The 57,221-nt window shown below is 55.2% G+C and carries 52 protein-coding genes (2 of these 52 cut by a window edge); 28 read left to right on the forward strand and 24 right to left on the reverse strand.

Features of this window, described 5'->3' with window-relative positions; all coding sequences use genetic code 11:
* Both mrcB and hrpB read right to left on the reverse strand, forming a co-directional pair.
* Positions 1–1,426: the 5' portion of a bifunctional glycosyl transferase/transpeptidase gene (gene mrcB / locus KVT28_RS14625; RefSeq protein ID WP_217549063.1), read on the reverse strand. 1,115 nt of this gene lie to the left of the window's left edge; only the first 1,426 of its 2,541 coding nucleotides appear in the window; the start codon lies at positions 1,424–1,426; the stop codon falls past the left edge of the window.
* 98 nt (positions 1,427–1,524) lie between these two features.
* Positions 1,525–3,999: an ATP-dependent helicase HrpB gene (hrpB, locus tag KVT28_RS14630; protein WP_217549065.1), complete on the reverse strand. Its 2,475-nt coding sequence runs from the start codon at positions 3,997–3,999 to the stop codon at positions 1,525–1,527.
* A gap of 36 nt (positions 4,000–4,035) precedes the next feature.
* On the opposite strand from hrpB, the gene thpR reads away from it, so the two are divergent.
* The 9 genes from thpR to panD all read left to right on the forward strand — a co-directional run bounded on the left by thpR (position 4,036) and on the right by panD (position 11,045).
* A complete protein-coding gene (gene thpR, locus KVT28_RS14635) occupies positions 4,036–4,575 on the forward strand; it encodes an RNA 2',3'-cyclic phosphodiesterase (RefSeq protein WP_217549335.1) in 540 nt (179 codons plus the stop codon).
* The gene (gene sfsA, locus KVT28_RS14640) at positions 4,576–5,280 is read left to right on the forward strand and encodes a DNA/RNA nuclease SfsA (RefSeq protein WP_192412363.1); all 705 of its coding nucleotides are present in this window, start codon (positions 4,576–4,578) and stop codon (positions 5,278–5,280) included.
* Positions 5,281–5,527: 247 nt separating this feature from the next.
* Positions 5,528–5,983: an RNA polymerase-binding protein DksA gene (gene dksA / locus KVT28_RS14645; RefSeq protein WP_007888770.1), complete on the forward strand. Its 456-nt coding sequence runs from the start codon at positions 5,528–5,530 to the stop codon at positions 5,981–5,983.
* Positions 5,984–6,053: 70 nt separating this feature from the next.
* Positions 6,054–6,983, forward strand: coding sequence for a tRNA glutamyl-Q(34) synthetase GluQRS (gluQRS, locus tag KVT28_RS14650; protein ID WP_101762066.1), 930 nt, complete (start codon positions 6,054–6,056; stop codon positions 6,981–6,983).
* Positions 6,984–7,021: 38 nt separating this feature from the next.
* Entirely contained in the window at positions 7,022–8,434 is a 1,413-nt protein-coding gene (gene pcnB, locus KVT28_RS14655; protein ID WP_206098210.1) for a polynucleotide adenylyltransferase PcnB, read from the forward strand.
* On the forward strand, positions 8,431–8,916 hold the full coding sequence (gene folK / locus KVT28_RS14660) for a 2-amino-4-hydroxy-6-hydroxymethyldihydropteridine diphosphokinase (RefSeq protein ID WP_217549067.1): 486 nt from the start codon (positions 8,431–8,433) through the stop codon (positions 8,914–8,916). The genes pcnB and folK overlap by 4 nt, the downstream gene beginning before the upstream one ends.
* 42 nt (positions 8,917–8,958) lie before the next feature.
* Complete coding sequence (panB, locus tag KVT28_RS14665; protein ID WP_217549069.1) at positions 8,959–9,753, forward strand: 3-methyl-2-oxobutanoate hydroxymethyltransferase; 795 nt, start codon at positions 8,959–8,961, stop codon at positions 9,751–9,753.
* 15 nt (positions 9,754–9,768) lie between these two features.
* Positions 9,769–10,623, forward strand: a complete 855-nt coding sequence (gene panC / locus KVT28_RS14670; protein ID WP_101762070.1) for a pantoate--beta-alanine ligase — start codon at positions 9,769–9,771, stop codon at positions 10,621–10,623.
* A 41-nt stretch (positions 10,624–10,664) separates the two neighbouring features.
* Positions 10,665–11,045, forward strand: a complete 381-nt coding sequence (gene panD / locus KVT28_RS14675; RefSeq protein ID WP_007888760.1) for an aspartate 1-decarboxylase — start codon at positions 10,665–10,667, stop codon at positions 11,043–11,045.
* Positions 11,046–11,099: 54 nt separating this feature from the next.
* On the opposite strand, the gene KVT28_RS14680 is transcribed toward panD, so the two are convergent.
* The 7 genes from KVT28_RS14680 to hpt all read right to left on the reverse strand — a co-directional run bounded on the left by KVT28_RS14680 (position 11,100) and on the right by hpt (position 18,986).
* Positions 11,100–12,185, reverse strand: a complete 1,086-nt coding sequence (locus KVT28_RS14680) for a CfaE/CblD family pilus tip adhesin (protein WP_217549071.1) — start codon at positions 12,183–12,185, stop codon at positions 11,100–11,102.
* Between the two features lie 88 nt (positions 12,186–12,273).
* Positions 12,274–14,901: a TcfC E-set like domain-containing protein gene (locus KVT28_RS14685; protein ID WP_217549073.1), complete on the reverse strand. Its 2,628-nt coding sequence runs from the start codon at positions 14,899–14,901 to the stop codon at positions 12,274–12,276.
* A gap of 44 nt (positions 14,902–14,945) precedes the next feature.
* Positions 14,946–15,437, reverse strand: a complete 492-nt coding sequence (locus KVT28_RS14690) for a CS1 type fimbrial major subunit (protein ID WP_101762074.1) — start codon at positions 15,435–15,437, stop codon at positions 14,946–14,948.
* A 59-nt stretch (positions 15,438–15,496) separates the two neighbouring features.
* Positions 15,497–16,216 carry a fimbrial protein TcfA gene (locus tag KVT28_RS14695; RefSeq protein ID WP_101762075.1) on the reverse strand — a complete coding sequence of 240 codons (720 nt, stop codon included), beginning with the start codon at positions 16,214–16,216 and terminating at the stop codon, positions 15,497–15,499.
* A gap of 347 nt (positions 16,217–16,563) precedes the next feature.
* Positions 16,564–17,334, reverse strand: coding sequence for an ABC transporter permease (locus KVT28_RS14700; protein WP_101762076.1), 771 nt, complete (start codon positions 17,332–17,334; stop codon positions 16,564–16,566).
* On the reverse strand, positions 17,331–18,257 hold the full coding sequence (locus KVT28_RS14705) for an ABC transporter ATP-binding protein (protein WP_101762077.1): 927 nt from the start codon (positions 18,255–18,257) through the stop codon (positions 17,331–17,333). Before KVT28_RS14705 ends, KVT28_RS14700 begins: the two co-directional genes overlap by 4 nt.
* A 192-nt stretch (positions 18,258–18,449) precedes the next feature.
* Positions 18,450–18,986, reverse strand: a complete 537-nt coding sequence (gene hpt, locus KVT28_RS14710; RefSeq protein ID WP_192235688.1) for a hypoxanthine phosphoribosyltransferase — start codon at positions 18,984–18,986, stop codon at positions 18,450–18,452.
* A gap of 165 nt (positions 18,987–19,151) precedes the next feature.
* Here hpt and KVT28_RS14715 point away from each other — a divergent pair, with 165 nt between their 5' ends.
* Entirely contained in the window at positions 19,152–20,441 is a 1,290-nt protein-coding gene (locus tag KVT28_RS14715) for a cystathionine gamma-synthase family protein (protein WP_217549076.1), read from the forward strand.
* Here the strand turns inward: KVT28_RS14715 and cueO are convergent.
* Complete coding sequence (cueO, locus tag KVT28_RS14720; protein WP_217549077.1) at positions 20,434–22,023, reverse strand: multicopper oxidase CueO; 1,590 nt, start codon at positions 22,021–22,023, stop codon at positions 20,434–20,436. The genes KVT28_RS14715 and cueO overlap by 8 nt on opposite strands.
* Positions 22,024–22,200: 177 nt before the next feature.
* Between cueO and KVT28_RS14725 the strand changes: the two genes are divergently transcribed.
* Positions 22,201–22,548, forward strand: coding sequence for a YacC family pilotin-like protein (locus tag KVT28_RS14725; protein ID WP_007888732.1), 348 nt, complete (start codon positions 22,201–22,203; stop codon positions 22,546–22,548).
* Positions 22,549–22,745: 197 nt separating this feature from the next.
* On the opposite strand, the gene KVT28_RS14730 is transcribed toward KVT28_RS14725, so the two are convergent.
* The 3 genes from KVT28_RS14730 to KVT28_RS14740 are packed head-to-tail and all read right to left on the reverse strand — an operon-like array spanning position 22,746 to position 25,758.
* Positions 22,746–23,507 carry a DeoR/GlpR family DNA-binding transcription regulator gene (locus KVT28_RS14730; protein WP_101762081.1) on the reverse strand — a complete coding sequence of 254 codons (762 nt, stop codon included), beginning with the start codon at positions 23,505–23,507 and terminating at the stop codon, positions 22,746–22,748.
* Positions 23,508–23,513: 6 nt separating this feature from the next.
* Positions 23,514–24,494: a D-threonate 4-phosphate dehydrogenase gene (locus KVT28_RS14735; RefSeq protein WP_217549079.1), complete on the reverse strand. Its 981-nt coding sequence runs from the start codon at positions 24,492–24,494 to the stop codon at positions 23,514–23,516.
* Positions 24,487–25,758, reverse strand: coding sequence for a four-carbon acid sugar kinase family protein (locus KVT28_RS14740; RefSeq protein WP_217549081.1), 1,272 nt, complete (start codon positions 25,756–25,758; stop codon positions 24,487–24,489). Before KVT28_RS14740 ends, KVT28_RS14735 begins: the two co-directional genes overlap by 8 nt.
* 182 nt (positions 25,759–25,940) lie before the next feature.
* On the opposite strand from KVT28_RS14740, the gene KVT28_RS14745 reads away from it, so the two are divergent.
* From KVT28_RS14745 to KVT28_RS14760, 4 genes are all read left to right on the forward strand, one after another.
* Entirely contained in the window at positions 25,941–27,089 is a 1,149-nt protein-coding gene (locus tag KVT28_RS14745) for an iron-containing alcohol dehydrogenase (RefSeq protein WP_217549083.1), read from the forward strand.
* Positions 27,090–27,106: 17 nt separating this feature from the next.
* The gene (locus KVT28_RS14750) at positions 27,107–27,991 is read left to right on the forward strand and encodes a dihydrodipicolinate synthase family protein (protein ID WP_217549085.1); all 885 of its coding nucleotides are present in this window, start codon (positions 27,107–27,109) and stop codon (positions 27,989–27,991) included.
* Positions 27,992–28,077: 86 nt separating this feature from the next.
* On the forward strand, positions 28,078–29,031 hold the full coding sequence (locus tag KVT28_RS14755) for a phosphoglycerate dehydrogenase (protein ID WP_217549087.1): 954 nt from the start codon (positions 28,078–28,080) through the stop codon (positions 29,029–29,031).
* Between the two features lie 43 nt (positions 29,032–29,074).
* Entirely contained in the window at positions 29,075–30,400 is a 1,326-nt protein-coding gene (locus KVT28_RS14760) for an MFS transporter (RefSeq protein ID WP_217549089.1), read from the forward strand.
* A gap of 38 nt (positions 30,401–30,438) precedes the next feature.
* Here KVT28_RS14760 and yacL read toward each other — a convergent pair whose 3' ends face one another.
* From yacL to KVT28_RS14775, 3 genes are all read right to left on the reverse strand, one after another.
* Positions 30,439–30,801, reverse strand: coding sequence for a protein YacL (gene yacL / locus KVT28_RS14765; RefSeq protein ID WP_101762088.1), 363 nt, complete (start codon positions 30,799–30,801; stop codon positions 30,439–30,441).
* A gap of 170 nt (positions 30,802–30,971) precedes the next feature.
* The gene (acnB, locus tag KVT28_RS14770; protein WP_101762089.1) at positions 30,972–33,569 is read right to left on the reverse strand and encodes a bifunctional aconitate hydratase 2/2-methylisocitrate dehydratase; all 2,598 of its coding nucleotides are present in this window, start codon (positions 33,567–33,569) and stop codon (positions 30,972–30,974) included.
* 238 nt (positions 33,570–33,807) lie between these two features.
* On the reverse strand, positions 33,808–34,803 hold the full coding sequence (locus KVT28_RS14775; RefSeq protein ID WP_217549091.1) for an aldo/keto reductase: 996 nt from the start codon (positions 34,801–34,803) through the stop codon (positions 33,808–33,810).
* Positions 34,804–34,901: 98 nt separating this feature from the next.
* On the opposite strand from KVT28_RS14775, the gene KVT28_RS14780 reads away from it, so the two are divergent.
* Together KVT28_RS14780 and KVT28_RS28205 are read left to right on the forward strand one after the other, a co-directional pair.
* The gene (locus KVT28_RS14780; protein ID WP_110867541.1) at positions 34,902–35,801 is read left to right on the forward strand and encodes a LysR family transcriptional regulator; all 900 of its coding nucleotides are present in this window, start codon (positions 34,902–34,904) and stop codon (positions 35,799–35,801) included.
* 283 nt (positions 35,802–36,084) lie between these two features.
* A complete protein-coding gene (locus KVT28_RS28205) occupies positions 36,085–36,231 on the forward strand; it encodes a Hok/Gef family protein (protein WP_137385164.1) in 147 nt (48 codons plus the stop codon).
* Between the two features lie 144 nt (positions 36,232–36,375).
* Here KVT28_RS28205 and lpdA read toward each other — a convergent pair whose 3' ends face one another.
* From lpdA to pdhR, 4 genes are all read right to left on the reverse strand, one after another.
* On the reverse strand, positions 36,376–37,800 hold the full coding sequence (gene lpdA, locus KVT28_RS14790) for a dihydrolipoyl dehydrogenase (RefSeq protein ID WP_008108560.1): 1,425 nt from the start codon (positions 37,798–37,800) through the stop codon (positions 36,376–36,378).
* 173 nt (positions 37,801–37,973) lie between these two features.
* Entirely contained in the window at positions 37,974–39,869 is a 1,896-nt protein-coding gene (aceF, locus tag KVT28_RS14795; protein ID WP_217549093.1) for a pyruvate dehydrogenase complex dihydrolipoyllysine-residue acetyltransferase, read from the reverse strand.
* 14 nt (positions 39,870–39,883) lie between these two features.
* Positions 39,884–42,550, reverse strand: coding sequence for a pyruvate dehydrogenase (acetyl-transferring), homodimeric type (aceE, locus tag KVT28_RS14800; RefSeq protein WP_217549095.1), 2,667 nt, complete (start codon positions 42,548–42,550; stop codon positions 39,884–39,886).
* 127 nt (positions 42,551–42,677) lie between these two features.
* Complete coding sequence (pdhR, locus tag KVT28_RS14805) at positions 42,678–43,442, reverse strand: pyruvate dehydrogenase complex transcriptional repressor PdhR (RefSeq protein WP_008108566.1); 765 nt, start codon at positions 43,440–43,442, stop codon at positions 42,678–42,680.
* 513 nt (positions 43,443–43,955) lie between these two features.
* Between pdhR and aroP the strand changes: the two genes are divergently transcribed.
* The 3 genes from aroP to KVT28_RS14820 all read left to right on the forward strand — a co-directional run bounded on the left by aroP (position 43,956) and on the right by KVT28_RS14820 (position 47,829).
* Complete coding sequence (gene aroP, locus KVT28_RS14810) at positions 43,956–45,311, forward strand: aromatic amino acid transporter AroP (RefSeq protein ID WP_110867537.1); 1,356 nt, start codon at positions 43,956–43,958, stop codon at positions 45,309–45,311.
* A gap of 161 nt (positions 45,312–45,472) precedes the next feature.
* On the forward strand, positions 45,473–46,879 hold the full coding sequence (locus KVT28_RS14815; protein WP_217549097.1) for a glycoside-pentoside-hexuronide (GPH):cation symporter: 1,407 nt from the start codon (positions 45,473–45,475) through the stop codon (positions 46,877–46,879).
* A complete protein-coding gene (locus tag KVT28_RS14820) occupies positions 46,876–47,829 on the forward strand; it encodes a family 43 glycosylhydrolase (RefSeq protein ID WP_101762097.1) in 954 nt (317 codons plus the stop codon). The genes KVT28_RS14815 and KVT28_RS14820 overlap by 4 nt, the downstream gene beginning before the upstream one ends.
* Here KVT28_RS14820 and ampE read toward each other — a convergent pair.
* Together ampE and ampD are read right to left on the reverse strand one after the other, a co-directional pair.
* Positions 47,811–48,665: a beta-lactamase regulator AmpE gene (gene ampE / locus KVT28_RS14825; protein ID WP_110867534.1), complete on the reverse strand. Its 855-nt coding sequence runs from the start codon at positions 48,663–48,665 to the stop codon at positions 47,811–47,813. The genes KVT28_RS14820 and ampE overlap by 19 nt on opposite strands.
* Positions 48,666–48,681: 16 nt before the next feature.
* Positions 48,682–49,233, reverse strand: a complete 552-nt coding sequence (ampD, locus tag KVT28_RS14830) for a 1,6-anhydro-N-acetylmuramyl-L-alanine amidase AmpD (RefSeq protein WP_217549099.1) — start codon at positions 49,231–49,233, stop codon at positions 48,682–48,684.
* Between the two features lie 182 nt (positions 49,234–49,415).
* Between ampD and nadC the strand changes: the two genes are divergently transcribed.
* The 4 genes from nadC to hofC all read left to right on the forward strand — a co-directional run bounded on the left by nadC (position 49,416) and on the right by hofC (position 53,513).
* On the forward strand, positions 49,416–50,312 hold the full coding sequence (gene nadC / locus KVT28_RS14835) for a carboxylating nicotinate-nucleotide diphosphorylase (protein WP_217549101.1): 897 nt from the start codon (positions 49,416–49,418) through the stop codon (positions 50,310–50,312).
* Between the two features lie 177 nt (positions 50,313–50,489).
* Positions 50,490–50,933: a prepilin peptidase-dependent pilin gene (gene ppdD / locus KVT28_RS14840; RefSeq protein WP_101762101.1), complete on the forward strand. Its 444-nt coding sequence runs from the start codon at positions 50,490–50,492 to the stop codon at positions 50,931–50,933.
* A complete protein-coding gene (gene gspE / locus KVT28_RS14845; protein ID WP_217549103.1) occupies positions 50,933–52,321 on the forward strand; it encodes a type II secretion system protein GspE in 1,389 nt (462 codons plus the stop codon). The genes ppdD and gspE overlap by 1 nt, the downstream gene beginning before the upstream one ends.
* Entirely contained in the window at positions 52,314–53,513 is a 1,200-nt protein-coding gene (gene hofC, locus KVT28_RS14850) for a protein transport protein HofC (RefSeq protein WP_217549105.1), read from the forward strand. Before gspE ends, hofC begins: the two co-directional genes overlap by 8 nt.
* Positions 53,514–53,546: 33 nt before the next feature.
* Here hofC and KVT28_RS14855 read toward each other — a convergent pair whose 3' ends face one another.
* On the reverse strand, positions 53,547–54,587 hold the full coding sequence (locus tag KVT28_RS14855; protein ID WP_110867529.1) for a GMP reductase: 1,041 nt from the start codon (positions 54,585–54,587) through the stop codon (positions 53,547–53,549).
* A gap of 218 nt (positions 54,588–54,805) precedes the next feature.
* Between KVT28_RS14855 and coaE the strand changes: the two genes are divergently transcribed.
* Genes coaE through yacG form a run of 3 tightly spaced genes read left to right on the forward strand, consistent with a single transcriptional unit; the run spans position 54,806 to position 56,368 of the window.
* The gene (coaE, locus tag KVT28_RS14860; protein WP_101762105.1) at positions 54,806–55,414 is read left to right on the forward strand and encodes a dephospho-CoA kinase; all 609 of its coding nucleotides are present in this window, start codon (positions 54,806–54,808) and stop codon (positions 55,412–55,414) included.
* A gap of 4 nt (positions 55,415–55,418) precedes the next feature.
* A complete protein-coding gene (gene zapD, locus KVT28_RS14865; RefSeq protein ID WP_101762106.1) occupies positions 55,419–56,162 on the forward strand; it encodes a cell division protein ZapD in 744 nt (247 codons plus the stop codon).
* Positions 56,163–56,170: 8 nt separating this feature from the next.
* On the forward strand, positions 56,171–56,368 hold the full coding sequence (yacG, locus tag KVT28_RS14870; protein WP_061718119.1) for a DNA gyrase inhibitor YacG: 198 nt from the start codon (positions 56,171–56,173) through the stop codon (positions 56,366–56,368).
* A gap of 27 nt (positions 56,369–56,395) precedes the next feature.
* Here yacG and mutT read toward each other — a convergent pair whose 3' ends face one another.
* Positions 56,396–56,791 carry an 8-oxo-dGTP diphosphatase MutT gene (mutT, locus tag KVT28_RS14875; protein ID WP_101762107.1) on the reverse strand — a complete coding sequence of 132 codons (396 nt, stop codon included), beginning with the start codon at positions 56,789–56,791 and terminating at the stop codon, positions 56,396–56,398.
* A 188-nt stretch (positions 56,792–56,979) separates the two neighbouring features.
* On the opposite strand from mutT, the gene KVT28_RS14880 reads away from it, so the two are divergent.
* Positions 56,980–57,221, forward strand: the 5' portion of a protein-coding gene (locus KVT28_RS14880; protein ID WP_101762108.1) for a response regulator. Its footprint extends 145 nt past the window's final position; the window shows 242 of its 387 coding nt (coding positions 1–242); the start codon lies at positions 56,980–56,982; the stop codon falls past the right edge of the window.

The raw sequence follows: 57,221 nt of genomic DNA on the forward strand, positions 1-57,221 counted from the left end.
CCACCATCGCGGTTTCCAGATCTTTCAGGCCACGCTGTTTTTTTAGCGTTGGAATACCTTCAATCACCGCTTTCTCTGCGGCATCCTGCGAAATCGCATCCAGCGTGGTGAAAATCTTCACGCCGGAGAGATCTTTCATTTTGTCGCCGAGCTTAGCCTGCAGCTCGTTACGCACCATCTGCATAAACGCCGGCTGAGGCGTGATCACGCCGCCTTTTGGCTGCACGCCAAGCGGACGCGCCGACAGCATGTCATACAGTTCCTGATCGATGACGTTCTGCTGCTGCAACAAACGCAGCACCAGATTACGTCGCTCCAGCGCCAGTTTCGGGTTACGCCATGGATTGTACAGCGATGCGCCTTTCACCATGCCGACCAACATCGCCTGCTGATCGAGGCTCAGCTCATCCACCGGACGACCGAAGTAGTAAAGGCTCGCCAGCGGGAAACCGCGGATCTGGTCATTACCGGTCTGGCCGAGATACACCTCGTTGAGATACAGCTCGAGGATGCGATCTTTGCTGTAGCGCGCATCCATGATCACCGCCATATAGGCTTCACGCGCTTTACGCCACAGCGAACGCTCGTTGGTGAGGAACAGGTTTTTCACCAGCTGCTGCGTCAGCGTACTACCGCCCTGCACCGCTTTACCGGCGGTGATGTTGGCGAGGAACGCACGACCAATCGAATACGGGCTAATGCCGTCGTGCTCGTAGAAGTGGCGATCTTCAGTGGCGATCAAGGTGCTCACCAGCAGATCCGGGAAACCGGCGCGCGGCACGAACAGACGCTGTTCACCGTTCGGCGACTGCAACATGGTGATCAGGCGCGGATCGAGGCGGAAGAAGCCAAAATCGCGGCCGGTATCGAGATTTTTAATCTCGCTCAGCTCATTGTTGCTAAAGGTCAGGCGCGCGTTGATCTGCCCCTCTTTGCTGTCCGGGAAATCAAACGGACGGCGCAGCAGATCAATGGTGTTGCCTTTGACGCTAAACTCGCCCGGACGGGTAATGCGTGACACTTCGCGATACTGCGTGCCTTCCAGCAGCGCAATCATCTCTTTTTTGTCGTACGACATGCCCGGTTCAAGGCTGACCATGCGGCCATAAACGGCGGCCGGCAGTTGCCACACTTTACCGTCGATGCGGCTGCGGATTTCCGAGTCGAGATAGACGCCCCAGGCGGCCATCACCACCACAAAGACCAGGAAGAGTTTAATCAACCAGCCTAACCAGCGACGTTTACCGCGTGGCGGACGTTTTTTACTTTTTGGTGGCACCGGTCCACTCTCCTCATCTTCTTCGTCAAAATCGTCCTGATCGATATCATCATCAAGTTCCCTGCGGCGACCCCGCCGCGCACTGCTGCGCGGCGGCTTTGGCGCTTTTCCTTTGCGCCCGATAGGTTCACGATCGTTCCCAGACATGCTTTTATTCTCCAGGTATTGCTACGGCGGCGGCCGTTACTCTAACTGCTTTCTCATGCGACGCATGGCAGAACCCTCTGAATTCGATCCACAGCGTTTCACGATGAAAATTTCTTGGTCCGCCTTGTGGGTAAGGCGTTGGCCGGATCGTCCGGCCACGGATGCTTTGGATAGCGCCCTTTCATCTCTTTCTGCACTTCGGGATACGCACCACGCCAGAACGCCGCGAGGTCACGGGTGATCTGCAGCGGACGATGCGCGGGCGAGAGCAGCTCTAACACCAGCGGTACGCGGCCATCGGCCACCGCCGGATTCTGTGCTTCGCCAAACATCTCCTGAATCCGCACCGCCAGCGCGGGTGGCTTCTCTGCATCGTAGCGGATCGGCAGGCGGCTTCCGGTCGGCACAGTGTAATGAGTTGGCAGCACAGTATCCAGCCGCTGACGTTGTGACCATGTCAGCAAATGTAATAATGCGCTGACAAGGTTGATGCTCTGCAATCCTTTCAGATCGCGTACCGCGCTCATCTCCGGCAGCAGCCAGCTTTCAAGCGTATCGAGCAGGCTTTCATCGTCCAGCGCCGGCCACGCCTCTTCCGGCAGCCACTGCGCGGCACAGTGCACCCGCAAGCGTAGCTGTTCGGCGTCTTCTTTCCAGCCCAGCACCGACAATCCTTTTTCGCGGATCCAGCGCAGCATCGCCGGATGCAATATTTCCGCCTCCGGGCGTGCCTGCGGCTGCGCTTTTAGGACCAGCGCGCCGATCAGTTCGCGTTTCCACGCGCGCAAAGTGCCTTTCTCTTCGTCCCACTCCACGTCGGTACGCTGCTCAATTAAGGTGGGGCATTCGCGGCGCAGCGCGTCGATATCCACCGGCAGCGCCAGTAACATGCGCGCATCGGCGGCGCTGGCGCCCTGCAGCAGTGCCGGTGCAATTAGCCACTCATAGCGGCGCAAACCATCCTGCTCGTTAAGCATCGCGCCAATGCCGTTCGCCAGCTGATAGCGCGTGCTGTCGCCACGACGCTGCGCCAGACGATCGGCAAAACCGGCGGCCAGCAGCTGCGGGAACAGGTCGGGATTAATGGTGCCGCCGCTGGCGTTGAGGCGCTTCTGCCACTGACGCGCGCGGCGCTGCCAGTGCGACTGCGGATGGTTAAGCGCATCACGCAGATCGACGCTGCCGCTGCGTGGCGGATCTTCCAGAATCGCCACCAGCAGCGCGGCGCTGGCGATGGCATCGTTGTTTTGCCCGGCAGCCACCAGAATCGCGCTCAGGCGCGGATCGCTGCCCAACGCGGCCATTTTTCGACCGCGCGCGCTGAGCTGGTGATTCTCCAGCGCGCCTAGCTGGGTTAACCGCTCGCACGCCGCACGCAAGTTGCGCGGCGGCGGCGCGTCAAGCCACATAAGCTGCGACGCATTCTGACATCCCCATTGCAGCAGATCGATCTGCAGCGAGGTCAAATCGCTATTGAGAATTTCCGGTTCACTCTGCGCCGCCGCACGCAGCGCCTGCTCTTGCGGCAGTAAATGCAGGCAGATGCCAGGTTCCAGTCGACCAGCACGACCGGCGCGCTGCGTCATCGACGCCTGGCTGATACGCTGCGTTTGCAGCCGCGTCACGCCGCTGCGCACGTCAAACTGCGCCGAGCGCTCCAGCGCGCTATCGACCACTAAGCGGATACCTTCGATGGTCAAGCTGGTTTCGGCGATGTTGGTCGCCAGCACCACTTTTCGGCGGCCCGCCGGAGACGGCAGGATGGCGCGGCGTTGCGCCTCCAGCGACAGCGCGCCATATAAAGGAGAAAGATCCACCTCGTCACTGACCCGCGCTTCCAGCTCGCGCTTAACCCGTTCGATCTCCGCCACGCCGGGCAGGAACAGCAGCAGCGATCCTGACTCTTCGCGCAGCAGTTGCGCCACCTCGCGCGCTACCGCTTCTTCAAAACGTTGCTGGCTGTTGAGCGAAGCATAGCGGCGCGTGACCGCGAAGCTGCGGCCCTCAGAGACCACAAAGGGCGCATCCGGCAGCAGCTGACGCAAACGCTGATTATCGAGCGTGGCCGACATCAGCAGAATTTTCAGATCGTCGCGCAATCCTTGCTGCACATCGAGCAGCAGCGCCAGCGCGAGATCGGCCTGCAGGCTGCGTTCATGGAATTCATCGAGGATCACCAGCGAGACGCCTTCCAGCATCGCATCGCGCTGCAACATGCGCGTCAAAATGCCTTCGGTGACCACTTCGAGGCGCGTGTTGGCACCGCAGCAGTTTTCACCGCGCATGCGATAGCCAACGATGCCGCCCGGCTGCTCGCCAAGCTGTTCTGCCAGACGCTGCGCCACGTTGCGTGCCGCCAGTCGGCGCGGCTCCAGCATGATGATGCGGCCGGGCAATGGGGCGTGTTGCAGCAGCTGTAATGGCAGCCAGGTCGATTTACCTGCGCCGGTCGGCGCCGCCAGCAACACCTGCGGCGACTGCGCCAGCGCGTCCAGCAACGTAGGCAGCACCTCGCTTACCGGTAACTCACTCAAACTCAACTCCCAAAATGCCTGTGCTAAGATGGCGCGCATTGTAGCACTCTGAGGCGCGGATTACCGGAGGCCAACCTGGCAACGCAACGTCTGTTTTTTGCTCTTGAACTGCCCGCTCCGCTCCAGCAACAGTTGGTGCAGTGGCGCGCGGATAATTTTGCTGCCGAAGCCGGGAAACCGGTGGCGGCGGCTAACCTGCACCTGACGCTGGCGTTTCTCGGCGAGGCCAGCGATGAGACGTCACGCAAGCTGCAGCTGCTGGCCTCACGCATCGAACAGCCCGGTTTTGCCCTCGATTTGGATGACGCCGGTCACTGGCCGCGTCCCGGCGTGGTGTGGCTCGGTTGTCAGCGGGCGCCGCGCGGATTACTGCAGCTCGCCAGCCTGCTGCGCGCACAAGCCGCACGTCATGGCTGCGCACAGAGCCCGCAGCCGTTTCATCCGCACGTCACGCTGTTGCGCCAAGCAGCGTCACAGATCGCGCTGCCGCCGCGCGGTTTTCACTGGCGCACCGATATCCGCCATTTTGCGCTGTTCGCTTCGAACGTGACGCGCGGCCGCACACGTTATCAGGCGCTGGCCCGCTGGCCGCTACTATCATCCACAGGAGAGTAAATGGAATTCGATCCGCCGCTTAAACCCGCCCGTTTGATCGCCCGTTACAAACGCTTTTTAGCCGATGTGGTTACGCCAGAAGGTGAAACGCTGACCATTCACTGCGCCAATACCGGCGCGATGACCGGCTGCGCCACGCCGGGCGATACCGTGTGGTATTCGACATCCAGCAGTGCCACGCGGAAATATCCGCACAGTTGGGAACTTACCAAGACCCAACAAGGCCACTGGATCTGCGTGAATACGCTGCGCGCCAATCAGCTGGTGCGCGAGGCGCTGACGCTCGACACGATTCCGGAATTATCCGCTTACAGCCGCTGCCAGCCTGAAGTGAAATACGGCACGGAAAAAAGCCGAATTGACTTCCTGCTGCAAGCGGATGGCCGATCCAACTGCTATATTGAAGTCAAGTCCGTCACCCTTTTACAAGCAGGTAAAGGCTATTTTCCGGATGCGGTGACGGCTCGTGGACAGAAACATCTGCGCGAATTGAGCACCATCGTGGCAGAAGGTCATCGAGCCGTTTTGTTGTTCGCAGTTCTGCATACGGGGATTGAGGACGTTTCCCCGGCACGCCATATCGACGTGCACTACGCAGAACTACTGGAACAGGCGCAGCGTGGTGGTGTGGAAGTTTTGGCGTATCAAGCTCAAATTTCACCGTTAAAGATATTACTTACGCAACCGATTAACGTAGCGTTGTAATATTTAAAGCAATTTGGTGTGATAGGAATGTTCTGGGCGAGGCGCTGAATACGCGATTGTTCAGAGGCTTGTCAAGTAGTGGTCAGGAATAATTGCCAACCTTGATGGCTTCTGCTATTTATAGCGGCCTGTTTTTTTCCCTTTATGGGAATCGATAAGCCCTAAATCGTTTAGGTTGCAGGCACACAGTCAACGCACATGCAACTTGACGTATCTAGGGAAGTGCGTGTTATCCAGGAGAAACAACATGCAAGAAGGGCAAAACCGTAAAACATCGTCCCTGAGTATCCTCGCCATCGCTGGAGTGGAGCCGTATCAGGTGAAACCGGGCGAAGAGTATATGAACGACGCCCAGCTAGGCCATTTCCGTAAGATTCTGGAAGCCTGGCGCAACCAACTTCGGGATGAAGTAGATCGCACTGTGTCACATATGCAGGACGAAGCTGCCAACTTCCCGGATCCAGTCGACCGTGCTGCGCAGGAAGAAGAGTTCAGCCTGGAATTGCGTAACCGCGATCGTGAGCGCAAACTCATTAAAAAGATTGAGAAAACGCTCAAGAAAGTGGATGACGACGATTTCGGTTACTGCGACTCCTGCGGTGTAGAAATTGGTATTCGCCGCCTTGAAGCGCGTCCGACTGCCGATCTCTGCATTGACTGCAAAACGCTGGCAGAAATCCGCGAGAAGCAGATGGCTGGCTAATGGCCGTAAGCAAATTGCTACCGCACAGCCGGGAAAATCCCTGTTTTCCCGACGTGCGGTACACTTCGTTATGAATCCTTCAAACTGCATTGGGCGTTTCGCTCCCTCCCCTTCTGGTGACCTCCATTTTGGTTCGCTGATTGCTGCGTTAGGCAGTTACCTGAGTGCGCGCGCGCAACAGGGACGCTGGCTGGTGCGCATCGAAGATATCGATCCCCCGCGTGAAGTTCCCGGTGCCGCAACGCGTATTTTGCAGCAGCTGGAACATTATGGTCTTTACTGGGATGGCGACGTTTTATGGCAGTCACAGCGCCACGATGCCTATCGCGCCGCGCTAAGCTGGCTGCAAACGCATCGACAAAGTTACTTCTGCACCTGCACGCGTAGCCGCATCCAGCAGCTGGGCGGTTTTTACGATGGTCACTGCCGCGATTTGCAGCTGCCGCCGGACAACGCCGCGCTGCGCCTGCGTCAGCATGCGCCGGTTAGCGGCTTTGACGATCGCCTGCGTGGCCATTTACAGGCTGAAGCGCAGCTGGCGCAGGAAGATTTTATTATCCATCGCCGTGATGGGCTGTTTGCCTACAATCTCGCGGTGGTGGTTGATGACCATTTTCAGGGCGTAACGGAAATCGTGCGCGGCGCGGATTTGATTGAGCCCACGGTGCGCCAGATTGCGCTGTATCAGCAGTTTGCCTGGCCAGTGCCGGATTATCTGCATTTGCCGCTGGCGGTCAATCGCGATGGCAACAAGCTTTCCAAGCAGAATCATGCGCCCGCGCTGCCCGCTGGCGATGCGCGGCCGCTGCTGGTGCAGGCTTTACGCTTTCTTGGTCAGCCGGTTTCGGCTGGCTGGCAGGATGAATCGCTGGAAAGCCTGTTGAAACAGGCCGTCGCGCAGTGGAATATCCGCCTGATTCCGTTGCAGAACGGTCTTAAAGAGGATGAAACGACATCACCATTCCTAAATGGTTCTCAACAGGCTATGATTAGCCGCTGATTTTATTAACACCCTTTTTCTCACTGTCGAGGTGTCCCATTTTTACCCGAGTCGCTAATTTTTGCCGGAGAGTCCTCAAGCGTGATGAGGAGGCGCCTGAAGAGGTGGAAGCTGAAAGTCCTGGTCAGATGACTGTCATTCCACGAGAAAGCCACAACATCTCACGCAAAGATATCAGCGAAAACGCCCTCAAAGTGCTCTATCGTCTGAACAAAGCCGGATTCGAAGCCTACCTGGTTGGCGGCGGCGTGCGCGATTTGCTGCTCGGCAGCAAGCCGAAAGACTTTGATATCACCACCAACGCCACGCCTGAACAGATGCGCAAGCTGTTCCGCAACTGCCGTTTGGTGGGTCGTCGTTTTCGTCTGGCACATGTGATGTTCGGTCCGGAAGTGATCGAAGTCGCCACCTTCCGTGGTCATCATCATGAAGAGAGCGAAGAAGATCGCAACAGCTCGCAGCGCGGCCAGAACGGCATGCTGCTGCGCGACAACATTTTCGGCAGCATTGAAGACGATGCCCAACGCCGCGATCTCACCATCAACAGCCTCTATTACAGCGTGGCCGATTTCACCGTACGTGATTACGTCGGTGGCTTGCACGATTTGCACGAAGGCATCATTCGCATGATTGGCGATCCGGAAACGCGCTACCGCGAAGATCCGGTGCGCATGCTGCGCGTAGTGCGCTTCGCCGCCAAGCTGCAGATGCGTATCGCGGCAGAAACGGCCGAGCCGATTCCGCGTCTGGCGACGCTGCTGAATGACATCCCGCCGGCGCGCATGTTTGAAGAGTCGCTCAAGCTGCTGCAGGCTGGTTACGGCTACCGCACCTATCAGATGATGCGTGAATATCAGCTGTTCCAGCCGCTGTTCCCGATGCTGACGCGCGGTTTCACCGCCGAAAGCGACAGCCTGATGGAACGTATGCTGGCGCAGGTTCTGAAAAATACGGATACCCGCTTGCAAAATGATATGCGCGTCAATCCGGCCTTCCTGTTTGCCGCAATGTTCTGGTATCCGCAGCTGGAATCCGCCGAACGCATTGCGCAGGAAAGCGGCCTGACCTATTACGATGCTTTCGCCCTGTCGATGAACGAAACGCTGGATGAAGCCTGCCGCGCGCTGGCGATTCCCAAGCGTATCACCACGCTGATTCGTGATATCTGGCAGCTGCAGCTGCGCATGTCGCGTCGTCACGGCAAACGTGCGTGGAAGCTGATGGAGCATCCTAAGTTCCGTGCCGCTTACGATTTGATGGCGCTGCGTGCCGACGTGGAAAACAATCCTGAGCTGCAAAAGCTGACGCATTGGTGGGGCGAGTTCCAGGCGGCGGCACCGGTGCAGCAGAAAACCATGATGACCACGCTGGGCGACGATCCGGCCCCGCGCCGTAAACCGCGCCGTCCGCGTCGCCGTCCAACCGGGCCTCGCACAAACAGTCCGCAATGACCCGCGTTTACCTCGCTTTAGGCAGTAATCTGGCCGATCCGCTGCATCAGGTTGATGCAGCGTTGGCCGCGCTCGATGCCATCCCGCATACCTCGCGCATCGCCACATCTTCCCTGTATCGCACGCCGCCGTACGGCCCGCCGGATCAGCCTGATTACCTTAATGCGGTAGTGGCGCTGAAAACCGCGCTAGACGCTGAGGCGCTGCTCGATCATACCCAGCGCATTGAGCTGGAACAGGGTCGCGTGCGCAAAGCTGAACGCTGGGGACCGCGCACGCTGGATCTCGATATCATGCTGTTTGGCAACCAGACCATTAACACGCCGCGCCTGACCGTGCCGCACTACGACATGCACAATCGCGCTTTTATGCTGGTGCCGCTGCTGGAAATTGCCCCGCAATTGTCGCTGCCGAATGGACAAGCCTTATCTGTGATTCTTGCCACCCTGGATCGCAGCGCTATCCGTTTGTGGTCTGAGTAAGCCGTAGTACACTGCGCGCATCAGAAAACTCTGGAGCGTGTGATGAAACCAACAACCCTCTCCCATTTACGCCAACTCAAAACCAGCGGGCGCAAATTTGCCATGCTGACGGCGTACGACTTCAGTTTTGCCCGCCTGTTTGCCGATGAAGGCATTCAGGTAATGCTGATTGGCGATTCGCTCGGCATGACCGTGCAGGGCCATGAATCGACCTTGCCGGTCACCGTGGACGATATCGCCTATCACACCGCCGCCGTGCGCCGTGGCGCACCGCTGGCGCTGCTGATGGCCGATCTGCCGTTTATGAGTTACGCCACGCCAGAACAGACGTTTACTAACGCCGCACAGCTGATGCGCGCAGGCGCCAATATGGTGAAGCTGGAAGGCGGCGAGTGGCTGGCGGAAACCGTGCGTATGCTAACCGAGCGCGCTGTCCCGGTGTGCGGCCATTTGGGCCTGACGCCGCAGTCGGTGAACATCTTCGGTGGCTACAAAGTACAGGGCCGCGATGAAGCCGCCGCTGAACGTCTGCTGGCCGATGCGCTGGCGCTGGAAGCCGCCGGTATGCAGCTGCTGGTGCTGGAGTGCGTGCCGGTGGCGCTGGCGGAACGCGTTACGAAAGCGCTGTCGGTGCCGGTGATCGGCATCGGTGCGGGCAACGTCACTGACGGTCAGATTCTGGTGATGCACGACGCCTTTGGCATTACCGGCGGTCACATTCCCAAATTTGCCAAAAATTTCCTCGCAGAAACCGGCGACATTCGTGCAGCGATTCGCCACTATATCGCCGACGTTGAAGCGGGCCTCTATCCAGCCGCTGAACACAGTTTCCAGTAAATCAGGAGATTTGCAGTGCTGATCATTGAAACACTGCCGATGCTGCGTCGTGAGATTCGTCGCTGGCGTCAGGCAGGTAAACGTATCGCGCTGGTGCCCACCATGGGCAACCTGCACGACGGTCATCTGACGTTGGTCGATGAAGCGCGCGAGCGCGCTGACGTTGTAGTGGTCTCGATTTTCGTCAATCCGATGCAGTTTGATCGTCCCGACGATTTAGCGCGCTATCCGCGCACGCTGCAGGACGACTGCGAGAAGCTGAATCGTCATAGCGTGGATCTGGTGTTTGCGCCCGCGCCCGCCGATGTCTATCCCAAAGGCCTGGATAGCCAAACCTTCGTGGAAGTGCCGGGTTTATCATCGCTGCTGGAAGGCGCCAGCCGTCCGGGACACTTCCGCGGCGTCTCCACCATCGTCAGCAAACTGTTTAATCTGGTGCAGCCAGATATCGCCTGCTTCGGCGAGAAGGATTTCCAGCAGCTGGCGATTATCCGCAAGATGGTGGCGGATATGGGCTTCGATATCGAGATTGTGGGCGTGCCAACGGTACGCGCAAAAGATGGCCTGGCGTTGAGTTCGCGCAATGGCTATCTCACCGCCGACGAGCGTAATATTGCAGCCGGTCTTAGCCAGGTGATGAACAGCATGGCCGAACGTCTGAGCAACGGCGAGCGCCATGTTGAAGAGATTATCGAGCAAGCGGAAGTGGCGTTGCGTGAGAAGGGGTTCCGTCCGGATGGACTGGCGATTTGCGATGCCGAAACCTTACAAGCGCTGAACGTGGACAGCCAGCGCGCGGTGATTTTGATGGCCGCATGGCTCGGCAATGCGCGTCTGATTGATAATCAGCAAGTGGATCTGACGGAGTAGTTTTCCGTTGTTTATTGGCAGCTTAACAAGGTTAGACAGTTATGATTCGCACCGTACTTCAAGGCAAACTGCATCGCGTTAAAGTCACTCAGGCAGATTTGCATTACGAAGGTTCCTGCGCCATTGACCAGGATTTCCTCGACGCCTCCGGCATTCTGCAATACGAAGCCATCGACATTTACAACGTCACCAACGGCCAGCGTTTTTCCACCTACGCAATTGCCGCTGAACGTGGCTCGAAGATCATCTCAGTCAACGGTGCCGCCGCACGCTGCGCCTGCGCTGGTGACATCATGATCATCTGCTCTTACGTGCAGGTCGAAGATGAAGTCGCACGCAGCTGGCAGCCGAAAGTTGCCTATTTCGAAGGCGATAACGAAATGAAGCGCCTCGCTAAGGCGTTGCCGGTTCAGGTGGCCTAAATTCAGGGGCGCCCAAAGCGGCGCCCTTTTTCGATTCCCACAACCCGCAGCCTGCTACGGAATGCCGGTTTCGACTTTGAATTCCAGCCTCAGCGTGCCTGAGTACTGACCCGCCGCCTTAGTCGCGTGATCAAAGGCCGGCGTCGATAAGCGTAATCGTCCCAGCGTACAGGCCACCGGAACATTGATTCCCGGCAACATCACCAAGCGGTAGTCACCGTAGTCGTTACGGGGAATGATCAGCGCGGACTGGTTAGTGAATTGACGCGTCATGCCATTCCACTCCACGAATGCCTGAAAATCGATACGCTGGCTTTTATCCGTGTTCAAAGCGCCTTGTTTAATAATCGTGAAATCGGTACTGCTGCGATCGGGCAACATTACGCCATCAGAGAGCGTTAATTGCAGAGATTGACTGTTGGCGCCATAACCATCGTACATGCACATATCCAGATAGCTGTGGCCTGCGCCCGCCATATTTTTTCCCGTATCACGCAAGTTAAGCGCCATACGCGGCGTAGCGGTATGAAACGCGGGAAAATAGAGTTGCGCCGCATTGTCATCGATATTCAATTGGATATTTACGCGCCATTCCGCGGCTTTTTGAAACGGCTCTCCCTGCATCACATTTATTTTTAAATCGGCTTCCCATATGCCGCCGCTGGGCAACAGCGCGAGCTGATCTGCACTGATATAGACGCTCAGGCCCGATCCCTGGCGCAGATAGCCGCCACAGTTGGGCGAGAACTTATCGTTAATGGCATAGTGTTCATGGGTAAAATAGCCTCCGGTGCAGCGTGCAGCCTCGCCACGCCCATAAGGCTGCCGGTAAGCGATCAATTTCAGATTGACGCTATTTTTCGTTTTACGCTCGGTGAAAGTTAATACGATTTCAGATTCCGCTTCGCCGCCAGAATATTTCGCGCTCGTTTCACATGCCCCGTGCTGCGGATCAGTTGATGAATCGCACAAATAGGTGCCATAGCCCCAGCGCCGGGCATCATCCACCTTCCAGCCAGCAATTTCGCGTACAAAAATATCAATTTTGCTCGGTAGTTTTTGTTTGGATACAGCGGCGGTGACAATTTTATTAATATCACTCGCTTCCTGATCGGCATGGGCCACCGGCGTGATTAACATCGTGCCGCATATTATTATGCCTACCCACTTATATATGCGTGAGCTCAGGGTTAAAAAGGGCATTGTTTGTCACTCACTTTTGAAGCCATTAAGGGTTATTAAACGCAGCGAGGCTTATATTCTTGCGCATCGCGTCTGGTAGCGCCGCCACATCTATAAGCGGACACATCACTTCACCAACAAACTGCACAGCATTTTTACGCTGCTTCACACGTAGCGCGCAGGCGTATATCTGCATCGACTCCTGCAGATAAAGCGTGGTGATGCGCTGTGCGCTATCAAATAACATGCCGCCGTCGCTATCTAATTGCGCCGGTGTATTTATCACCCTGGCGTCGCGCAATGGCATACCATTTTCTTTGAGCGCCCGTCCGACATAGGTTAAATTCAGCCGCGCTTTTACCTTGCGCTGCACAATTTTACCCGGCAGCAAAAACAATGATTGTTCACTGCCACCGGTACTGAGCGTGGCGGCCTGCTGATTATCACTTGATGTGCTCTCACGAATGCGGTGCGTGCCCGATTGATATCCCACCGCCGGAAGAAAAGCACTGTCGCCAAAATTGAGCGCATAAGTATGGCCATTGGCCATGACTTCTGCCGCTGGACCCCATAACGCGCTGTCAGCATCCACGCTTACCACCACACCCGCCGGAGAATCCGTGCTGCCTGCGCTGCTGCCCGACCAAAATCCCTGAGACGTGGCGGCGAAGGCCGAGTTATAGCTTCCGGTTAAACTGGTTCCACCCTGGTTATGGGATAAGGTTCCATAGACGTTGCCATGCATCCCATCACGTCGCCCCGAGAGCTGAGAATACATTTCGCCTCCCTGGCTGCCCGTCGCGGTCACGCTTAATTCACGATATTCCGGAGCAAACCATGAAACCGCATGTGAAGCCTGCCAACCCATTTCAGCCCCCTGGCTGTGTTGGCGGCGATACTCGCCTCCAATCTGCGAAGTGTGACGCCGATCCGAAGCGGCTTCCTCGCGCGGCACATAGGACAGGGAAATACCGATGTATCCACCGCGATCGGGTTCCTGACCGCTACTTATGCTACGAAAGATGCCCGCACGCGCCGACACTAATAGCGTGTTAAGTGTGAAACTGCGGCTGATATCCAGCTGCCAGCGCGTCTGTTTGCTGGCCTGCTGATCTGTATAGCGCGGATATGAAGGCGCGGGATCAACCCTAACGTCAGGCGTTACTGAGGCGCGGCTCTTGCTGTATCCCAGCGACACCGCGCTGCCCGCAAGCTGACCAGAAAGCGTTGCATTCAGACTCTGTGAACAACGATATTGACCTGCGTGCGTGGCCGATATGCAGGTATTACCTTGCTGCTGATAACGATATAAGGAAAGCGTTGCGCCTTTAGTCATCGCAAGCTGCTGAATATTGCCAGCCAGCCCATGTTTGCTCGCCATTGCCCCGATTCCCAGATTGACTATTCCGAGGGATGAGACGTTTTGCCAATCCAGACGGGTTTCATTAAAGCTTTCTCCTGCCAGCACTGAAACGGCGCTGGTGATCGTCAGCGGTTCGGCAAGGCGCGTTCTGAAGCCACTCTGCAATGCAAAAGGGGGAGGATTTTTAACGTCTGGCGCCGAATTAACGGCCTCAGCCACCTTCCCCAGCTGTGTGAACCATTGAAAATCTGCCGGCCCCTGCTGCAGCGTCGTTTTGCTAAACGGGTATTGTTGTACGCGGCTTAATGCGCCCTCTTCATAGAATTTCAACGTTAAAAGATAACGTCCCTGGGGAAATGCCTGACTATTTAGTTTCACCACGCCTGCGGGCAGGTATTGCGTACCCAACAGTTCATCATCGCGATAAACATCCACCCGCGTGGTTCGCGATAATAATAAGGTGATAGGTGTTGTTGTTTCGCTCTCTTCACTGTTATTAACGTAACTTTGGGTGGTGCCCAGCCGTACTCCATAAAATTTAGGCAGCGGTAATAACGATAAATTAAAATTTCCGCCGAGCGCGCCATAGAGATTGCGCTTATCCATTTCGCCAGCCTGAACATAGCGGCGTGTGCCAATATCATGACGAACATACAGATCATCATGGCGAAATGTTTTTTCCGTGTAATGTGATTGTTGATTGAACAATGCTTGCCAGCTACCGGAGAGATAACTTTTTTCGCCCAATCCCAATGCACCATTTCCTATAATGCTGATATTTTTAGTTGTGTCAGACGTAGCGATATTGATTTGCTGCTGATGGATAAGTGCATTGTGCGCGTTCAGCGCAGGTGCGTAATAGCCAGTACCCGCAGGGGCTAGTGGCAGCCATGTGACGTTAATAAACAGATCAACATCATTGCGGCTTTCATTATAAATTAGCGCAGCACTTTCGGTATCCAATTGCCCACAACGTATTGAGGAAACATCATTTAAACAGGCTTTATGCCCATTACGGGCGAGTGGCTGACGCAAAGCCGTTGTTAGCTTTTTTTCGTGTTCCTCACTTAAACCATAAATTTCTTTGATCCGCTGAACCAATTTTTCTGGTTGCGAAAACTGGATTTCATCAGGTTTTACCAGCGCATCATAAAGCCCTAAGTCATGGCTGGCTAAACGCACAGACAGTAATTCATACTGACCCAGTAATAACTCTTCAAAACCTAATGGCACGTTCTCCTGGCTCTGCGCCAGGCAGGGATAAATCGCTGCACCGACCAAAAATAGAATTAACCAGGAGAACGTCTTCACAATTAAAATCTCAAGCCAGAAATATTACGATTGTCACAACAGCATTAAGGTGCCTGCACCACTGCCAGTCTTACCAGACCGGTATAAAAACCTGCTGCAGGCGTAACATTGCCGCTGGAGATTTCCAATGGAATGGAACGCGACGCACCGGCACCTTTTGCCGTTGAAAACAGGCTGGTCGCGGTAAAAGTAGTGTTAGTCGTCGTCAACGCTTTCCCATCAAATTTAACCGTCAGCGGAATGGTGTTTGCTGGCGTCAGGGTGTGCGTCAATTGCGCTGCGTTATACAGTTTGATGTTGAGGTCTTTTTCAACATCATTGGTATGCACGCGGGTATTAATAATTTTAGGCGCCAATTTATTCATATCGGCCAGATACTTCATTTCAATCGCTGAGGGTAGATTTGAGCCATCTTCCATCATTAATGTCATCATGGGATCAATGGATGCCGTGACGGTAATATCCTGATCAACCGCATAGGCATTGAAGGCCATGCCTCCCATTAAAGCCATTGCCGCGAGTACTTTCACTTTCATTTCCTATTCCTTTATTCACTTTTATTGAATTGGCTAATGTTAGCCGTTACGCAGGACAATCAAGGGAAGACACTTATTTTCTCTTGATCCTCTCCTTGTAATTTAAATACCAGCCTTAAAGCGCCATGCTTAGGCTGAATTTTCAGCGTGTAACGTTCACCGGGATAGACACTGCGTTGATCCTGGATCCATTGACATGCATTCTCTTTCATCTCTTTTTTGCAATAACTATAACGTTGCAGAATCACGCGAACATTACCGCGATTATGCAACTGCTGTTTATGTCGATCATATTCCACGGCAGGCTGAGCGATTAATGGTTGCTGGCGCACCAGCACACCCCAAATTAAGCTCATGCCAATCGAAGCATTGATTTTATTGGTCACAGCCGGTGCATCACTGTCTAAAGCGGCGACCGGCTCAAAGTAAATACGGTAAACATGCTCATGACTCACCGGCTGCAGCGCTATAATCCGCACGAGTTTATTCGCTCCGGCAGGCAAAGCGAACTTAACCGGGGATACCACAATATTTTTACCCTGCCAGCTTTTTACTTCGCGTTCTTGTTCCTCTGGCGTTGCAGGATGAATAACCTCTTTAACCACCACACGTACATATTGGGTATTTTCGCTTTTAGAGGTGATTTGAATGGGCGTGTTTTCATTACGCTTTTCATCCAGGTTTATTACCATGGGATAAACGCTCATATTGGCCATCGCGGCATGAATCCCCATTAAGCCCAAAAGAATGGCGCTCAATACTGCTGTTAACTGCTTCATAATGCCTAAACGTCTTATGCTGTTCCGATAGCCTTTTATGACGACAATCTATTGTGGAAATTAAGTCACATCAGGGAAGACGTTTCGGGATAAGGCAGCGAGGAGAAAAGCGGATGCGGTTAAAATTTTAATAAGACCAGTTTCTTCAATATTTTAAGTCCAACCTTTAGAAGGTATTGGCTGTTAGCATCAGTCTTAAGCGCCAAAACAGGGCAGCGTTTGAGACATATCTCAATCTCAACCTGACCCGTTAAGAAGGTGTTAATGCCACAGGCGACAAACTCAGGACGAAAAAAAAGGCCATAAAATGGCCTTTACAAAGGAGGGGACAGAGGTGCTATGCCAGGTTAGGTCCGTAACCCGCGCCCACGCTGAATCAGCGAATACACCAGCACATAAAACACCACGATAAAGGCGATCAGCACCGATAGCGTGAACACCAGCGGCACATCGTTGATGCCGAGAAAACCGTAACGGAAGCCGCTGATCATATACACCACCGGATTCAGCTTCGACACCGCTTGCCAGAACGGAGGCAGCAGCGTCAGCGAATAGAACACGCCGCCGAGATAGGTTAACGGCGTCAGCACGAAGGTGGGAATCAGGCTGATATCGTCAAAAGTGCGCGCGAATACCGCATTTAGCAGACCCGCCAGTGAGAACAGAATCGCCGTCAGCAACAGCGTCAGCGCCACCATCGACCACGAATGCACGTGGAACGGCACGAAGAACAACGAAATCGCGGTAACCAAAATCCCCACGCACACGCCGCGCGCCACGCCGCCGCCGACATAACCGGCGATAATGATGTGCGTTGGCACCGGCGCCACCAGCAGCTCTTCAATGTTGCGCTGGAACTTGGCGCTAAAGAACGACGATGCCACGTTGGCGTAAGCGTTAGTAATCACCGCCATCATGATCAGGCCCGGCACGATAAACTGCATGTAGCTGAAACCGTGCATATCGCCGATGCGTGAACCGATCAGATTGCCGAAGATAATGAAGTAGAGTGTCATGGTGATCACCGGCGGCACCAGCGTCTGAATCCAGATGCGGGCGAAGCGGTTGATCTCTTTGCTCCAGATGCTCTTGAGCGCCACCCAATACAAGTGCGTCATGCTTTCACTCCTGTTTTTCCCTGTGTCAGGCTGACGAACAGCTCCTCAAGGCGGTTAGCTTTGTTACGCATGCTCAGCACCTGCACGCCCTGCGTGCTCAGCTGGCTGAACACGCTGTTCAGACCTTGCTCACGCATCACTTCCACTTCCAGCGTCGAGGTATCGACCAGTCGATACTGGAAGCCCTCCAGCTGCGGCAGCGGGCTACGCGGCGCCAGATCGAGGATAAAGGTTTCGGATTGCAGCTTGGAGAGCAACCCTTTCATCGAGGTGTTCTCCACCAGCTCGCCGCTCTGAATAATACCGATATTGCGGCACAGCATTTCCGCCTCTTCCAAATAGTGCGTGGTGAGGATGATGGTGGTGCCTTTAATATTCAGCTCTTTCAGGAAACTCCACATCGAACGGCGCAGTTCGATATCTACGCCCGCGGTCGGTTCATCGAGTATCAGCAGCTTCGGCTCATGCATCAGCGCACGCGCGATCATCAGGCGGCGCTTCATACCGCCCGAAAGCATGCGCGCACGTTCGTTGCGTTTGCCCCACAGATCGAGCTGATTCAGGTATTTTTCCGCGCGTTTATTAGCTTCAGCGCGTTCAACACCGTAATAACCAGCCTGATTGACCACGATCTGCATTACGGTTTCAAACGGGTTGAAGTTGAACTCCTGCGGCACCAGCCCAAGCTGGCGCTTGGCGTTGACCACATCTTTTTGCAGGTCATAGCCAAACACGCGCACGCTGCCGCCGGTTTTATTCACTAACGAGCTGATAATACCGATGGTGGTGGATTTACCGGCGCCGTTTGGCCCCAGCAGGGCGTAAAAGTCGCCCGCTTCCACGTTGAGATCGAGTCCTTTCAGCGCCTGTACGCCGCCGGGATAGGTTTTGGTCAGCCCGGAAATTTCCAGTGCATATGTCATTGCGAATCCATACCTTGTTGTAGAGACATCAAAGGCCTATGAAAATGGTAATGCGCACGAGCGATGTCGCGGTCATTAACATTAAGAAATCAATGGAGTTTAGCAGAGAGTCGAGCCAGCCCATAAACCGTTGGCTTACGGGCTGCGCAGTGTATCGCAGGCGGGGAAGTTTAGCCTTGGACGATTGTGCGGTTATTCACCGGTCGGGATAACTTTGCCGATATACGGCAGATGGCGATAGCGCTGGGCGTAATCGATACCAAAGCCGACCACGAACTCATCGGGAATGGTAAAGCCAACAAATTCGACGGTGACGTCCACTTCACGACGCTCTGGCTTATCCAGCAAGGTACAAATCGCCAGTGACTTTGGCTCGCGCAGGCGCAGGATTTCACGCACTTTGCTCAGCGTATTGCCGGAATCGATGATGTCTTCCACGATCAGCACATCCTTGCCGCGAATATCTTCATCGAGATCTTTGAGGATTTTCACATCGCGGCTGCTCGACATGCCGCTGCCGTAGCTTGACGCCGTCATAAAGTCGACTTCATGCGGCACGTCGATGGCGCGGCACAGATCGGCCATAAACATAAAGGAGCCGCGCAGCAAACCCACCAGCACCATTTCGCTGCCGCTATTGCGGTAGTGCTCGTTGATCTGCTTGCCCAGTTCGGCAATTCGGGTTGCGATCTCTTGCTCGGAGATCATCACGTCGACGGTATGTTTCATTGCATGCGTCCAGTTACGGTTTTTGGAAAGCCACGAAGTCTATCATAGACGAGCCAGCGTCTAACGCCGCGCACAGAACGCAAACGATTCCGTGGCGAAATTTATCGCGCTGGCGTTAACTGTAGGAACACGTCCGCCCCTTTACCGCCGAGTTCTGGAGTTCCTATGACCGCTTCATCCAGTAAAAAAACCAAGATTGGTACGCGCGATCTGCACCCGGAAACGCAGATGCTGAATTACGGTTACGATCCGCAGTTATCGGAAGGCGCGGTGAAACCGCCGGTGTTTCTCACCTCCACCTTCGTGTTTAACAGTGCCGAAGAGGGGCAGGATTTTTTCGATTTCGTCGCCGGGCGCAAGCAGCCGCCGGAAGGCAAAACTGGCGGGCTGGTCTATTCACGCTTCAATCATCCCAACAGCGAAATCGTAGAAGATCGGCTGGCGGTGTATGAAGGCGCGGAAAGCGCGGCGCTGTTCTCTTCCGGCATGTCGGCGATTGCCACCACGCTGCTGACGTTTGCGCGTCCTGGCGAAGTGATTTTGCATTCCCAGCCGCTGTACGGCGGCACCGAAACGCTGCTGAGCAAAACGCTGCACGATTTGGAGATTAAAGCGGTAGGTTTCAGCGATGGCACCGATGAAGATAAGGTGCATGAAGCGGCGAAGCTGGCGTGGCAGCGCGGACGCGTAGCGCTGATTCTGATTGAGACGCCCGCCAATCCCACCAACAGCCTGGTGGATATCCAGTTGATGCAGCAGGTGGCGGATGTGATTGCGCAGCAGCAAGGTTCGCGGCCGATTCTCGCCTGCGATAACACGCTGCTTGGGCCGGTGTTCCAACAGCCGTTGCAGCATGGCGCAGATTTGTCGCTCTATTCACTGACCAAATATGTCGGCGGCCACTCGGACCTGATTGCCGGTGCGGTGCTGGGTAGCAAAGCGTTGATCGGCAAGGTACGTTCGCTGCGCAGCGCCATCGGCACGCAGCTGGATCCGCACTCCAGCTGGATGATTGGCCGCTCGCTGGAAACGCTGTCGCTGCGTATGGAGAAAGCCACCAGCAATGCCGAAAACGTGGCGGCGTTTTTACGCGATCATCCGCAGGTGGAAAAACTGCATTGGCTGCCGTATCTGGCGGCAGAAAGTCTGGCGGGCAAAACGTATCAGCGCCAGTGTAGCGGCGCGGGTTCAACCTTCTCGTTTGATATTCGTGGCGGGCAAGCGGCGGCGTTCCGTTTCCTTAATACGCTGGAACTGTTCAAGCTGGCGGTGAGCCTCGGCGGCACCGAATCGCTTGCCAGCCATCCTGCCAGCACCACCCATTCGGGCGTACCGCAGGATGTACGACAGCGTATTGGCATCACCGATGCGACCGTGCGCTTGTCGATTGGTATCGAACATCCTGACGACCTGATCGAGGATATTCGCCTGGCGCTGGAGGCGTCGGTTAACTGACGCTAAAACCGAGCATCATGCCGGTATCTTCATGCTCCAGCAGATGGCAATGCGCCATGTACACATTGTCGGCGTTAGCGACATAGTTGAAGCGCACCAGCACTTCGCTGCGCCAGCCGTTAACGTTGACGATGTCCTTCCAGCCTGCGCGATGCGGCGCAGGCGGCTTGCCGTTTTCTGACAGGATGCGGAACTGCGTGCCGTGAATGTGGAACGGATGCAGCATGTGATCGCCTTCACCGGAAATCGTCCACTTCTCCACTTTGCCCAATTCCACGTTGAACATCGGCTTGGTCATATTAAATGCCTGACCGTTGATCTTGTTGCCATTATGGAAATCATAGGCGGCAGTTTTGCCGTGGCTGCCGTGATCCATCGCCATATCGCCATGATCCATCGGCTTCGCGCTATCACTCATCGCCATGTTGCCATGATCCATTTTCATGCCGCCCATGGCTTTATCGCCGTAACGATCCATCAGCGCCTGCATACCTTGCTGATCAAGCTGCGGATCCATCATCAGCTGCAGCCAGCGGCTTTGCAGGCCTTCGGTGGCTGGAATGGGCGGCAGATCCACCAGCTTGTCCGGCAGCGTACCGCTGGCCATCACGCGCAGCGGCAGAATGTTGACCAGCGGCAGCGGTTGGTCAAACGGCGCCAGCGTCATGCCCATCTGCGTCACTGGCAGCGTCACCACGTCGAAGGCTTTGCCATCTGACGTATCCACCAGCACTTCAAAACGCTCGCCTGGCAGCAGCGGCAAGCTATCCACTTTCACCGGCTCGGCCAGCAACCCACCGTCGCTGCCAATTACGTACAGCTGACGTTGATCGCTGGTGGCAATATGCAGCGAACGCGCGTTACAGCCGTTAAGCAAACGCAGACGCAGCCAGCCGCGTGGCACCGCATGCTGCGGATACTGCACGCCGTTGGTGAGCATCATGTCGCCAAACCAGCCGACGGCGGCACGCATGATATCGAGCTGATAATCGATTTGCGTTCCCGCTTTATTTAGCTGCTTATCCTGGAAAATCAGCGGCACATCGTCTTCGCCCCACTGCATCGGCAGACGCAACTTGCCGGACGCTTCATCCTCCAGCAGCACCAAACCCGCCAGACCTTGCGCCACCTGATAACCGGTTTTGCCGTGGTGATGCGGATGGAACCAGCAGGTCGCGGCGGGTTGATCAGGGGTGAAACTGACCTGACGCGTCGCGCCGGGCGCAATAATCCCTTGCGGGCCGCCATCAACATCGCCGGGGATCTCCAGCCCGTGCCAGTGCAAGGTGGTGGCTTCCGGCAGTTGATTATAGATATTCACCGTGACGGCTTTTTCGCGTTGCAGACGCAGCGCGGGTCCGAGCAATCCACCGTTGTATCCCCAGGTAGGCACCGCTTTGCCATTCCATTGGCTGCTACCGGTCATGGCGGTCAAGGTGTATTGCCCGCGGGCATCAGGCTGCAAAATGGAGGGAATCGGTAATAATGGGCGCGTGGCGGCCATTAGTGAGCGGCTCCACAGCGGCAGCGCACCGGCGGCGCTGAGTGCGGCAGTCAACTTTAGAAAATGACGACGTTGCATATTCTTATCCTTGTCGTGAATAAGGGCACAGCGTAAACCTTTACCCTGCGGGAGGGTCAAGCCCTGAAACAGATTGCACTGATAAAAAGGGTGGGAATGGCCCGAAAGGGCAAATTTAGCGGAATAGCGGCAATAACTGTGCTAACGTCAATAAATTGTCCCTTGTTGAGAATGATTATGACGAAAAGCATCAAGATCCTGCTGCTGGCGGGACTCCTTGGCTTCTCCTCCACCAGTTTTGCCCTGAGCGAATCCGAAGCAGAAGATCTGGCCGACCTCACCGCCGTGTTCGTTTATCTCAAGAACGATTGTGGCTATCAGGATTTGCCAGACGCGCAGATTCGTAAAGCACTGGTGTTTTTCGCCCAACAGAACCGTTGGGATTTAAGCAACTACAGCAATTACAACATGAAGTCGCTGGGCGAAGAGAGCTACAAGGATTTGAGCGGTATCGCCATTACCAACGACAAGAAGTGTAAGTCGCTGGCGCGCGATTCGTTGAGTTTGCTGGCTTACGTTAAGTAATCATTGCCCGCTGGTTGGTGCTTGCTGTCCCCCTCCTCGGTCGGTGCTCGCTGTCCCCCTCCTCGGTCCTCCCCCACAAGTGGGGGAGGAAGATGCTGCAATATGTCAGTTCGAGAGTTGCATGTGGCAGCGTCTCCTTCCCCCGCTGGCGGGGGAAGGCCGGGATGGGGGACAGCCAGCACAATCTCAATCTAAATCTAAACCGTCAACTCCAATCCAATACCCCGCTCGCGCAGGTCGCGGCACACCGCTTCATCCAGACGTGCATCCGTCACCACATCAGTCAGGCTATCAATCGGCGCGGCGCAATACAGCGACCATGAACCGTATTTACTGCTGTCAGCCAGCAGAACGCGGCGGCGCGCGTTGGCCAGCAGATCCATCTTCAATCCGGCTTTCTCTTCGGTTGGCGTGGTAATCCCGCGTTCGATGCTCCACGAGTTGCAGCTGACAAAGGCAATATCAGGATTGATGCTGCGCAGCAAACGGCGACCATGTTCGCCAATGCACGACTGGCTGGAATCGTCGATGCGTCCACCAATAATGGTGGTTTCGATTTGCTTAAACTCCGACAGAAACAGCGCGATATGCAGATCGGCGGTGATGACCCGCAGCTTGAGGTGCGTCAGCTGGCGCGCCAGCTCCAGCATGGTGGTGCCGGCATCCAGCACCACCGCATCACCCGACTGCACGTAGCTGGCGGCAAACTGCGCGATGGCCTGCTTCTCGGCGAGATTACGCTGCATCTTCTCCAGCGTGGTCGGCTGATTGGGGATAAAGCGATTCAGTGTAACGCCGCCGTGGCTGCGGCTGATAACGCCCTCTTTATCCAGCTTGATCAGATCGCGGCGGATCGTCGCTGGCGAGGCAGAAATCGCGCTCACCAGTTGTTCAACAGTGACCAAATTATGGCTCTTCAGATAATCCATAATCTGGTCGAGACGGCTTTGTCCCTTCATATTTCCCTATGCAAGCTGCATCGCGAGTTTAATGGAGATCGCCATGCTCGCAGAGTTCGCTTTACCTGTCCAGGCGATATCAAACGCGGTGCCGTGGTCCGCCGAGGTGCGGATAAACGGCAGGCCCGCAGTGATGTTAACACCATCATAAAAGCCTAGTAATTTCAGCGGGATATGCCCTTGATCATGGTACATCGCTACCACCATATCGTACTGTCCTTCCTGACACTGCAGGAACACAGTATCGGGCGGACACGGGCCGCTGACATCAATGCCCTGCGCTTTCATGGCGTTAATGGCAGGCGCGACGATGGTGATCTCTTCATCACCAAACAGACCGTTTTCACCGGCATGCGGATTAACGCCTGCCACCGCGATGCGCGGCTGGTCGAAACCGACGCGGCGCAGGAAGCTGTCGGCCATGCCGATCACCGTTTGAATGCGCTCGCCGTTTAAGGTATCGAGGAACTTACGCAGCGCAATATGCGTGGTGACGTGAATCACTTTCAGCTTATCGGTGTAGAGCACCATGGCGTAATTTTTGGTGTTGGTCAGTTGCGCCAGCAGTTCGGTGTGGCCGGGATAGATATGACCCGCCGAGTGCAGCGCCTCTTTATTTAACGGTGCGGTGGCGATCGCCTGCACGTCGCCAGCCAGCGCCAGTTCGGTGGCGCGTTTAACGCAACGCCAGGCCAAATCACCCGCTGCTTTCTGCACCACGCCAGGCTGCAGCGCGGCGGCATCCGCCAGCGGCTCATCAATTACGTTGATCATGCCGGGCGCGAAATGCGCATCCTTGACCTGGTCGAGCACGCGCAGTTCAGCCTGCGGCGTGACATGTAATCCCATCACCCGACGCAGCGTGTTAGCGCAACCGACCACGACGGCAGGCGCGCCCGCTAACTCACCTTCTGCCAGCGCTTTAATGATGATCTCCGGGCCGATGCCCGCCGGATCGCCCATGGTAATCGCAATAATTTTACTCACTCGACTTCTCCTCAATAAAACGAATGGCTTCTACCAGGGTGTTTTCATCACCAAAGCCACCTGCTTTGGTCATCACCGGCAGGTGTAATTCACTGTTAAGCAAAACCCCGTGCGGCACGCAGCCCGCCACAAGGCCCTGAATCTGAAAACCGCGGGCACCTGATGCCTGGGCCACGGCAATCGCCACATCGCCGCCAGAGAGATAAAGCCCAGCAGGCTGCACCTCGCGGCACACGCGGCGGGTTAACTGCGCGAGAAACTGGCAGATGCGTTCGCCCAATAGCTGACGAGAAACCTGATGCTGTTGGCACAACTGCGCAATCTCATGACGCTGCCCGGCATGTTGGGTAGTGCGTACCACGCAATGCGCGCCGTCGTGCAGCGCCTGCTGCATCTCTTGCTGCCACCGTTCAGCCTGCGGCCAGGCCGGTTGGGCAAACAGCTGACGGATATCAATGTCGATAATGCGGATGTCACGCTGGCTGGCGAGGCGTGCAATCTGCTGCTGCGCAATGGCGCTCATCGAACCGACCACCGCCAGCACCGGACGCGACTGACGTGCTGCTAGCAACGCGCCGAGCGCATCGCTGAGCCCGGACGCTCCGGCCAACAACGGTCGCGTCTCCAGCGTGGCTGCCGCGGCCATCAACAAGGCAATGTCGCCGTCCTGCTCGATATCCACCACCAGCAAGCCTTGCTTGCTGGCCAGCACCTGCGCCAGTTGATCGCTGCGCAGCGTGGCGAGGTCGAGGGTTTCACCCGGCAATGTGCTCTGCATCTGCAGACGCGTCAGCACATGGCCGCTGGTGACCGGCGTTTTGGGATCGCTGGCGAATTCGCTGTCGATCAGACGTTGCTGATGGATCCACACTTCACCCGCACGCGTGGTGCGTCCCAGCTTCGGCACTGCCGGCACCACTAAGGCTAATGTTTTACCGCTGGCCTGCATCGCGGCTTCGATCTCCGCGCCGGGATTGCCGCGCAGCGTGGAATCGATCTTCTTAAATAACCAACCGTCGTTAGCGATGGCCTGATGTTGCTCAATGGCAGCTTGCGTGCGCCGGGCCGCTTCTTGTGCGCTGGTTGCACGGCTATCGGTGCTGATCACCAGCACATCGGCAGCACCAGCGTCGTGTGGCGTGCTGCTCTCAAACAGCACATGCACACGCGCTCCGGCTTGTGCCAGCCCGCTGCCCGCGTCATTGGCGCCGGTGAAGTCATCGGCAATCACTAAGACTGGCGTTTTCCATGGTTGTGAAGTCATGCTCTCTCCTATTTCGGCCGCTGCCGGGCTGCAATGATTATATTCAATCATGATTGATTATATGTGAGCAAGATCAAATTAATCGAAATCAATTTGCCCTATAAAATTAGGCACTGCAGTGATGGAACTCGCGGCGATTGAGCAAAATCAATCATTCCGCGCAAAAAACGTAAGGGTAAGAGATGAATATCAACAGCACCGTGATCAGTGGCTTTCAGGCGCTTAATGACCTCAGCTATTTACTGCAAGGTAAAGACAAAGCGCTGCTGGTGACCGATAAGAATATTGAAGGCATTCCGGCGGTACAAAAGCTGATCGCCCAGCTCACGCAGCAGATTGCCAGCCTGAGCATCGTCAACACGGTGCCGCCAGAGCCTAGCCAGCACGATGTGGCGGCCATTGTCGCCGCGCTGCCGAGCACCGATGTGGATCTGGTGATTGGCATCGGCGGTGGCAGCGTACTGGATGTCGCTAAGCTGCTGTCGATTCTGTGTGTCGAAGATGCGCCGACACTGGAGGCGTTACTGGCTGGTGAGAAGCCGCACACGCGTACCACTTCGCTGCTGATTCCGACCACCGCAGGTACTGGCTCGGAAGCAACGCCTAACGCGATTCTGGCGATCCCCGAGAAAGAGACCAAAGTCGGCATTATCACGCCGGTGATGCTGCCAGATTATGTCGCGCTGGTGCCAGAACTCACCACCAGCATGCCAGCGCACATCGCCTCTTCCACCGGTATCGATGCGCTGTGCCATTTGATTGAGTGCTTTACCGCGACCGTGGCGAACCCGGTGAGCGATAACTATGCGCTGATCGGCATGAAAAAGCTGTTTGCCAGCCTCGAAACCACTATCGCCGAACCCGACAATCTCGAAGCGCGCCTGAATATGCTGTGGGCATCTTATTATGGTGGCGCGTCCATTGCGCATGCCGGTACGCATCTGGTGCACGCCATGTCTTATCCGCTGGGCGGCAAATATCACCTGCCGCACGGTGTCGCCAACGCCATTCTCCTTGCGCCCTGCATGCGCTTTGTACGACCGGCGGCGGTGAGCAAATTCGCTCAGGTTTACGATCTGCTGCCGGATGCCGATATCACGCTGGACGACGAAGCCAAATCCCACGCGCTGGTGGCGTATTTTGCCGCACTGGTGAAGCGCCTGAAGTTGCCCGCCAGCCTGGAAGAGCTGGGTATCGGCCCGGATCATCTGCCGTATCTGGTGGAAGCCGCGCTCGACGTGCAGCGCCTGATGAAGAATGTACCGATGAAAGTGGGCGCCGAAGACGTACGAAGCGTCTACCTGACGCTGTTTCCGGCTTTGAATCACTAAGGATTATCGAGGACACCATGAGTAAGAAAATTCAGGGCGTATTAACCGCCATCGTCACCACCTTTGATCGCGACGGCGCATTCAACCCAGCCGCCCAGCGCGAGCAGGTACAACGCCAGTTAAGCGCCGGCAACGGTATCTTTTGCGGCGGCACCAACGGCGAATTCTTCGTGCTGAACGAACAGGAGAAGCTGGCGGTAACGCAGACCTGCGTTGATGAAGTGAACGGCAGCGCACCGGTGGTGGCGCACATTGGCGAGATCTCCATGCGTGAAACCATTCGCCTTGGGAAACAAGTGGCGAAGCTGGGCGTGGATGCGGTTTCGGTCATCACACCCTATTTCGTGCCGCTAAAGCAGGAAGAGCTGATTGCCCACTATCGCGCGGTGGCTGACGCCATCGACGTGCCGCTGTTCCTTTACAACATTCCGGCGCGCACCGGCAACACGCTGCAACCGGAAACCGTACGCACGCTGGCCGCACACCCAAACATCATCGGTATCAAAGACAGCGCCGGCAGCTATGAGAGCCTGAGCGGCTTTCTGCAAGCGGCTGCAGGCATCAACAGTTTTGATGTGCTGAACGGCCCGGATTCGCTGATTCATCAGGGCTTTGTCGACGGCTGTTCGGCCTGTATTTCTGGCCTTGCTAACGTGGCGCCTAAAGAGATCAACGCAATTTGGGCGCGCTTCCATGCTGGCGATATCGAAGGTTCGCGCCTGGCGCAAGAGAATGTGACCGGTCTGCGCACCGATCTGTATAGCGTCGGCTTCTCTCCCGCCGCAGTGAAAAAAGCGGTGACGCTGCTTGGTTTTGAGGTTGGTGACAGCCGCTACGCGGTGAGTTTCTCTGCCGAAGAAGAGCAGAAAATCCGCCAGATTGTGAATCAGTATTTGCAGTAATTTTCAGGTGAGCAGCCAGCCAGATCGCCATCAATGGCGACCCTGGCATCGGCTGTTATCTGTTTTTTTCAACATCGGGAAGAATTATGAAAGTCATCTGTACCTCACCGTCGTTTGCAAAATATGACGCGACGCCGATAACCACGCTGCAACAGCACGGTTTTGAGCTGATCACGCTGCCCGCCGATGCGCCGCTGAGCGCACTCCAGCCGCATCTGGCGGACACCGTGGCGCTGATCGTGGCTTTTACCGACATCAACGAAGAGCTGCTGGCGTTAGCACCGCAGTTGAAAATCGTCTGTAAGCACGGCGTTGGCGTCGACAACATCAATCTGGATGCCACGCGTGCACGCGGGATTTACGTCACCAACGTGCCGGATGCCAATAAACATGCTGTCGCTGATTTCGCCTTTGCTTTGATCCTTAACAGCGCGCGTCAGATCACCCAAGCCGCCATCGAAACCCGAGCGGGCAGCTGGCCGCGTATTTTTGCCACCGACGTGTACGGCAAAACGCTGGGCATCATCGGGCTGGGCAATATTGGCAAGCAGGTCGCGCTGCGCGCCAGAGGTTTCAACATGCGGGTGATCGCGTTTGATTTTTATCCTGATGAGCCGTTTGCTGCTGAACACGGCATCGAATTCGTCACGCTGGATCAGCTGACCGAAACCAGCGATTTCATCACTCTGCACATGCCGCTTACCGACAAAACGCAGAATCTGTTTGATGCCGCGCGCCTCAAACGCATGAAGAAAAATGCCTTCCTGATTAATGCCTCACGCGGCGGTGTGGTGAATGAGCAGGATCTTTATCAGGCGCTGCTGGATAACGTGATCGCCGGAGCAGCGGCTGACGTGTTTGTGCAGGAACCTCTGACCGAGCATCCGCTGTTTACGCTTAGCAACTTCATTCCCACTTCGCATATCGCCGGTTACACCGACGGTGCGATCAGCGCGATTGGTGAACGCTGCGTGACGCAAATTGTGCAGTGCATCCAACAGGACGAACGCCCAATCAACGTGATGAACGGGCTGGAATAACACGCCACCTTTCTCTGTAACCTTTTTCGAGTGGATAATTACTATGACTAACTCTGCGCGCTCGAGTCGTATCCGTTGGTGGATTGCTGGCCTGATGTGGCTGGCCATCGCCATTAACTACATTGACCGCACCGTTCTCTCGGCAGCGGCTCCGCATCTGATCAAAGAACTCGATATCAATCCTGAAATGATGGGCTTCATCATGGCGGCGTTCTTCTGGTCTTATGCGCTGTTGCAGATCCCGGCGGGCTGGTTTGCCGATCGCTTCGGCCAGAAAAAAGGGCTTGGTATCGCCGTCGGCTGGTGGTCGATCGCCACCATGGCGATGGGACTGGCGACCGGCTTTAAATCGCTGCTGGCGCTGCGTTTAGCACTCGGCGTCGGTGAGGCCGCCGCCTATCCCAGCAACGCGGGCATTACCGCGCGCTGGTTCCCGGATCGCGAACGCGCCACGGTTTCTGGCCTGTTCGACAGTGCCTCCAAATTTGGTGGTGCGGTGGCCATGCCGCTGATCGTCTTTATGATCGCCCTGTTCGACTGGCGTCTGACCTTCCTCGCTATAGGTGCGCTGGGCTTGTTCTGGGTGATTGCCTGGTACTTTATCTACGCCGAGAATCCGGAAGATCATAAGTCGATAAGCCAGCAAGAAGTGCGCTTCATCCGTAATGGCCAGACGCAAAAGCACGGCGACAAAAGCGTGCGTCCGATGAAGTGGTACAAGCTGCTGCGCTACCGCAATATCTGGGCAATGTGCATTGGCTTTTTCACCATCAACTACACCTCCTATTTCTTTATTACCTGGTTGCCGACCTATCTGGTGAAAGATAAAGGCATGGATTTTCTCAAAATGGGGATGGTGGCTGCGCTGCCGCTGATCTGTGGCATGGTGATTGAAGTGCTGGCGGGTTGGGCATCGGATCGCATGGTGCATAACAAAGTGCTGTCGCTGACCGCTACACGCAAACTGTTTCTCACCATCGGCCTGCTGATGGCGCTGTGTATCGGATTTGCCCCGTTCACCGATTCGGTGTTTATGACCGTGCTGCTGCTGTGTATCGCCAAATCCGGCACCACCGTGGCGGCATCACAAGTGTGGGCCTTGCCGGGCGATGTGGCACCGCAAAACAGCGTGTCGATTGTGGCGGGGCTGCAGAATACCGTTTCAAACATGGGCGGCGCGGTGGGTCCAATCATAACCGGCGCGATTGTTGGCGCAACCGGTCACTTTACCTGGGCGCTGGTGTTCTCGGCGGTGCTGGTGGTAATTGGCATTCTTAACTATCTGTTCCTGATGGGTAAAGTTGAACCTATCGTCGATGAGGAACAGGTGACGCATGCGCATTCCGTGGCAAGTGGCGCGACGCGGTAATCGGCTGGGTCGCCATCAATGGCGACCTTACTGTTTAGCTATTTACCGGCAATAAACAGCCGATAAGCGGCAATCACTGCGAGAAAATCGTCGACGCCACAGAAAGAGAGGCTCTCTTCGTCGTAATAAGTCATGCCCTCTTCCATGCCGTCATCTTCCAGCGCCAGCTGGTTGGCACGAATCATCACCTCTTCATCATCCAGCCACAGCGTGTATTCATGCCCGACACGCTGCCACTGATTGATGGTGCCTTTCACCTGTTGGGCGGCGGCCTCAACCTCATCCAGCAACGGCAGATTGTCTTTGACCTCTTCGTTGAACCAGTGCCCTACCGCTTCGTGGTCCATCGACATACGCACTTTGACCTGACCGGTCAAATCACGCAGAAATTCATATTCCATGATTGCCTCATACTGATGACGCGCTGTGCAGCACAGTGTTAGTGCATTTTGTGCGCAGCACGCTGAATAAAGTGGGATCGCGCTCGCATTATGCCTGGAGATGTCAGCGGAAAAAAGGGCATAAAAAAAGGGACGATTTTCATCGTCCCCTTGTTCATCCCGATAACCGATTAAACGGCAGTCTGGAAGATCACTGTGTCGGCTTTGTCAGTGTATTGTCCCAGCTGATCAAAGTTGAGGTAGCGATACGTGTCAGCCGCGGTTTTATCAACCTGCAGCATGAACTGCTGATACTCGTCCGGCGTTGGCAGCTTGCCAAGCAGCGAAGCGACCGCCGCCAGTTCCGCTGACGCCAGGAAGACGTTAGCACCGGTACCCAGACGGTTCGGGAAGTTACGGGTTGAGGTGGAAACCACCGTCGCGCCGTCTGCCACACGCGCCTGGTTACCCATGCACAGTGAACAGCCCGGAATTTCGATACGCGCACCGCTCTTACCAAAGACGCTGTAATAGCCCTCTTCGGTCAGCTGGGCGGCGTCCATTTTGGTTGGCGGCGCAACCCACAGACGGGTTGGCAGCTGGCCTTTATGGGCATCCAGCAGCTTACCGGCCGCGCGGAAGTGACCGATGTTGGTCATGCACGAACCGATGAACACTTCGTCAATCTTCTCGCCCTGCACGTCAGACAACCAACGCGCGTCATCTGGATCGTTCGGTGCGCACAGAATTGGCTCTTTGATCTCGGCCAGATCGATATCGATCACCGCCGCGTACTCAGCATCCGCATCGCCTTCCAGCAGTTGCGGATCGGCCAGCCATTTCTGCATGCCTTCAATGCGGCGCTCCAGCGTACGACGATCGCCGTAGCCTTCCGAGATCATCCACTTCAGCAGCACGATGTTCGAGTTGAGATACTCGATGATCGGCTCTTTATCCAGCTTAATAGTACAGCCGGCAGCAGAACGCTCAGCCGAGGCATCGGTCAGCTCAAATGCCTGCTCAACTTTCAGTTTCGGTAGACCTTCGATTTCCAGCACGCGGCCAGAGAAGATGTTTTTCTTCCCTTTCTTCTCAACGGTCAGCAGGCCAGCTTTGATCGCATACAGCGGAATGGCGTGTACCAGATCGCGCAGGGTGATACCCGGCTGCATTTCGCCTTTGAAGCGCACCAGCACCGATTCCGGCATATCCAGCGGCATCACGCCCGTCGCAGCAGCAAACGCCACCAGACCAGAGCCTGCCGGGAAGGAAATACCGATTGGGAAACGGGTGTGTGAGTCACCGCCGGTACCAACGGTATCTGGCAGCAGCATACGGTTCAGCCAGCTGTGGATAACGCCATCGCCCGGACGCAGCGACACGCCGCCACGGTTCATGATGAAGTCTGGCAGCGTATGGTGCGTGGTCACGTCAACCGGCTTCGGATAGGCGGCGGTGTGGCAGAATGACTGCATCACCAGGTCAGCGGAGAAGCCGAGGCACGCCAGGTCTTTCAGTTCATCACGGGTCATTGGACCGGTGGTGTCCTGAGAACCCACTGAGGTCATTTTTGGTTCGCAGTATGAGCCCGGACGGACACCCTCTACGCCGCACGCGCGGCCGACCATTTTCTGCGCCAGCGAGTAACCGCGGGTGCTAACAGCCACATCTTTGGCTTGCACGAACACATCGCTATGCGGCAGACCCAGCGATTCGCGCGCTTTGGTGGTCAGGCCGCGACCGATGATCAGCGGAATACGACCGCCAGCACGGACTTCGTCCAGCAGCACGTCGGTTTTCAGCTCAAAGGTCGCCAACAATTCGTCGGTTTCGTGATTGCGCACTTCGCCTTTGTACGGGTAAACGTCAATGACATCGCCCATGTTCAGACGATCAACGTCGAGCTCGATCGGCAAGGCGCCCGCATCTTCCATGGTGTTGAAGAAGATTGGAGCAATTTTACCGCCGAGGCACAGACCGCCGCCCTTTTTGTTTGGCACGTAAGGGATATCATCGCCCATAAACCACAGCACCGAGTTGGTGGCGGATTTACGCGAAGAACCGGTACCGACCACGTCACCGACGTAGGTTAGCGGGAAGCCTTTAGTCTGCAGTGCTTCGATCTGTTTGATCGGGCCAATGTTACCCGCATCGTCGGGTTCGATGCCTTCACGGGCGTTCTTCAGCATTGCCAGCGCGTGCAGTGGAATATCCGGACGTGACCATGCATCCGGCGCCGGAGAGAGGTCGTCGGTGTTGGTTTCGCCGGTCACTTTGAACACGGTGGTGGTGATTTTTTCAGCCAGTTTTGGACGCTTCAGGAACCATTCGGCATCGGCCCATGACTGGATAATTTTTTTCGCGTGTGGGTTACCCGCTTTGGCTTTCTCTTCGACATCGTAGAAGTTATCGAACATCAGCAGCGTGTGAGACAGGGCTTCGGCAGCAATCGGCGCTAAGGCTTCATCTTCTAACGCTTCAATCAGCGCATGGATGTTATAACCGCCCTGCATGGTGCCCAGCAGCTCAACGGCTTTTTCGCGAGTAACCAGAGGAGAGTGGGCTTCGCCCTTAGTGACAGCTGCCAGGAAACCGGCTTTTACGTACGCCGCTTCATCAACACCTGGTGGGACACGGTTGACCAACAGGTCGGTCAGGAATTCTTCTTCACCCGCTGGCGGGTTTTTCAGCAGTTCAACCAGCGCGGCCATTTGGGAAGCATCTAACGGCTTAGGTACGATTCCCTGGGCAGCACGCTCGGCAACGTGCTTACGGTATTCTTCTAGCACGACGTTCTCCTCGCTCTCATTGTATAGCTTTCCGGTGCACCCCTTGATGCTGTCGAACAGTAGGGTGAGGTGCCCGGTTCCGCGTGGGGCAGCATAGCAGCATTTCGCCTGATTGTTAATCTGTTTACAAAAAAGCAACATTCGTGCGTTTTTTAGCAGCTTCATCTGCAAATTGAGCGGGATCACATAAAAAAGCAGGCTATGAAAGCCTGCTTGTTCTCATGTACGGAGATGAGTGTTAACGATCAACCAGCACAAATTCGCTGTGGTTATAGCGTTCGCCCAGAATATTTTTCTCGCTAAACCACTCGTCCAGCGTGGCGACATCCGCATGACGTAATGCTAAATCGGCGGCGGCACAGTTCTGTTCCAGATGGGCGATTTTGCTGGCACCGGGAATCGGCACAATAAACTCGCCTTTTGCCAGCACCCACGCTAACGCTAGCTGGGCAGCCGTCGCGTCATAACTTGTAGCCATCTCGGTAAGTTGATTTACTAACTTCTGGTTATGAGCCTGCGCACCCTGCTGAAAGCGCGGTAGCGAACGACGGAAATCATCTTCCGCTAAGGTGGCGGCAGCCGGGAATTTGCCGGTCAGAAAGCCGCGTCCCAGCGGGCTGTAAGGCACAAAACCGACGTTCAGTTCACTACATGTGGCGAGGACATCTTGCTCCGGATCGCGTGACCACAGCGAATATTCACTTTGCAGCGCCGAAATCGGATGCACCGCATGCGCGCGCCGCAAGGTGGCGGATGATACCTCAGACAAGCCGAGATATTTCACCTTCCCTTCCCGCACCAGATCGGCCATCACGCCCACCACGTCCTCGATTGGCACCGCCGGATCGAGACGATGCTGATAGAGCAGTTCGATAGTTTCCACACCAAGACGCTGCAAGGAACCTTCGACCGCATGACGAATATGCGCCGGATCGCTATTCACCCCGGTAATCCGCTGCCAGCCTTCGCCCTGATCGGTAATGCGAAAACCAAACTTGGTGGCGACTTTGATATCGCTGCGCCCTTTTATTGCTTTTGCCAATAAGCTCTCGTTAGTGAATGGACCATATACTTCGGCGCTATCGAGAAAATCGACCCCCAGCTCAAATGCCCGCGCCAGCGTGTTCAGCGCCTGTTTCTCATCATTTTGCCCATAGGCGAAGCTCATGCCCATGCAGCCTAATCCCAGCGCCGACACCACTAGTCCCTGATTGCCTAATTGACGTTGTTGCATTGTTTAATCCTCTTCGCTGTTGGTGTTAATGTTATAAACCTCAGCAATCACGGCAACAATTGAGGCATTCTTGCCGATTTAGTGAGTAAAACTCAGCAATGAATAAATACCGTGCGTCTATGCAGGAACTGGAGATGTTTGCTGCCATCGCGCAGCATCTGAGCTTTCGCAAAGCAGCGGAGGAGCGCAACGTCACGCCTTCCAGCCTGAGCCACGCGATGCGCCATTTCGAAGCGCGTTTAGGGGTGCGGCTGCTCAATCGCACTACGCGCAAAGTGGCGCTGACTGAAGCCGGTGAACGCTTTTTACAGCGCATTCAGCCTGCGCTTGCCGATTTGTCGCAAGCGGTGGATGAGCTCAACGACTGGCGCAACGATCCACGCGGCGTATTGCGCATTAGCATGCCGCGCTCGGCGGAAGCGCTGTTCTTCGATACGCTCATTTTGCCTTTCTTGCTGCGCTATCCCGAGATCACACTGGAGATCGACAGCAACGATTCACTGCTGGATATCGTAGAGGCCGGATTTGATGCCGGCGTACGCTACGGCGATGTGCTGGCCCAGGATATGGTGGCGGTGCCATTTGGCGCACCAATGAGGGCGCTGGCGGTGGCAAGCCCGGCTTTTATTGCACAGCATGGCGTACCGCATCAGCCTGCTGAACTGTTGCAATATCCCTGCATTGAAAGACGCTTTCCCAGTGGACGACGTTATCGCTGGGAATTCTGGCAGGATGGCCGCAAACAGGAAGTGGCGGTGAAAGGGTCGCTGGTGCTGGATAACAATGAGCGGATATTACACGCAGCCCGTGCGGGCGTAGGCATTGCCTTTCTGCATCAAGGTACGGTGCGGGAAGATTTAATTCGCGGTGACTTAGTAGAAATACTGGCGGACTTCACTCAGGTAGAAGAAGGATTCTGGCTCTACTATCCGAGCCGTAAATATCTTTCTGCTCCGCTAAGGCATTTTATTGATTGGCTTAAAGAAATTAATAGATAATTAAAAACACCCATTACTCGATCTATTTAAATGGTTAAGTAATATATGAATCCATTAATCATAAATAATTTTATAATTAAGGTAAAATATAAAAAGTTTGGCGTACACTGCCTGCGGGCGCTTGAGGCAACTTGCTTCAAGCTGAAAAGATTGGGGTAGGTTGTGGAGAGTGAACCCGTGAGATTAATTTTCATTAACCACACGGGTGAGCGACTTAACACCCTAACACCTAGACAATGTCAGGGTAGTCGCTTGCTCGTGCTAAATCAAGAGGAACGTGACTATGAAGTCTATATTCAGCAAGCTGATTATCAGCGGACTCATTCTATTAGGATTGTGTCTGGTTAATCGCAGTTCACTCTGTGAATTACGATTACGGATATTCACTGCTGAATTATCGGCTGTTATGGCTTACGAAGCACAACAGTAAAACTTCACTAGCGGGAGTTCGCTCCCGCTATTCCGGCATTGCGCATGTGTTAGCTCTCGCGCCTTTTTTATTTGTTTATGTAAATAGAACCACTAATAAAAAACGGCTCCTTAAAGGAGCCGTTAATTTATTCAAAGCGCAAACTTATTTCTTTTTCGCTTTAGGGTTCGGCAGGTCCGTGATGCTACCTTCGAACACTTCGGCAGCCAGGCCGACAGACTCATGCAGCGTTGGGTGCGCGTGAATGGTCAGAGCGATATCTTCGGCATCACAGCCCATTTCAATCGCCAGACCGATTTCACCCAGCAGCTCGCCGCCGTTGGTACCGACAATCGCACCACCGATAACACGGTGAGTCTCTTTGTCGAAGATCAGTTTAGTCATGCCGTCTGCACAATCAGACGCGATAGCACGGCCTGAAGCTGCCCACGGGAAGGTGGACACTTCGTAGCTGATGCCTTTCTCTTTGGCTTCTTTCTCGGTCAGACCCACCCAGGCAACTTCTGGCTCGGTGTAAGCAATGGATGGGATCACTTTCGGGTCGAAGTAGTGCTTCAGACCCGAGATCACTTCCGCCGCTACGTGGCCTTCGTGCACACCTTTGTGCGCCAGCATTGGCTGACCCACGATGTCACCGATAGCGTAGATGTGCGGTACGTTGGTGCGCATCTGCTTGTCGACGCGGATAAAGCCGCGATCGTCCACTTCCACGCCTGCTTTACCCGCATCAAGGCCTTTACCGTTCGGTACGCGACCAATCGCCACCAGCACCGCATCATAACGCTGTGCGTCAGCTGGCGCTTTTTTGCCTTCCATTGATACGTAGATACCATCGTCTTTCGCTTCAACAGCGGTCACTTTGGTTTCCAGCATCAGGTTGAATTTCTTGCTGATACGCTTGGTAAAGACTTTCACTACGTCTTTATCGGCAGCCGGGATCACCTGGTCGAACATCTCAACCACGTCGATCTCTGAACCCAGCGCTTTATAAACGGTGGCCATTTCCAGACCGATGATGCCGCCGCCCATAACCAGCAGACGCTTCGGCACTTCTTTCAGTTCCAGCGCATCGGTTGAATCCCACACGCGCGGATCGTTGTGCGGAATGAATGGCAGTTCGATTGGACGAGAACCGGCCGCGATGATCGCGTTATCGAAGTTAATGGTGGTTGCGCCACCTTCACCTTCGACCACCAGCGTGTTAGCACCGGTGAATTTGCCGAGGCCAGTCACCACTTTCACTTTACGACCTTTCGCCATACCCGCGAGGCCGCCAGTGAGCTGGTTGATCACCTTCTCTTTCCACGAACGAATTTTGTCGATGTCAGTTTGCGGCTGGCCAAACACGATACCGTGCTCTTCCAGGGCTTTTGCTTCGTCGATCACTTTGGCGACGTGCAGCAGCGCTTTTGACGGGATACAGCCTACGTTCAGACAAACACCGCCGAGGGTGCTGTAACGCTCAACGATTACGGTTTCCAGACCTAAATCAGCGCAACGGAAGGCTGCAGAGTAACCTGCAGGACCTGCCCCAAGTACCACGACTTGAGTTTTAATCTCTGTACTCATCATGACCTCTTGTTTGATTACCGGCAGTCAGGAAAAAGCTTTTCCCAAGCTCTAATGCCCTATATCCGCCGGGACATTTCACCGCGAGAGTTTACAGAATTGTTAACAAACTGCCAACCGCGGCAACATTGAATGCTTACAACAAGGCCGGCTTTCGCCGGCCTTGATTAACTTCACATCACCAGACGGCGAATGTCGGACAGTGTGTTGTTGATGATGGTGATAAAGCGCGCACCATCAGCACCGTCGATCACGCGGTGGTCGAAGGAGAGTGAGATCGGCATCATCAGACGCGGCTCAAACTCTTTACCGTTCCACACCGGCTCCATCGCTGACTTGGAAACACCGAGGATAGCCACTTCCGGCGCGTTGACGATTGGCGCGAAGTGCGTGGTGCCCAGGCCGCCAAGGCTGGAGATGGTGAAGCAACCACCCTGCATGTCGCCGGCGGTCAGCTTGCCATCACGCGCTTTCTTGGAAATCGCCATCAGCTCGCGGGACAGTTCAGTGATGCCTTTCTTGTTCACATCTTTGAACACCGGAACCACCAGACCGTTTGGCGTATCCACCGCCACACCGATGTTGATGTATTTCTTCAGCGTCAGTTTCTGTGCATCTTCAGACAGTGAACTGTTGAAGCGTGGCATCTGCTCAAGCGCAGCGGCAACGGCTTTCATGATGAACACCACTGGCGTGAATTTCACATCCAGTTTGCGTTTCTCTGCTTCGGCATTCTGCTGTTTGCGGAACGCTTCCAGATCGGTGATATCGGTTTTGTCGAAGTGTGTAACGTGCGGGATCACCACCCAGTTACGGCTCAGGTTGGCACCGGAGATTTTCTGGATACGACCCAGTTCAACTTCTTCGATTTCGCCGAACTTGCTGAAGTCCACTTTCGGCCAAGGCAACAGACCTGACAGGCTTCCGCCACTGGCTGCTGCAGCCGGAGCCGCTTCAGCGCGTTTCACTGCGTCTTTGACGTAAGTCTGCACGTCTTCTTTCAGGATGCGACCTTTACGGCCGGTACCTTTGACTTTTGCCAGGTTAACGCCGAACTCGCGCGCCAGGCGACGAATCACCGGCGTCGCGTGTACGTAAGCATCGTTCTCAGCGAACTCGCCTTTCGCATCGGCTTTCGCTGCTACTGGGGCCGCTGCCGGTTTCGCGGCTTCTGCCGCTGGAGCCGCTTCCTGCTTAGCCGCAGGCGCCGCAGCCGGTGCCGCGCCTTCCACTTCGAACACCATGATCAGTTTACCGGTGCTGACTTTATCGCCAGTCGACACTTTCAACTCTTTCACGGTACCGGCGAACGGTGCAGGCACTTCCATTGAGGCTTTGTCGCCTTCAACCACGATCAGGGATTGCTCAGCAGCGACTTTGTCGCCCACTTTCACCAGGATCTCGGTGACTTCAACTTCGTCGCCACCAATGTCCGGCACGTTGACGTCTTTAGCGCCAGACGCCGCAGGTGCTGCTGCTGGAGCCGCTTCCTGTTTAGCTGCTGGAGCAGCCGCCGGCGCTGCGCCTTCTGCTTCGAACACCATGATCAGTGAACCGGTGTTCACTTTGTCGCCGGTGGAGATTTTGATCTCTTTCACCACGCCCGCGAACGGTGCCGGGACTTCCATTGAGGCTTTGTCGCCTTCAACGGTAATCAGCGACTGCTCAGCCGTTACGGTGTCGCCCACTTTCACCAGGATCTCAGTGACTTCAACTTCGTCGCCGCCGATGTCCGGTACGTTGACTTCTTTGCTGACCGCAGCAGCGGCAGCAGCTGGAGCAGGAGCGGCTTCCGCTTTCTTCTCTTCTGCTGGCGCTGGCGCCGCTTCTGCGGCACCTTCTGCGTCAAAAATCATAATCAGCGAGCCGGTTTCTACTTTGTCGCCGGTCGAGATTTTGATCTCTTTAACCACGCCCGCCTGCGGCGAAGGCACTTCCATGGAGGCTTTATCGCCTTCCACGGTGATCAGCGACTGTTCAGCTTCAACTTTGTCGCCCACCTTTACCAGGATTTCGGTGACTTCAACTTCGTCTGCCCCGATGTCCGGTACGTTAATTTCGATAGCCATTACTCTCTTACCTCTTATGCCAGACGCGGGTTAACTTTATCGGCGTCGATATTGAATTTGGTGATGGCTTCAGCCACCACTTTCTTATCGATTTCGCCGCGTTTAGCCAGCTCACCCAGCGCAGCCACAACCACATACGATGCATCCACTTCGAAGTGGTGACGCAGGTTTTCACGGCTGTCAGAACGACCGAAGCCATCAGTACCCAACACGCGATAATCGCTGGAAGGCACGTAGCTGCGAACCTGTTCTGCGAACAGCTTCATGTAGTCGGTCGATGCGACGGCCGGTGCTTCGTTCATCACTTGCGCGATGTACGGTACGCGTGGCTCATCGGTTGGGTGCAGCATGTTCCAGCGCTCACAATCCTGACCATCACGCGCCAGCTCGGTGAACGAGGTCACGCTGTAGACGTCAGAAGCGATGCCGTAATCTTTCGCCAGGATCTGCGCGGCTTCACGCACGTGACGCAGAATTGAACCTGAACCCAGCAGCTGCACTTTGCCTTTGCTACCGTCTACGGTTTCCAGCTTGTAGATACCCTTACGGATACCCTCTTCCGCACCCTGCGGCATCGCAGGCATGTGGTAGTTTTCGTTCAGCGTGGTGATGTAGTAGTAGATGTTTTCCTGCGCTTCGCCGTACATACGCACCAGGCCATCTTGCATGATGACCGCGATTTCGTACGCGTAAGACGGATCGTAAGAGATACAGTTCGGGATGGTCAGCGACTGAATGTGGCTGTGACCATCTTCGTGCTGCAAGCCTTCGCCGTTCAGCGTAGTACGACCTGAAGTACCGCCCACCAGGAAGCCGCGTGCCTGCATATCGCCGGCCAGCCACATCAGATCGCCGATGCGCTGGAAGCCGAACATCGAGTAATAGATGTAGAACGGAATCATCGGCAGGTTGTTAGTGCTGTATGAGGTCGCCGCCGCCAGCCAGGATGAACCCGCGCCCAGCTCGTTGATCCCTTCCTGCAGAATCTGGCCTTTCTCGTCTTCTTTATAGTACGCAACCTGCTCGCGGTCCTGCGGGGTGTACTGCTGACCGTTCGGGCTGTAGATACCAATCTGACGGAACAGACCTTCCATACCGAAGGTACGGGCTTCGTCGGCAAGGATTGGAACCAGACGATCTTTGATCGACTTGTTCTTCAGCATCACGTTCAATGCACGCACGAAGGCGATGGTGGTGGAGATCTCTTTATTCTGCTCTTCCAGCAGTGGACGGAACTCTTCCAGCGTTGGCATTTCCAGCTTCTCGCTGAACTCCGCCTGACGCGTTGGCAGGTAGCCGCCCAACTTCTCACGCTGACCGTGCAGATAGTTGTACTCTTCAGAACCTTTCTCGAAGGTGACGTATGGCAGCTCTTCGATCTTGTCATCGGCCACTGGCACATTGAAGCGATCGCGGATGTAGCGAACGCCATCCATGTTCATCTTCTTAACCTGGTGGGCGATGTTTTTACCTTCAGCAGTGTCACCCATGCCATAACCTTTGATGGTATGGGCCAGAATCAGCGTTGGCTGACCTTTGGTTTCCTGCGCTTTTTTCAGTGCAGCGTAGACTTTCTTCGGATCGTGGCCGCCGCGGTTCAGCGCGAAGATCTCTTCGTCTGACCAGTCTTTCACCAGAGCTGCGGTTTCCGGATATTTACCGAAGAAGTGCTCACGCACGTAAGCGCCGTTACGGGATTTGAAGGTCTGATAATCGCCATCAACGGTTTCGTTCATCAGCTGAATCAGCTTGCCGCTGGTGTCCTGACGCAGCAGTTCATCCCAACGACCGCCCCAAATCACTTTGATCACGTTCCAGCCAGCACCGGCAAAGATGCCTTCCAACTCGTTGATGATCTTACCGTTACCGGTGACCGGGCCGTCCAGACGCTGCAGGTTACAGTTGATGATGAACACCAGGTTGTCCAGCTTCTCGCGGGTGGCGATGGTGATCGCACCTTTGGATTCCGGCTCATCCATCTCGCCATCACCGAGGAAGGCGTAAACGGTTTGTGCTGAGGTGTCTTTCAGACCGCGGTGTTCCAGATACTTCAGGAATTTCGCCTGATAGATCGCGTTCAACGGACCCAGGCCCATTGATACGGTTGGGAACTGCCAGAAGTCCGGCATCAGTTTCGGGTGCGGGTAAGAAGAGAGACCTTTGCCCTGCACTTCCTGACGGAAGTTGTTCATTTGGTCTTCGCTCAAGCGACCTTCAAGGAAGGCGCGGGCGTAGATACCTGGAGAAATGTGACCCTGGAAGAAAACCAGATCGCCGCCGTCTTTGTCGCTACGCGCGCGGAAGAAGTGGTTAAAGCACACTTCATAAATGGTCGCGGAAGACTGGAAGGAGGACATATGGCCACCCAACTCCAGATCTTTCTTCGACGCACGCAGCACCGACATGATGGCGTTCCAACGAATTGCGGAACGGATACGACGTTCAAGAGAGGTGTTGCCCGGATAGTCCGGCTCATCTTCAACAGCAATAGAGTTAATGTAGTTGCTGATTGCAGAGGAACCTGCGGCAACTTTCACGCCACCTTTGCGTGCTGCACTCATTACCTGATCAATCAGATACTGCGCGCGCTCAACACCTTCTTCACGGATGACCGATTCGATCGCTTGTAGCCAATCACGAGTTTCGATCGGATCCACGTCATTCTGTAAACGTTCTGACATGGGGTGTATTCCTTATCTGTGTCTAATACGTTGAAATTATCAGGAGCCTGTCTTCTTGTGCTTTGCTTCTGGTTCACAGCACAAGAAGACAGGCCCGTCGTGTTTTCCGCACGTTCGTTGCCGTGCGTTATTCCTTACGTTGCTGTAAACGACGCAGGGAGCGTTCACGACGACTCTGCTCCCGACTTCTATCCAGCAAGATTTCCTCAATGAACGCCAGGTGACGATGAGATGCCTCGCGTGCTTGTTCTGGCTCACGAGCCACAATCGCCTCGTAGATACTGGCGCGGTGACCGCTCACTTTCGCCAGCATTTCCCGACGAGCGTAGAGCAATTCAAAATTCTGACGGACGTTTTGTTCCAGCATAGGGCCCATGGAACGCAGCAGATGCAGCAACACCACATTATGGGCGGCTTCTGTGACAGCGATCTGATACTTCATCACTGCATCCGCTTCGGCGTCGAGATCGCCGCTGTCCTGTGCCTGCTGAATATGAACGTGGCAGTCGCGGATGCGCTGCAGATCTTCATCGGTTCCCCGCAGTGCCGCGTAATAGGCAGCCACGCCTTCCAGCGCATGGCGGGTTTCCAGCAGGTCAAACTGAGATTCTGGATGTTCGGCAAGCAGACCGACCAGCGGGTCGCTCAGGCTTTGCCAGAGATTTTTTTGGACGAAGGTGCCGCCGCCCTGACGACGTAGCAGCAGGCCTTTAGCTTCCAGGCTCTGAATCGCTTCGCGCAGGGATGGACGTGAGACATCAAACTGTTTCGCCAGTTCACGCTCGGGGAGCAGTTTTTCACCCGGCTGGAGCGTCCCTTCCATAATGAGGGATTCCAGCTGTTGCTCAATCGCATCGGAGAGCTTGGGTTGGCGAATTTTACTGTAGGCCATCTTCCCTTCTTATCAGCCAAACGTCCAGAGTAAATTGGTAATACCAATTGAAAAATGGTGCCGGTAAAGTAACAAAGTATTCACCTTGTGTCTATATGGGTGCGGTCACACTTCAGGGGAGGATCGTAGCGCTGGTGCGCTAACCTACCGGCATCAAGCGAGAAATCCCCCGCACGCGGCAAATGTTAACGAATTGCACTTTTACCTAACCTTACACTGAGTTAGCCCCCGAAAAACGGCCCAACCATAAGGGAAACCTATTCGTGTTCACCCTTTTTTCATGGCAGAAATACTGCGACGGGCGCGCAGAGGATGCTGCTGCTTTTTCAGTCATCTCTCAGCACAAAAAGCAAAAGCAGGTGCAAACTGTCGCGCTTATCACTATTCTGAACGCCATGGTAGCTCATGCATGCACACAGCACGCCAGATACCGTAAAGAAAAGAATACATTAAGGTAAACAGCCTTACAGTGCGCGCACTGCAGGTGCACAATAACAACATCACGAGGTTTGTATGGAACAACAGCATGGCGACACGCTGCACCGCGGCTTAAAGAATCGCCATATTCAGCTGATTGCGCTGGGCGGAGCCGTAGGTACTGGCCTGTTTCTGGGTAGCGCATCAGTGATTCAATCGGCCGGTCCGGCCGTGATTCTGGGATATGCGATTGCCGGTTTTATTGCCTTTCTGATCATGCGCCAACTCGGCGAGATGGTGGTTGAAGAGCCGGTTGCCGGCAGCTTCAGTCACTTCGCCTACAAATATTGGGGCAACTTCGCCGGTTTCGCCTCGGGCTGGAACTATTGGGTGCTGTATGTGCTGGTTGCCATGGCCGAACTCACCGCTGTGGGCAAGTACGTACAATTTTGGTGGCCGGATTTTCCTACCTGGGCCACCGCCGCCATCTTCTTTGTATTGATCAACGCCATTAACCTGACCAACGTCAAAGTGTTCGGTGAGATGGAGTTCTGGTTCGCGATTATCAAAGTGGTCGCGGTCATCGGCATGATTCTGTTCGGTGGCTGGTTGCTGTTTAGCGGCAACGGCGGCCCGCAGGCGAGCGTCAGCAACCTGTGGGATCAGGGCGGCTTCCTGCCTCACGGCATGACCGGATTGGTGATGATGATGGCAATCATTATGTTCTCGTTTGGTGGTCTGGAGCTGGTGGGCATCACTGCCGCAGAAGCCGACAATCCACAAGAGAGCATCCCGAAAGCCACCAATCAGGTGCTGTGGCGTATTCTGATTTTCTATATTGGCTCACTGGCGGTGCTGCTCTCGCTGCTGCCGTGGACGCGCGTGACGGCGGATACCAGCCCGTTCGTGCTGATTTTTCATGAGCTGGGCGATGCCTTTGTGGCCAACGCGCTGAACGTGGTAATCCTGACGGCGGCGCTGTCGGTCTACAACAGCTGCGTTTACTGCAACAGCCGCATGCTGTTCGGCCTGGCGCAACAGGGTAACGCGCCGAAAGCATTGCTGAAAGTGGACAGTCGCGGCGTGCCGGTTGCCACCATTCTGGTCTCAGCCGTAGCGACCCTGCTGTGTGTACTGATCAACTATCTGATGCCAGGCGAAGCCTTTGGCCTGCTAATGGCGCTGGTGGTTTCCGCACTGGTGATCAACTGGGCGATGATCAGCCTCGCGCATCTGAAATTCCGTAAAAAGAAAGACCAGCAAGGTGTCACCACGCGCTTCAAAGCGGTGCTCTATCCGCTGGGTAACTGGATCTGCCTGGTGTTCCTCGCCGGTGTGTTGGTCATTATGCTGATGACGCCAGGCATGGCGATATCGGTATGGTTGATTCCGGTATGGCTGGTGATTCTGGCTATCGGTTACACCATCAAGAACAAACTACAGAAAGCGTAATGTTGTTCCTGCCCGGCACGCTGTTGCCGGGCAGCACTTCTGATCTGGCTCACACTTTTCCCCGCCCGCGCGTTTTGTCCATCTACCCGACCATTTGCTCCCCAGCAGATTACTGATTTTGCACAGATAATTCCTGCTCATCATATCGCTGGAGACGATCAATGAAAGGAGCAGCCCTCTCGTTCAGAGAGAAACTGGGATATGGCATGGGCGATGCCGGATGCAACATGATTGGCGGTGCCATCATGCTGTTCCTCAATTATTTCTACACTGATGTGTTTGGTTTAGCCCCGGCGCTGGTCGGAACACTATTACTGTCGGTACGCGTACTTGATGCGGTAACCGATCCGATCATGGGGGCGATTGCCGATCGTACGCACAGTCGCTGGGGCCGCTTCCGTCCGTGGCTGCTGTGGGTTTCCGTGCCTTACGTGCTGTTTAGCGTGCTGATGTTCACCACGCCGGAGTGGAGCTACGACAACAAGGTTATCTGGGCGTTTGTCACTTACTTCCTGATGTCACTCACTTACACCGCCATCAACATTCCTTACTGCTCGCTGGGCGGTGTGATCACCAACGATCCGGGTGAGCGCGTGTCATGTCAGTCCTATCGCTTTGTGATGGTGGGCATTGCCACGCTGATCCTCTCACTTTCGCTGTTGCCGATGGCCGAATGGTTTGGCGGCGACAACAAAGCGCGCGGTTATCAAATGGCCATGGGCGTGCTAGCGCTGATCGGTTTGGCAATGTTCCTGTTCTGTTTTGCCAATGTGCGTGAACGCATTCATCCTGCGACGCCAAGCAACGATGATTTGAAACAAGATCTGCGCGACGTGTGGAAAAACGATCAGTGGGTGCGCATTCTGCTGCTGACCTTCTGCAACGTCTGCCCCGGTTTTATCCGCATGGCCGCCACCATGTACTACGTCACTTGGGTGATGGGGCAATCAACGCACTTTGCCACGCTGTTTATCAGCCTGGGCGTCATCGGCATGATGTTCGGCAGCACACTGGCAAAAATCCTCACCGATCGCTGGTGCAAGCTCAAGGTGTTCTTCTGGACCAACATCGCGCTGGCGCTGTTCTCCTGCGGCTTCTACTGGATTGATCCGCACGCCACCGTCGCGGTGGTCATCGCCTACTTCCTGCTGAATATCCTGCACCAGATTCCCTCGCCGCTGCACTGGTCGCTGATGGCCGACGTGGATGATTACGGCGAATGGAAAACCGGCAAACGCATCACTGGTATGAGCTTCTCCGGCAACCTGTTCTTCCTCAAAGTGGGGCTGGCGGTTGCGGGGGCGATGGTCGGTTTCCTGCTGTCGATTTATGGCTACGATGCCGGCGCAAAACAGCAGGCCCCCAACGCGATTAACGGCATCATGCTGCTGTTCACGGTGATTCCGGGCGTGGGATATCTGATCACTGCCGGCGTGGTGCGTTTAATGAAAGTGGATCGCAACTTAATGCGTACGATTCAGGCCGACCTGGCGCTGCGCCGTGCCCATTCACACCACGAATCCCCTATCGCGTCCTCTGCGACTGCGCAACCTGGAGAGATCAAATGAGCTGGCCCAATCCTTTTATTACGCAACGCGCCGATCCCTTTATTCTGCGCCATGCCGATGGCTACTATTTTATCGCCTCGGTGCCGGAATATGACCGACTGGAGATTCGCTATGCCTCAACGCTGGCTGGCCTGATTGAGGCAGAAGCGGTAACGGTGTGGCACAAACCGGATACCGGCCCGTTTAGCGCGCTGATCTGGGCGCCAGAACTGCATCACATCAACGGGCAATGGGTGATCTATTTCGCCGCCGCACCGACGCGGGCGATAAAAGATGGCCTGTTCCAGCACCGCATGTATGCGCTGGTGTGTAATGATGCCGATCCGCTGAGCGGTAACTGGCAGCCCTGCCGCCGCGTACATACGCCCATCGACTCCTTCTCACTGGACGCCACCTACTTCCACCATCAAGGTAAACACTGGTATCTGTGGGCGCAAAAAGATCCGGCGATTCCCGGAAACTCTAACCTGTATCTTGCCGAGTTGCTCAATCCGTGGACGCTAAAAAGCGCCCCGCTGATGCTGAGCCGACCAGAGTATGAATGGGAGTGCGCAGGATTTAGCGTTAATGAAGGACCGGCGGTGATTCAGCATGGCGACCAGCTGTTTGTCACCTATTCCGCCAGCGCGACCGATGAAAATTACTGTCTGGGGATATTAAGCATTGATGTGTTGGCCGATCCGCTCAACATCAACGCCTGGCGTAAATCCGCGCGACCGGTATTTGCCACTAGCTGGGATAATCAGCAGTACGGGCCGGGACACAACAGCTTTACGGTGGATGAAGCGGGAAGAGCGGTGCTGGTGTATCACGCGCGCAATTACACCGAAATTGAGGGCGATCCGCTGTGGGATCCGAATCGCCATACGCGCTTGAAATATTTCGACTGGCGTGAAGACGGCACACCGGATTTTGGCGTGCCGCCAGCCGATCACACCAGCGTGCCGTAGATCGTCAACAGCGCGACCACCACCACCAGCACCAGAGAAATACGTTTCGCCAACGCCACTGCAACACGTGGCGTTTCGACTTTATCCATGTGCGGATCGCGCGCCAGCGAGAACTGCGCCAGGCTGGTCAGCACCTGATATTGCGGGCGATGCAGATCGCCCAGCGCGGCAAACCACGCTGGCAGTGCACGTTCGCCGTGGCCGAGCAACGCGTAAGCCACGCCGGCCAGACGCACGGGGATCCAGTCCAAAACGTGCAGCAGACGATCAACGCCAGACTGCGAGCGCGCCAGCGGCGACTGATGCTTCGCCAGCCAGCTCTGCCAGGCTCGCAGAAACGCATAACCCACCAGCAGCACCGGGCCGTAAGGTCCACCGACCACAAACCAGAACAGCGGCGCAAGATAGAAGCGGAAGTTAATCCAAATCAGCGCGTTCTGCAGTTCACGCAGGAACTCGCGCTCGCTGCACTCAACCGGCACGCCGTGAATCAGCGTCAGTTCAGCCGCCATCGCCTGATGCGCCGCTTCATCGTCATGGCTCGCGGCCTTGAGATAGCTGTGATAGTGCAGTCGCACCGAACCCGCGCCGATACACAGCAATCCCACCAAAATCCAGAACAGCAGTTGCGCCACGCCAAACAAGATGCCTTTCAGGCTCCACACCACCAGCCAGACGATCAGCATCGCTACCACTGTCATCATCAGCGTGCGCAGCAGGGAAAAACGCTGGCGGCCACGAAACAGCGGCTCCAGCCGATGGTCCAGTTGCCAATGCTCACCCAACTTAAACAGGCGTTCCCAACCTAAAACCAATAACAAGCTAAACAACGTCATACCCGCTCCTGCTGTCTCAGGGATTCTCCTGCCTGATGGATTCTCTATAGCGCAACCAGTCAAAAGAGGAACCGGGATCGGTTTTCCGCTCTGGTGCGATATCGCTATGGCCGGTGATGCGCGCAGGCGTCAACGGATAGTGCTGCAGCAGGAGTTGAGTCACCTGTTGCAAAGTCGCGTACTGGGCATCGGTATAGGGCAGCGTATCAGTGCCTTCCAGTTCAATGCCCATGGAAAAATCGTTGCAGCTTTCACGTCCTTCAAACTGCGACACGCCGGCGTGCCAGGCGCGCTGATCGAAAGAGACGTATTGCACCAGCTCGCCGTCGCGACGGATTAAACAGTGCGCCGCCACGCGTAAATGGGCGATGTCCGCAAAATAGGGATGCGCATCGGCAGGCAACGTGCCGGTAAATAAGCGATCAATCCACGGCCCGCCAAACTCACCGGGCGGTAAACTGATGTTGTGAATCACCAACAGCGAGGGCACTTCATCATTTGGACGCTGATTGAAGTGTGGTGAAGGTACTTTACGCGCGCTGGTAATCCAGCCCTCTTCCAGTTTCATGCTGTTAAATCCTAAGCAAAATCAGGCTGAGAATAACATGTTTCACCCAGCAGACTTGCGACTTAATGCGCCGACGCGGCCGAGTTCAGGATACTAAACATTTCACCGCCAGCAACTGGCAAAGGTCGATAAATCAGGCTAAGGTGAGCGCAAGAAATTTCGTCTTGTGGAGTGGCAAAACCATGGCAACGCGTCGTTACGATCCCGATCATCGCCGTCAGGAACTGATTAAACGTATAGAACAGGATATCCCGGAAGCCGTTGCCCAGGCGCTTCAGGAGGATTTAGGTGGCGAAGTGGATGCGAATCGCGATATCACCGCGTTGCTGCTGCCAGCAGAAAAGCAGGCGGTGGCAAAAGTCATCACCCGTGAAGCCGGTGTTTTTTGTGGTAAACGCTGGGTAGAGGAAGTATTTATCCAGCTCGGTAATAAAGTCACTCTTAACTGGCATGTAGAAGATGGACAAGCGCTGGTTGCCGATCAGCTGCTGTTCGAGCTTACCGGCCCGGCGCGCCTGCTGTTAACCGCAGAACGCACCGCACTCAACTTCGTGCAGACGCTCTCTGGCGTGGCCACCGAGGTTAGCCGTTATGTCGCCCTGCTGGCGGGCAGCGAAACCCAGTTGCTTGATACACGCAAGACCTTGCCAGGCCTGCGTACCGCGCTGAAATATGCGGTGTTGTGCGGTGGCGGTAATAACCACCGTTTAGGCCTGTCGGATGCTTTCCTGATAAAAGAAAACCACATTATCGCCAGCGGCTCGGTGCGTAACGCCGTAGAAAAAGCGCTGTGGCTGTCGCCGGATGTGCCGGTAGAAGTTGAAGTTGAATCGCTGGCGGAACTGCAGGATGCCATCGATGCCGGAGCGGACATCATCATGCTCGACAACTTCAGCCTTGAGATGATGCATGCAGCGGTTGCGCTAACCCACAAACGCGCGCTGCTGGAAGTCTCTGGCAACGTAACCGAAACCACGCTGCCACAAATTGCCCAGACTGGCGTTGATTATGTCTCTGTCGGCGCGCTGACCAAACATGTGCGCGCGCTGGATCTGTCGATGCGTTTCCGCGAGCTTTAATGCCTCGTTCTGCCGCGTGTTAGTGCGGCCGATATGCGAGCTGGCTTCCAAAATGCTGTTATCTCCGCTGTAAATCTGACGATTCTCTGCGCGATGCTTTCCAGCCTCGCGCAGCCATGACTTCCGCTTTCCCTCGCCCTTTTCTACCGTAGCGGCTCCACAACAAGGAGCCTCACTATGGACAGACAACGCGGTTTTACCCTTATCGAATTAATGATTGTGATTGGCATCGTCGCCATTCTCAGCGCCATCGGTTTACCGGCTTATCAAAACTACCTGCAACGCGCAGCGCTCACCGACATGCTGCAAACCATGGTGCCGTACAAAACAGCAGTAGAACTCTGTGCCATTGAGCGCGGCGGACCGGCGCAGTGTCAGGCAGGAGAACGCGGCATTCCGGTGGCCAAAGGTTCGCGCTATGTGGCAACGCTTAGCGTGGTCAACGGAACCATCAACCTGACCGGCCAGGAAAGTCTCAGCGGATTAACGGTTGAAATGCTGCCGATTTGGAGCGCAACGGATGGCACGTTGAGCTGGCAACGCACTTGTACCAGCGATAACAGCAGCCTGCGCGATAGCTGCCTCGAGCAGTTTCGCTTTGCCGACAAGGATGCCAACTGATGTACAACCCTAATAGTGCGCTGCACACGTTGTGCGCACGTTATCAGGCGGTGATTCTGCACCATGACGCCACGCTACTGCGCGTAGCGGTAGCCGACACACCCGATCCGCTGCTGCTGGAAGCGCTACAGTTCGCCAGCCAGTGCAAGGTCGAGGTCGAGTGCTGGCCTGCGGCACGGCTTGAGCAGTTGCTGCACGAGCCGGATGCCGCTGCAGCACCACGTGAACAGGCCAGCGCTGAGTCAGCGATTAACGCGGTCGATCAGATTTTGCGCCAGGCCATTCAGCGGCGCGCCTCAGATGTGCATTTTGAACCGCAGCGCCATGGACTGCGGGTGCGTCTGCGCATCGATGGCGTGTTGCACAAACTACCTCAGCCTTCTGAAGCACAACCCGCTGCGATTCTGGCGCGCCTGAAAATTCTCGGAGGATTGGATATCGCCGAACGGCGTCTGCCGCAGGACGGACAGTTTACGCTGGAAATAGAGGACAAACTGGCGGCGTTTCGTCTCTCAACGCTACCGGTAAGCCAGGGCGAAAAAGCCGTGGTGCGGCTACTACAAAGTGAAAACAGCGCCATCACCCTCGATAAACTCGGCATGCCCGCAGCACAGCTGCGTTTACTGAAAAACGCGCTGGCGAAACCGCAGGGTTTAATTCTGGTCACCGGACCGACCGGCAGCGGTAAAACCTTCACGCTCTATAGCGGGTTAAGCGCGCTTAATGTGCCAGAGAAGAACGTTTGTAGCGTGGAAGATCCGGTTGAGATCCCGCTGGATGGTATTAATCAAACGCAGATCCAGCCGCGTAGCGGGCTCGATTTCAATCGTGTGCTGCGCGCACTACTGCGCCAGGATCCCGATGTGATTATGGTGGGGGAAATCCGTGATGCCGAGACGGCCAGCATCGCCGTTAAAGCAGCGCAGACCGGCCATCTGGTGCTTTCCACACTGCATACTAACTCGACTGCTGAAACCCTGACGCGCCTGCGCCAGATGGATGTTCCCGGTTATCTGCTGGGCCCCGCTTTGCAGTTGGTGGTGGCGCAGCGTCTGGTCAGACGCTTGTGCGTGCATTGCCGTCAGCCGGGACAAGCCATCGCCCATCTGCCGGCCGAACTCTGGCCGGGCACACTGCAAACCTGGCGAGCGCCGGGCTGTGATCACTGCTTCTCCGGCTATTACGGGCGGCTGGCGCTGTTTGAAGTCTTGCCGCTAACCAGCAAATTGCAGAATGCTATCTCGGCAGATATGCCGCTGGAACATCTGCTAACGCTGGCAAATGAACAGGGAATGAAAACATTGCTAGCTGCGGGGCTGGAAGCAGTAAGTCGCGGCGATACTTCTTTTGAAGAGATGCAGCGCGTGGTGGGACTGGGCGATGGCTAATCTCTATCATTTCCGCTGGCAGGCTCTTGATACCATGGGTGTGCTGCAGGAGGGCGAATCACTTAATGCCAGCCAGGATGCGTTGCTCAATCAACTCTCCGATCGCGGCATGCTGCCGGTGAACTGGCAGCGTGGAAAATGCTGGCGTTCGCGCGACTGGAAGTGGCAACAGAAAATCGATTTGGTGCGGCAACTGGCGACGCTGCTCAAGGCCGGCTTGCCGCTGGCGGAAAGTCTGATTCTGCTGGCAGAAGGCCATCCTCATGCCGGTTGGCGGGTATTACTGAAAGGATTGCAGCGCCGCGTCATCGCCGGTGAGCCCTTCTCGCAAGCCTTGCAGGAGTGGCCGCAGATCTTTCCCCCGCTGTTTCCCGCTTTGATGCAAGTGGGTGAATTAACCGGCCAACTCGACGAGTGCTGTCGCCAGCTGGCGCAGCAGCAAAGCAAGCAGCAATACTTACGGCAAAAAGTGGTGAAGGCGCTGCGCTATCCCCTGTTTATCTTGCTGGTAGCGCTCGCGGTCAGTGCTGGCATGCTGCTGTTTGTTTTGCCAGAATTTGTCTCTGTCTATGCCAGTTTTGATGCGCAGCTGCCCGCTTTTACTGCTGCGGTGATGTCGCTGTCAGAACTGCTGCAGAAGGCCGCGCTGCCGCTGTCGCTAGTAGGTGCCGTATTAGTGATGATTGTGCAGCAGACTTATCGACGTTCGGTACCGTGGCAAAAGCGCGTACATCAATGGTTACTGCGTATGCCACTGTTATCTTCGCTGTGGCGCGGCGGGCAGCTCAGCCAGATATACGCCATCCTGCAACTTACACAACAATCCGGTTTGACCTTGTTGCAAAGCCTGCAGGCGGTTGAAGTGACCTTGGTATCGCGATTGTGGCGCGATGCCATCGTTCAGTTGCAGCAGCACATTGCTGCGGGTGCGCCGCTGCATCAGGCGCTGCAACAGCATCTGCTGTTTACACCCCTGTGTGCCCAACTCATCCGAGTGGGTGAAGAAGCAGGTGCGTTAGATGTGATGCTGGCACGGCTGGCGGAGTGGCACGAGGCGCAAACATTAGCGCGCGCTGATGCTCTGGCGGCATCGCTGGAACCGATGATGATGGTGGTAATCGGCGGGATTGTTGGCACCTTAGTGATTGCAATGTATCTGCCGGTATTTGGTCTTGGCGATGCCATTCGATGACGGGCACGCGCGATGCGCGCCCGTTGGCAGAGATTAACGAGTGAACACGCGGTTCTCTTGTTCAGCGACGCGGATAAAGGTGGTGCGTTTCGTCAGCTCTTTCAATCGTTCAGCACCGACGTAGGTACAGGCTGAGCGTAAACCGCCAAGGATATCTTTAACCGTCTCCTCAACCGGGCCGCGCACCGGCAACCGCACGGTTTTGCCTTCCGCCGCACGGTATTGTGCGACACCGCCAACGTGGCGTTTCATCGCCGATTCGGAACTCATGCCGTAGAACAGCATAAATTTCTCACCCTGTTCTTCAACGATGGTTCCTTCACACTCGTCATGTGCCGCAAGCATGCCGCCGAGCATGGTGAAATCTGCACCGCCCCCGAAAGCTTTGGCAATGTCACCTGGAACCGAGCAGCCGCCGTCGCTGACGATTTGTCCGCCTAAACCGTGTGCCGCATCTGCGCACTCGATAACGGCAGAAAGCTGAGGATAACCAACGCCGGTCTTCACGCGTGTAGTGCACACTGAGCCGGGGCCAATACCCACTTTGACGATATCTGCGCCAGACAAAATCAGCTCTTCCACCATTTCACCGGTAACCACGTTGCCTGCACAGATGGTTTTACCTGGGAAGCTTTCACGCACGCGCAGCAGGAACTGAACGAAGTGCTCAGAGTAGCCGTTAGCAACGTCGATGCAGATAAAGTTGAGCTGCGATGATAACGCCAGAATGGCGGATAACTTCGTGAAATCTGATTCTGATGTACCAGATGAGACCATCACATGACTCAGCACCGCCGCTGGCACGCGTTGTACAAATGCCTGCCACTCTTGCACGCTGTAATGTTTATGCACTGCGGTCAGTACGTTAAAACTCGCCAGGGCTTCAGCCATCGTGAAAGTACCGACGGTATCCATGTTGGCGGCAATAATCGGTATGCCACTCCAGTTCAAGCCTGAGTGTTTAAAGGTGAAGGTGCGTTCCAGCTCAACCTCGGAACGGCTTTTCAAAGTGGAACGTTTTGGGCGGATCAAAACATCTTTAAAGCCCAGTTTTAAATCTTCTTCAATGCGCATAGCTGATTATCCTGGTTAGTGACGACGAACCGCGGTTCGGGTAGCGCTCACGGCTCCAGTGTCGTTATCATACGCGCCATTCGTTCCGCGACAAGACTGCGAATTTCACTTTATTTAGGCTACAATCCCTTAAATTTAGCTGAGAAAATTGATTGTGATCATGCTCTCATCTTGCTGTGGTTAATCGCCGCTCACGATATAAATTTTGCGAGAACGCTATGCCTTATACCGTTGCGCTCACCGGCGGCATTGGCAGTGGTAAAACCACTATTGCCAACGCTTTCGCAGCGCTAGGCGTTGATATTATTGACGCTGACGTCATTGCCAGAGAAGTTGTTGAGCCCGGAACGCCTGCCCTAAAGGCGATTGCTCAGCGTCATGGAGATACCATTTTGACGGCAGAAGGCACGCTCTATCGTGCGCGGCTTCGTGAAATTATTTTCCAACAGCCACAAGAGAAAAATTGGCTCAATCAGTTGCTTCATCCACTCATCAACGCCCGCACGCAACAATTAAAATTATTGGCCACTTCACCTTATGTGCTTTGGGTGGTGCCGCTGTTGGTCGAAAACGGCTTACAGCATCAGGCCGATCGCGTGTTGGTTGTGGATGTGGATACCGCCACGCAGTTGCAACGCACCCAACAGCGAGATGGTATTTCGCTAAGTCAGGCGAAAAATATTCTTGCCGCACAGGCTAGTCGCGAACAGCGTCGGGCCTGTGCGGATGACATCATTGATAACAGTGGTACGCCTGAACAGGTGCTACCGCGCGTTGCTGAGCTTCACCAGCGCTATCTACGCCTGGCAGCAACCGGAAAGGATTAACATCATGAGCACAATTGTTCTGTTTGAACACCCTTTGAATGAGAAGATGCGCACCTGGCTGCGCGTCGAATATCTGATTGATCAGCTGCATGAAACGGTGCCGGTTAACGGTTCGGTATCAGCACTTGGCGTTTTCCGTATTCTTAGCGATTTACTGGATATTTTTGAGCGCGGAGATATGCGCACTGAATTGTTAAAAGAACTAGAGCGCCAGCAACAAAAATTACGCGCCTGGCTGGATGTGCCAGGCATTGATGAACTGCGCGTGAATGATCTGCGTCAGCAGTTGAAGCAATGCTCAAGCGAACTCATGGCGGCACCGCGCATGGGCCAACAGTTACGTGAAGATCGCCTGGTTGCTCTGGTACGTCAGCGTTTGAGCATTCCCGGCGGCTGCTGCAGTTTCGATCTACCCAGCCTGCACATCTGGCTGCATCAGGAGCAAGCGGTGCGAGATGTTCAGGTGAATGGCTGGCTGGCATCACTGAATCCGCTGCGTAATAGTTTGACGATGATCCTCGATTTGGTGCGTCAGTCTGGCATATTTCGTCATCAAACCAGCCTCAACGGTTTTTATCAGGATAACGCCGAAGGATCCGATTTACTGCGCCTGCAATTAACTCTGGAAGACGCGCTGTACCCACAAGTCTCGGGTCACAAAAGCCGTTATGCGATTCGTTTCCTGCCATTAGACAGCGAACGCGGAGAAGTACCAGCCCGACTGAATTTTGAATTAGCTTGTTGTTAGAGGAAGTTATGCCAGAAGAGATAATTACCGTACCTTGCCCCAATTGTCGTCGCGATGTGATTTGGGATGAGTTGAGCCCGTGGCGGCCATTCTGCAGCAAACGTTGCCAGCTGATTGATTTAGGTGAATGGGCAGCAGAAGAGAAACGTATTCCCAGCAGCGGTGACCAGATGGACAGCGATGACTGGAGCGAAGAACAGCAGTAAAAAGTAAGGGGCTAAGCGCCCCTTCACTTAAATCTCGCCAGCCACTAATCGGCTGATCAATTCATGGTTCGCAGGCGGAAATTCATCCGCGACCAAATCCTGCTGTTCGACCCAACGCTGTGGCTGACCTTCACGACCATAAGGTTCGCCGTTCCAGCCTTCAACCAGGAAGAAATGCAGCGTAACGCGCAGATCTTCATAACTGTGATCGGCCTGACCAATCGCGCTTGCCGACGTGACTTCAATACCGGTTTCTTCCATCAGCTCACGCTTGAGCGCCTGCTCGGCAGATTCATCTTGTTCAATTTTTCCGCCGGGAAACTCCCACTTATTCGCCATATAGGAGCTTGCCGCACGCTGGGCAAGGAAGATTTGACGTTCTGTATTGCGAATGATGCCCACCGCAACCTGCAGGTGTTTCATAAGCTGGATTCCGCTTTTTTAATAAAATGAGCGCTGAGTGTAAATCAGACATCGAGTGATGTTAACCGTTGAGCGGAAAGTGACGTCCCACGCACTACAAAAGCCAGTGATTAAGACATGTCGTAAGGATCGCAACCGGGAATGTTGGGAATACTCGCAGCACTTTCTTCTGTTAAACCCGACTACCTATGGAATTTAAAGAAACAACGTTTCTGGCGCAAACTACGCCGGAACAATTACATGCCCTACGCCATCTGGTATTTCATGACATCCTGACGTTAGACAGCGCAAAGAACACCTTAACATGGTGGCCTGAACACAAAGTTATTTCGTTGAATGAAGCGCAAAAACGATTCTTCTCCTGTCTGTTGCTGCGGATTACCTCGAAGCGTCAGATTATTGCCACCGTTTGGAATGAGAGCTATCCGAG

This window comes from Pantoea sp. GbtcB22, assembly GCF_019091025.1.
GTDB classification, from domain to species: Bacteria; Pseudomonadota; Gammaproteobacteria; order Enterobacterales; family Enterobacteriaceae; genus Pantoea; species Pantoea leporis.

What these genes read in the sequence shown, in the direction of transcription:
- ppdD (WP_101762101.1), top strand. Translation starts at nt 50,490, where the DNA reads ATGGACAGACAACGCGGTTTTACCCTTATCGAATTAATGATTGTGATT.
- zapD (WP_101762106.1), top strand. Translation starts at nt 55,419, where the DNA reads ATGAGCACAATTGTTCTGTTTGAACACCCTTTGAATGAGAAGATGCGC.
- KVT28_RS14750 (WP_217549085.1), top strand. Translation starts at nt 27,107, where the DNA reads ATGAGTAAGAAAATTCAGGGCGTATTAACCGCCATCGTCACCACCTTT.
- cueO (WP_217549077.1), bottom strand. Translation starts at nt 22,023, where the DNA reads ATGCAACGTCGTCATTTTCTAAAGTTGACTGCCGCACTCAGCGCCGCC.
- KVT28_RS14730 (WP_101762081.1), bottom strand. Translation starts at nt 23,507, where the DNA reads ATGAAGGGACAAAGCCGTCTCGACCAGATTATGGATTATCTGAAGAGC.
- aceF (WP_217549093.1), bottom strand. Translation starts at nt 39,869, where the DNA reads ATGGCTATCGAAATTAACGTACCGGACATCGGGGCAGACGAAGTTGAA.
- yacL (WP_101762088.1), bottom strand. Translation starts at nt 30,801, where the DNA reads ATGGAATATGAATTTCTGCGTGATTTGACCGGTCAGGTCAAAGTGCGT.
- KVT28_RS14705 (WP_101762077.1), bottom strand. Translation starts at nt 18,257, where the DNA reads ATGACATATGCACTGGAAATTTCCGGGCTGACCAAAACCTATCCCGGC.
- coaE (WP_101762105.1), top strand. Translation starts at nt 54,806, where the DNA reads ATGCCTTATACCGTTGCGCTCACCGGCGGCATTGGCAGTGGTAAAACC.
- KVT28_RS14690 (WP_101762074.1), bottom strand. Translation starts at nt 15,437, where the DNA reads ATGAAAGTGAAAGTACTCGCGGCAATGGCTTTAATGGGAGGCATGGCC.
- pdhR (WP_008108566.1), bottom strand. Translation starts at nt 43,442, where the DNA reads ATGGCCTACAGTAAAATTCGCCAACCCAAGCTCTCCGATGCGATTGAG.
- nadC (WP_217549101.1), top strand. Translation starts at nt 49,416, where the DNA reads ATGGCAACGCGTCGTTACGATCCCGATCATCGCCGTCAGGAACTGATT.
- KVT28_RS14740 (WP_217549081.1), bottom strand. Translation starts at nt 25,758, where the DNA reads ATGACTTCACAACCATGGAAAACGCCAGTCTTAGTGATTGCCGATGAC.
- KVT28_RS14725 (WP_007888732.1), top strand. Translation starts at nt 22,201, where the DNA reads ATGACGAAAAGCATCAAGATCCTGCTGCTGGCGGGACTCCTTGGCTTC.
- KVT28_RS14815 (WP_217549097.1), top strand. Translation starts at nt 45,473, where the DNA reads ATGAAAGGAGCAGCCCTCTCGTTCAGAGAGAAACTGGGATATGGCATG.
- gluQRS (WP_101762066.1), top strand. Translation starts at nt 6,054, where the DNA reads ATGAATCCTTCAAACTGCATTGGGCGTTTCGCTCCCTCCCCTTCTGGT.
- aroP (WP_110867537.1), top strand. Translation starts at nt 43,956, where the DNA reads ATGGAACAACAGCATGGCGACACGCTGCACCGCGGCTTAAAGAATCGC.
- ampD (WP_217549099.1), bottom strand. Translation starts at nt 49,233, where the DNA reads ATGAAACTGGAAGAGGGCTGGATTACCAGCGCGCGTAAAGTACCTTCA.
- mutT (WP_101762107.1), bottom strand. Translation starts at nt 56,791, where the DNA reads ATGAAACACCTGCAGGTTGCGGTGGGCATCATTCGCAATACAGAACGT.
- KVT28_RS14715 (WP_217549076.1), top strand. Translation starts at nt 19,152, where the DNA reads ATGACCGCTTCATCCAGTAAAAAAACCAAGATTGGTACGCGCGATCTG.
- KVT28_RS14780 (WP_110867541.1), top strand. Translation starts at nt 34,902, where the DNA reads ATGAATAAATACCGTGCGTCTATGCAGGAACTGGAGATGTTTGCTGCC.
- folK (WP_217549067.1), top strand. Translation starts at nt 8,431, where the DNA reads ATGACCCGCGTTTACCTCGCTTTAGGCAGTAATCTGGCCGATCCGCTG.
- KVT28_RS14775 (WP_217549091.1), bottom strand. Translation starts at nt 34,803, where the DNA reads ATGCAACAACGTCAATTAGGCAATCAGGGACTAGTGGTGTCGGCGCTG.
- KVT28_RS28205 (WP_137385164.1), top strand. Translation starts at nt 36,085, where the DNA reads ATGAAGTCTATATTCAGCAAGCTGATTATCAGCGGACTCATTCTATTA.
- KVT28_RS14755 (WP_217549087.1), top strand. Translation starts at nt 28,078, where the DNA reads ATGAAAGTCATCTGTACCTCACCGTCGTTTGCAAAATATGACGCGACG.
- aceE (WP_217549095.1), bottom strand. Translation starts at nt 42,550, where the DNA reads ATGTCAGAACGTTTACAGAATGACGTGGATCCGATCGAAACTCGTGAT.
- KVT28_RS14745 (WP_217549083.1), top strand. Translation starts at nt 25,941, where the DNA reads ATGAATATCAACAGCACCGTGATCAGTGGCTTTCAGGCGCTTAATGAC.
- ampE (WP_110867534.1), bottom strand. Translation starts at nt 48,665, where the DNA reads ATGACGTTGTTTAGCTTGTTATTGGTTTTAGGTTGGGAACGCCTGTTT.
- KVT28_RS14760 (WP_217549089.1), top strand. Translation starts at nt 29,075, where the DNA reads ATGACTAACTCTGCGCGCTCGAGTCGTATCCGTTGGTGGATTGCTGGC.
- dksA (WP_007888770.1), top strand. Translation starts at nt 5,528, where the DNA reads ATGCAAGAAGGGCAAAACCGTAAAACATCGTCCCTGAGTATCCTCGCC.
- lpdA (WP_008108560.1), bottom strand. Translation starts at nt 37,800, where the DNA reads ATGAGTACAGAGATTAAAACTCAAGTCGTGGTACTTGGGGCAGGTCCT.
- KVT28_RS14855 (WP_110867529.1), bottom strand. Translation starts at nt 54,587, where the DNA reads ATGCGCATTGAAGAAGATTTAAAACTGGGCTTTAAAGATGTTTTGATC.
- yacG (WP_061718119.1), top strand. Translation starts at nt 56,171, where the DNA reads ATGCCAGAAGAGATAATTACCGTACCTTGCCCCAATTGTCGTCGCGAT.
- KVT28_RS14820 (WP_101762097.1), top strand. Translation starts at nt 46,876, where the DNA reads ATGAGCTGGCCCAATCCTTTTATTACGCAACGCGCCGATCCCTTTATT.
- hofC (WP_217549105.1), top strand. Translation starts at nt 52,314, where the DNA reads ATGGCTAATCTCTATCATTTCCGCTGGCAGGCTCTTGATACCATGGGT.
- KVT28_RS14695 (WP_101762075.1), bottom strand. Translation starts at nt 16,216, where the DNA reads ATGAAGCAGTTAACAGCAGTATTGAGCGCCATTCTTTTGGGCTTAATG.
- panD (WP_007888760.1), top strand. Translation starts at nt 10,665, where the DNA reads ATGATTCGCACCGTACTTCAAGGCAAACTGCATCGCGTTAAAGTCACT.
- KVT28_RS14700 (WP_101762076.1), bottom strand. Translation starts at nt 17,334, where the DNA reads ATGACGCACTTGTATTGGGTGGCGCTCAAGAGCATCTGGAGCAAAGAG.
- panB (WP_217549069.1), top strand. Translation starts at nt 8,959, where the DNA reads ATGAAACCAACAACCCTCTCCCATTTACGCCAACTCAAAACCAGCGGG.
- KVT28_RS14680 (WP_217549071.1), bottom strand. Translation starts at nt 12,185, where the DNA reads ATGTTAATCACGCCGGTGGCCCATGCCGATCAGGAAGCGAGTGATATT.
- gspE (WP_217549103.1), top strand. Translation starts at nt 50,933, where the DNA reads ATGTACAACCCTAATAGTGCGCTGCACACGTTGTGCGCACGTTATCAG.
- hpt (WP_192235688.1), bottom strand. Translation starts at nt 18,986, where the DNA reads ATGAAACATACCGTCGACGTGATGATCTCCGAGCAAGAGATCGCAACC.
- sfsA (WP_192412363.1), top strand. Translation starts at nt 4,576, where the DNA reads ATGGAATTCGATCCGCCGCTTAAACCCGCCCGTTTGATCGCCCGTTAC.
- hrpB (WP_217549065.1), bottom strand. Translation starts at nt 3,999, where the DNA reads ATGCGCGCCATCTTAGCACAGGCATTTTGGGAGTTGAGTTTGAGTGAG.